At 72.7% G+C, this 56,728-nt stretch carries 52 protein-coding genes, 1 CRISPR repeat array and 1 riboswitch (1 of these 54 cut by a window edge); of the genes, 16 read left to right on the top strand and 36 right to left on the bottom strand.

The annotated features are described in order from the left end of the window. Positions 1-230 precede the first annotated feature (230 nt). Positions 231-761: a GbsR/MarR family transcriptional regulator gene (locus tag CLV72_RS25715; RefSeq protein ID WP_211303126.1), complete on the top strand. Its 531-nt coding sequence runs from the start codon at positions 231-233 to the stop codon at positions 759-761. Between the two features lie 101 nt (positions 762-862). On the opposite strand, the gene hppD is transcribed toward CLV72_RS25715, so the two are convergent. Beyond that, the gene (gene hppD / locus CLV72_RS25720; protein ID WP_342755692.1) at positions 863-2,065 is read right to left on the bottom strand and encodes a 4-hydroxyphenylpyruvate dioxygenase; all 1,203 of its coding nucleotides are present in this window, start codon (positions 2,063-2,065) and stop codon (positions 863-865) included. Between the two features lie 262 nt (positions 2,066-2,327). Here hppD and CLV72_RS25725 point away from each other — a divergent pair, with 262 nt between their 5' ends. Together CLV72_RS25725 and CLV72_RS25730 are read left to right on the top strand one after the other, a co-directional pair. Continuing rightward, positions 2,328-2,807 (top strand): DUF2975 domain-containing protein, encoded by a 480-nt coding sequence (locus CLV72_RS25725; protein ID WP_106251408.1) that lies wholly within the window; start codon positions 2,328-2,330, stop codon positions 2,805-2,807. After that, entirely contained in the window at positions 2,807-3,013 is a 207-nt protein-coding gene (locus CLV72_RS25730; protein ID WP_106251410.1) for a helix-turn-helix domain-containing protein, read from the top strand. The genes CLV72_RS25725 and CLV72_RS25730 overlap by 1 nt, the downstream gene beginning before the upstream one ends. Before the next feature lie 20 nt (positions 3,014-3,033). On the opposite strand, the gene CLV72_RS25735 is transcribed toward CLV72_RS25730, so the two are convergent. Continuing rightward, a complete protein-coding gene (locus CLV72_RS25735) occupies positions 3,034-3,417 on the bottom strand; it encodes an ArsR/SmtB family transcription factor (RefSeq protein WP_106252212.1) in 384 nt (127 codons plus the stop codon). 150 nt (positions 3,418-3,567) lie between these two features. Then, positions 3,568-5,034, bottom strand: a complete 1,467-nt coding sequence (locus tag CLV72_RS25740; protein WP_106251412.1) for an NAD-dependent succinate-semialdehyde dehydrogenase — start codon at positions 5,032-5,034, stop codon at positions 3,568-3,570. A gap of 165 nt (positions 5,035-5,199) precedes the next feature. Between CLV72_RS25740 and CLV72_RS25745 the strand changes: the two genes are divergently transcribed. Then, positions 5,200-6,456: an aspartate aminotransferase family protein gene (locus CLV72_RS25745; protein ID WP_106251415.1), complete on the top strand. Its 1,257-nt coding sequence runs from the start codon at positions 5,200-5,202 to the stop codon at positions 6,454-6,456. A gap of 239 nt (positions 6,457-6,695) precedes the next feature. Here CLV72_RS25745 and CLV72_RS25750 read toward each other — a convergent pair whose 3' ends face one another. The 6 genes from CLV72_RS25750 to CLV72_RS25780 all read right to left on the bottom strand — a co-directional run bounded on the left by CLV72_RS25750 (position 6,696) and on the right by CLV72_RS25780 (position 13,745). Next, positions 6,696-7,157, bottom strand: coding sequence for an RICIN domain-containing protein (locus tag CLV72_RS25750; RefSeq protein ID WP_170141113.1), 462 nt, complete (start codon positions 7,155-7,157; stop codon positions 6,696-6,698). Between the two features lie 425 nt (positions 7,158-7,582). Then, a complete protein-coding gene (locus CLV72_RS25755) occupies positions 7,583-8,401 on the bottom strand; it encodes an SDR family NAD(P)-dependent oxidoreductase (protein WP_106251419.1) in 819 nt (272 codons plus the stop codon). Between the two features lie 168 nt (positions 8,402-8,569). Then, positions 8,570-9,253 (bottom strand): hypothetical protein, encoded by a 684-nt coding sequence (locus CLV72_RS25760; RefSeq protein WP_106251422.1) that lies wholly within the window; start codon positions 9,251-9,253, stop codon positions 8,570-8,572. 883 nt (positions 9,254-10,136) lie between these two features. After that, positions 10,137-11,336 carry an ABC transporter substrate-binding protein gene (locus CLV72_RS25770; protein WP_106251425.1) on the bottom strand — a complete coding sequence of 400 codons (1,200 nt, stop codon included), beginning with the start codon at positions 11,334-11,336 and terminating at the stop codon, positions 10,137-10,139. Positions 11,337-11,515: 179 nt separating this feature from the next. Then, complete coding sequence (locus tag CLV72_RS25775) at positions 11,516-12,169, bottom strand: phosphotransferase enzyme family protein (protein WP_245930452.1); 654 nt, start codon at positions 12,167-12,169, stop codon at positions 11,516-11,518. A 382-nt stretch (positions 12,170-12,551) separates the two neighbouring features. Beyond that, positions 12,552-13,745 (bottom strand): FAD-dependent monooxygenase, encoded by a 1,194-nt coding sequence (locus CLV72_RS25780; RefSeq protein ID WP_106252215.1) that lies wholly within the window; start codon positions 13,743-13,745, stop codon positions 12,552-12,554. Between the two features lie 70 nt (positions 13,746-13,815). On the opposite strand from CLV72_RS25780, the gene CLV72_RS25785 reads away from it, so the two are divergent. Both CLV72_RS25785 and CLV72_RS25790 read left to right on the top strand, forming a co-directional pair. Continuing rightward, complete coding sequence (locus CLV72_RS25785; protein WP_245930453.1) at positions 13,816-14,475, top strand: TetR/AcrR family transcriptional regulator; 660 nt, start codon at positions 13,816-13,818, stop codon at positions 14,473-14,475. 374 nt (positions 14,476-14,849) lie between these two features. Further along, positions 14,850-15,377, top strand: coding sequence for a GNAT family N-acetyltransferase (locus CLV72_RS25790; protein WP_245930454.1), 528 nt, complete (start codon positions 14,850-14,852; stop codon positions 15,375-15,377). A gap of 195 nt (positions 15,378-15,572) precedes the next feature. Beyond that, positions 15,573-16,028: direct repeats of the CRISPR family, unit length 29 nt; unit sequence GGGACCATCCCCGCGCGCGCGGGGAGCAC. A 120-nt stretch (positions 16,029-16,148) separates the two neighbouring features. On the opposite strand, the gene cas2e is transcribed toward CLV72_RS25790, so the two are convergent. The 19 genes from cas2e to CLV72_RS25895 form a co-directional block, all read right to left on the bottom strand. Next, a complete protein-coding gene (cas2e, locus tag CLV72_RS25795; RefSeq protein WP_106251431.1) occupies positions 16,149-16,496 on the bottom strand; it encodes a type I-E CRISPR-associated endoribonuclease Cas2e in 348 nt (115 codons plus the stop codon). Then, on the bottom strand, positions 16,493-17,446 hold the full coding sequence (gene cas1e / locus CLV72_RS25800; protein ID WP_106251433.1) for a type I-E CRISPR-associated endonuclease Cas1e: 954 nt from the start codon (positions 17,444-17,446) through the stop codon (positions 16,493-16,495). Before cas1e ends, cas2e begins: the two co-directional genes overlap by 4 nt. A gap of 3 nt (positions 17,447-17,449) precedes the next feature. Continuing rightward, a complete protein-coding gene (gene cas6e, locus CLV72_RS25805) occupies positions 17,450-18,172 on the bottom strand; it encodes a type I-E CRISPR-associated protein Cas6/Cse3/CasE (RefSeq protein WP_106251436.1) in 723 nt (240 codons plus the stop codon). A gap of 9 nt (positions 18,173-18,181) precedes the next feature. After that, positions 18,182-18,889 carry a type I-E CRISPR-associated protein Cas5/CasD gene (gene cas5e, locus CLV72_RS25810; RefSeq protein WP_106251438.1) on the bottom strand — a complete coding sequence of 236 codons (708 nt, stop codon included), beginning with the start codon at positions 18,887-18,889 and terminating at the stop codon, positions 18,182-18,184. After that, positions 18,886-20,079: a type I-E CRISPR-associated protein Cas7/Cse4/CasC gene (cas7e, locus tag CLV72_RS25815; RefSeq protein ID WP_106251441.1), complete on the bottom strand. Its 1,194-nt coding sequence runs from the start codon at positions 20,077-20,079 to the stop codon at positions 18,886-18,888. The genes cas5e and cas7e overlap by 4 nt, the downstream gene beginning before the upstream one ends. After that, positions 20,076-20,753, bottom strand: a complete 678-nt coding sequence (casB, locus tag CLV72_RS25820; protein ID WP_106251443.1) for a type I-E CRISPR-associated protein Cse2/CasB — start codon at positions 20,751-20,753, stop codon at positions 20,076-20,078. Before casB ends, cas7e begins: the two co-directional genes overlap by 4 nt. Beyond that, complete coding sequence (gene casA, locus CLV72_RS25825) at positions 20,750-22,399, bottom strand: type I-E CRISPR-associated protein Cse1/CasA (protein WP_106251446.1); 1,650 nt, start codon at positions 22,397-22,399, stop codon at positions 20,750-20,752. Before casA ends, casB begins: the two co-directional genes overlap by 4 nt. Further along, the gene (gene cas3 / locus CLV72_RS25830; protein ID WP_281262441.1) at positions 22,392-25,325 is read right to left on the bottom strand and encodes a CRISPR-associated helicase Cas3'; all 2,934 of its coding nucleotides are present in this window, start codon (positions 25,323-25,325) and stop codon (positions 22,392-22,394) included. The genes casA and cas3 overlap by 8 nt, the downstream gene beginning before the upstream one ends. Positions 25,326-26,161: 836 nt before the next feature. Further along, a complete protein-coding gene (locus CLV72_RS25840; RefSeq protein WP_425428125.1) occupies positions 26,162-26,965 on the bottom strand; it encodes an NADPH-dependent F420 reductase in 804 nt (267 codons plus the stop codon). Positions 26,966-27,051: 86 nt separating this feature from the next. Continuing rightward, positions 27,052-27,903, bottom strand: a complete 852-nt coding sequence (locus CLV72_RS25845; RefSeq protein ID WP_106251455.1) for an ATP-binding cassette domain-containing protein — start codon at positions 27,901-27,903, stop codon at positions 27,052-27,054. Between the two features lie 8 nt (positions 27,904-27,911). Beyond that, a complete protein-coding gene (locus CLV72_RS25850; protein ID WP_106251457.1) occupies positions 27,912-28,976 on the bottom strand; it encodes an ABC transporter permease in 1,065 nt (354 codons plus the stop codon). Positions 28,977-29,040: 64 nt separating this feature from the next. Continuing rightward, positions 29,041-30,012, bottom strand: coding sequence for a sugar ABC transporter substrate-binding protein (locus tag CLV72_RS25855; protein ID WP_106251459.1), 972 nt, complete (start codon positions 30,010-30,012; stop codon positions 29,041-29,043). A 149-nt stretch (positions 30,013-30,161) separates the two neighbouring features. Continuing rightward, positions 30,162-31,661 carry a CoA-acylating methylmalonate-semialdehyde dehydrogenase gene (locus CLV72_RS25860; protein ID WP_106251462.1) on the bottom strand — a complete coding sequence of 500 codons (1,500 nt, stop codon included), beginning with the start codon at positions 31,659-31,661 and terminating at the stop codon, positions 30,162-30,164. After that, positions 31,658-33,685, bottom strand: a complete 2,028-nt coding sequence (gene iolD, locus CLV72_RS25865) for a 3D-(3,5/4)-trihydroxycyclohexane-1,2-dione acylhydrolase (decyclizing) (protein ID WP_106251465.1) — start codon at positions 33,683-33,685, stop codon at positions 31,658-31,660. Before iolD ends, CLV72_RS25860 begins: the two co-directional genes overlap by 4 nt. Further along, on the bottom strand, positions 33,682-34,671 hold the full coding sequence (iolB, locus tag CLV72_RS25870; protein ID WP_106251467.1) for a 5-deoxy-glucuronate isomerase: 990 nt from the start codon (positions 34,669-34,671) through the stop codon (positions 33,682-33,684). The genes iolD and iolB overlap by 4 nt, the downstream gene beginning before the upstream one ends. 204 nt (positions 34,672-34,875) lie before the next feature. Next, positions 34,876-35,751, bottom strand: coding sequence for a Cgl0159 family (beta/alpha)8-fold protein (locus CLV72_RS25880; RefSeq protein WP_106252222.1), 876 nt, complete (start codon positions 35,749-35,751; stop codon positions 34,876-34,878). After that, positions 35,744-36,706, bottom strand: coding sequence for a 5-dehydro-2-deoxygluconokinase (gene iolC / locus CLV72_RS25885; protein WP_106251471.1), 963 nt, complete (start codon positions 36,704-36,706; stop codon positions 35,744-35,746). Before iolC ends, CLV72_RS25880 begins: the two co-directional genes overlap by 8 nt. Beyond that, positions 36,703-37,578, bottom strand: coding sequence for a TIM barrel protein (locus tag CLV72_RS25890; RefSeq protein WP_245930455.1), 876 nt, complete (start codon positions 37,576-37,578; stop codon positions 36,703-36,705). The genes iolC and CLV72_RS25890 overlap by 4 nt, the downstream gene beginning before the upstream one ends. Before the next feature lie 307 nt (positions 37,579-37,885). Further along, positions 37,886-38,905, bottom strand: a complete 1,020-nt coding sequence (locus CLV72_RS25895; RefSeq protein ID WP_106251473.1) for a Gfo/Idh/MocA family protein — start codon at positions 38,903-38,905, stop codon at positions 37,886-37,888. Positions 38,906-39,134: 229 nt separating this feature from the next. Here CLV72_RS25895 and CLV72_RS25900 point away from each other — a divergent pair, with 229 nt between their 5' ends. The 6 genes from CLV72_RS25900 to CLV72_RS25925 all read left to right on the top strand — a co-directional run bounded on the left by CLV72_RS25900 (position 39,135) and on the right by CLV72_RS25925 (position 43,684). Next, positions 39,135-39,875, top strand: a complete 741-nt coding sequence (locus tag CLV72_RS25900) for a GntR family transcriptional regulator (RefSeq protein WP_106251476.1) — start codon at positions 39,135-39,137, stop codon at positions 39,873-39,875. A 137-nt stretch (positions 39,876-40,012) separates the two neighbouring features. Then, positions 40,013-41,008: a non-homologous end joining protein Ku gene (gene ku / locus CLV72_RS25905; RefSeq protein ID WP_106251478.1), complete on the top strand. Its 996-nt coding sequence runs from the start codon at positions 40,013-40,015 to the stop codon at positions 41,006-41,008. Then, positions 41,005-41,190, top strand: coding sequence for a hypothetical protein (locus CLV72_RS25910; protein ID WP_106251481.1), 186 nt, complete (start codon positions 41,005-41,007; stop codon positions 41,188-41,190). The genes ku and CLV72_RS25910 overlap by 4 nt, the downstream gene beginning before the upstream one ends. A gap of 72 nt (positions 41,191-41,262) precedes the next feature. Next, a complete protein-coding gene (gene ligD, locus CLV72_RS25915) occupies positions 41,263-42,279 on the top strand; it encodes a non-homologous end-joining DNA ligase (RefSeq protein WP_106251484.1) in 1,017 nt (338 codons plus the stop codon). A 303-nt stretch (positions 42,280-42,582) separates the two neighbouring features. Continuing rightward, positions 42,583-43,107, top strand: a complete 525-nt coding sequence (locus tag CLV72_RS25920; RefSeq protein ID WP_106251487.1) for a pyridoxamine 5'-phosphate oxidase family protein — start codon at positions 42,583-42,585, stop codon at positions 43,105-43,107. Between the two features lie 175 nt (positions 43,108-43,282). Next, complete coding sequence (locus CLV72_RS25925; RefSeq protein ID WP_106251489.1) at positions 43,283-43,684, top strand: VOC family protein; 402 nt, start codon at positions 43,283-43,285, stop codon at positions 43,682-43,684. A 143-nt stretch (positions 43,685-43,827) separates the two neighbouring features. Here the strand turns inward: CLV72_RS25925 and CLV72_RS25930 are convergent, their stop codons facing one another. The 5 genes from CLV72_RS25930 to CLV72_RS25950 form a co-directional block, all read right to left on the bottom strand. Further along, on the bottom strand, positions 43,828-44,487 hold the full coding sequence (locus CLV72_RS25930; RefSeq protein ID WP_106251491.1) for an HhH-GDP family DNA glycosylase: 660 nt from the start codon (positions 44,485-44,487) through the stop codon (positions 43,828-43,830). A gap of 100 nt (positions 44,488-44,587) precedes the next feature. After that, positions 44,588-45,268: an SUKH-4 family immunity protein gene (locus tag CLV72_RS25935; RefSeq protein WP_106251493.1), complete on the bottom strand. Its 681-nt coding sequence runs from the start codon at positions 45,266-45,268 to the stop codon at positions 44,588-44,590. Between the two features lie 70 nt (positions 45,269-45,338). After that, positions 45,339-47,393 (bottom strand): FUSC family protein, encoded by a 2,055-nt coding sequence (locus CLV72_RS25940; RefSeq protein WP_106251495.1) that lies wholly within the window; start codon positions 47,391-47,393, stop codon positions 45,339-45,341. A 112-nt stretch (positions 47,394-47,505) separates the two neighbouring features. After that, the gene (locus CLV72_RS25945) at positions 47,506-49,470 is read right to left on the bottom strand and encodes a Xaa-Pro dipeptidyl-peptidase (protein WP_106251498.1); all 1,965 of its coding nucleotides are present in this window, start codon (positions 49,468-49,470) and stop codon (positions 47,506-47,508) included. Positions 49,471-49,596: 126 nt separating this feature from the next. Further along, the gene (locus CLV72_RS25950) at positions 49,597-50,910 is read right to left on the bottom strand and encodes a heparan-alpha-glucosaminide N-acetyltransferase domain-containing protein (protein WP_106251500.1); all 1,314 of its coding nucleotides are present in this window, start codon (positions 50,908-50,910) and stop codon (positions 49,597-49,599) included. Between the two features lie 156 nt (positions 50,911-51,066). Here CLV72_RS25950 and CLV72_RS25955 point away from each other — a divergent pair, with 156 nt between their 5' ends. The 3 genes from CLV72_RS25955 to thiD all read left to right on the top strand — a co-directional run bounded on the left by CLV72_RS25955 (position 51,067) and on the right by thiD (position 53,323). Continuing rightward, positions 51,067-51,756, top strand: coding sequence for a VldE C-terminal domain-containing protein (locus CLV72_RS25955; protein ID WP_245930456.1), 690 nt, complete (start codon positions 51,067-51,069; stop codon positions 51,754-51,756). A gap of 35 nt (positions 51,757-51,791) precedes the next feature. After that, positions 51,792-52,337 (top strand): TetR family transcriptional regulator, encoded by a 546-nt coding sequence (locus CLV72_RS25960; RefSeq protein ID WP_211303127.1) that lies wholly within the window; start codon positions 51,792-51,794, stop codon positions 52,335-52,337. A gap of 45 nt (positions 52,338-52,382) precedes the next feature. Further along, positions 52,383-52,477, top strand: a riboswitch (TPP riboswitch). Beyond that, entirely contained in the window at positions 52,469-53,323 is an 855-nt protein-coding gene (gene thiD / locus CLV72_RS25965; RefSeq protein ID WP_106251504.1) for a bifunctional hydroxymethylpyrimidine kinase/phosphomethylpyrimidine kinase, read from the top strand. (Overlaps the previous riboswitch by 9 nt.) 76 nt (positions 53,324-53,399) lie before the next feature. Here thiD and CLV72_RS25970 read toward each other — a convergent pair whose 3' ends face one another. From CLV72_RS25970 to CLV72_RS25980, 3 genes are all read right to left on the bottom strand, one after another. Then, complete coding sequence (locus CLV72_RS25970) at positions 53,400-53,756, bottom strand: hypothetical protein (protein WP_106251507.1); 357 nt, start codon at positions 53,754-53,756, stop codon at positions 53,400-53,402. Beyond that, positions 53,753-54,130, bottom strand: coding sequence for a BldC family transcriptional regulator (locus CLV72_RS34005; protein ID WP_425428126.1), 378 nt, complete (start codon positions 54,128-54,130; stop codon positions 53,753-53,755). Before CLV72_RS34005 ends, CLV72_RS25970 begins: the two co-directional genes overlap by 4 nt. A gap of 177 nt (positions 54,131-54,307) precedes the next feature. After that, positions 54,308-54,781, bottom strand: coding sequence for an ATP-binding protein (locus CLV72_RS25980; RefSeq protein WP_170141115.1), 474 nt, complete (start codon positions 54,779-54,781; stop codon positions 54,308-54,310). Positions 54,782-55,485: 704 nt separating this feature from the next. On the opposite strand from CLV72_RS25980, the gene CLV72_RS25990 reads away from it, so the two are divergent. After that, positions 55,486-56,728: the 5' portion of a hypothetical protein gene (locus tag CLV72_RS25990; protein WP_245930457.1), read on the top strand. Its footprint extends 245 nt past the window's final position; only the first 1,243 of its 1,488 coding nucleotides appear in the window; the start codon lies at positions 55,486-55,488; the stop codon falls past the right edge of the window.

Raw genomic sequence — 56,728 nt, forward strand, 5'->3', positions numbered from 1 at the left:
AACCCATGCACCTCACCAGCGGCCACCGACAGGTCCAAACCATCCACAGCACGCACCCGACCGAAACACTTCACCAAACCCGAAACAGAAATCGCCGTCGTCATGAGGCTCAACGTACAATGTCTTCAGAAAATCGTGAAGTCAATAAAACGTTAAAAGCGCCAGTAGGCTGCTGGGGCCCCGCGCGGGCCGGCAGACCGGAGACGGACGACGACAGGCATGGTGACGAGGTGACAGGAACGGACACGGAGCCGGACGGACGGCACGGCGGAGCCGACGACGAGGCCGGCCGGGTGATCGAGCGCTTCGCGCTGCTGCTGAGCGAGTCCGGCTGGCCCCGGATGCCCGCCCGGGTGTTCGTCGCCATCCTGATCGCGCCCGACGGCCGCCGCACCGCCGCCGAACTGGCCGAGACGCTGCGGATCAGTCCGGCCGCCGTGTCGGGCGCGGTCCGCTACCTCAGCCAGGTCGGCCTGGTCGCCCGCGAGCGCGAGCCCGGGCGGCGGCGCGACCACTACCGTCTCTACGACGACCTCTGGTACGAGTCGATCACCCGGCGCGACACGATGATCCAGCGCTGGGTGCAGTACTTGGGCGAGGGCGTGCAGGTGGTCGGGCCGGACACCCCGGCCGGGGCGCGGCTGGAGGAGACGCGCCAGTTCTTCGCCTTCATGCACGACGAGATCCCGCGCATCATCGACCGCTGGCGCGCGTACCGCGCGGCGCACGTCGACGGCGGGCCGCCGGCGGAAGAGGGCTGACCGGCGGCGCCGTGTGGAGCGCCGCCGGTCAGCCGGGCGCCGGCGCGCCCGGCCGGAGGGGGGCGGGGCCGGGCGCGCCTCAGGGCCGGTCCGTGGGGTTCCTAGAGGTTGCCGCGGCGCTCCTGCTCGCGTTCGATCGCCTCGAACAGGGCCTTGAAGTTGCCCTTGCCGAAGCCGAGCGAACCGTGCCGCTCGATCAGCTCGTAGAACACGGTGGGGCGGTCGCCGATCGGCTTGGTGAAGATCTGCAGCAGGTAGCCGTCCTCGTCGCGGTCCACCAGCACGCGGTGCCGCTTCAGCTCCTCGATCGGCACCCGCACCTCGCCGATCCTGGCGCGCAGCTCGGGGTCGTCGTAGTAGGAGTCCGGGGTGTCCAGGAACTCCACTCCGGCCGCGCGCATGGCGCTGACGGTGGCGACGATGTCATTGGTGGCCAGCGCGATGTGCTGGCAGCCCGGGCCGCCGTAGAACTCCAGATACTCGTCGATCTGCGACTTCCTGCTGGCCACGGCGGGCTCGTTGAGCGGGAACTTCACCCGGTGGTTGCCGTTGGAGACCACCTTGCTCATCAGCGCGGAGTAGTCGGTGGCGATGTCGTCGCCGATGAACTCCGCCATGTTCACGAAGCCCATGACCCGGTTGTACCAGTCGACCCAGTAGTCCATCCGGCCCAGCTCGACATTGCCGACGCAGTGGTCGACCGCCTGGAACAGCCGCGCCGGGGCGCCCGCCGGGCGCTCGACCGTGCTCTGCGCGGCCTCGAAGCCGGGCAGGTAGGGGCCGTGGTAGCGGGAGCGGTCGATCAGGCTGTGCCGGGTCTCGCCGTAGGCGGCCAGCACGGCGCGGCGCACCGTGCCGTGCTCGTCGGACACGTCCTCGGGCTCCGCCAGCACGGTGGCGCCCTGCGCGCGGGCGTGCTCGACGCAGCGGTCCACGTCGGCCACCTCCAGGGCGAGGTCGACGACGCCGTCGCCGTGCCTGCGGTGGTGGTCGAGCAGCGGGCTGTCCGGCGCCACGCCGCCGGTGATCACGAAGCGGGCCGAGCCGGAGGTGAGCACGAAGGACTTGCGGTCGCGCCGGCCCGTCTCCGGGCCCGAGTAGGCGACCAGCCGCATGCCGAAGGCGACCTGGTAGAACCAGGCGGTCTGGGTGGCGTTGCCGACCACGAACTCGACCGCGTCCATGGCCCGCACCGGGAAGGGGTCCTTGCTCGCGTCGTAGTCGACCAGGCCGACCAGCTGCCTGAGCTGGTCGTAGCTGACGTCGTCGAGCCGGCCGTCCGGCCGGTTCAGGGTCTCGGCCACCGCGTCCTCCTGCGAGTCGATCCGGAATCGGTCATTTCGCTGAGGGAAGCATGAATTAGCTCGTCATAGTGCGCAAGAGAATGTTGATCTACTGCACATCTTGCTCAGCAATATTGCGGAACCACCGTGCGGCGGTGCACAGCTTGGCCACGTACCGGCGGCCCCGATCAGCCCCCTACCCTCGTTCACGGCCCAGGTACAGCAGCCGATGCCATCGAGCACGCCTATTGACTTTCGATAGTAAATTATCGAAGATCGATGCATGTTGTCAGAACGATGGGCGGTAGCCCTTCTCCGGGTCTTCCTCGTGCTGCTGTTCGGGATACTGGTGGTGTTCCAGACCCTCTCCCTCCCGGGCCAGTTCGCCTACATGGCCGAGCAGTCGCCCGACGAGGCGTACCTGCGCTGGCCGCTGACCGCCGTGGCGGTGTTCCTGGTGCTGTGCGTCCAAGTGGTCGTGGTCTCCACCTGGCGGCTGCTCACCCTGGTGCGCAAGGACCGCATCTTCAGCAAGGCGTCGCTGGCCTGGGTGGACGCGATCGTGTGGGCCATCGCCGTCGCCTGGCTGGTCTTCCTGGGCCTGTTCGTCTACGTCGTCACCGGGGCGGACGACCCCGGGGCGCCGATGCTGATGCTCTTGATGCTGATCAGCGGCGCCGTACTGGGACTGCTGATGGTGGTGATGCGCGCCCTGCTGCGGCGGGCGACCACACTGCGGACCGACCTGGAAGCGGTGATCTGATGCCGATCGTGGTGCGCATCGACGTCGAGCTGGCGAAACGCAAGATGAGCGTGAACGAGTTCGCCGAACGCGTCGGGCTCACGCCCGCGAACGTGGCGGTCCTGAAGAACGGCCGCGCCAAGGCCGTGCGCTTCAGCACGCTGGAGGCCATGTGCCGGGTGCTCGACTGCCAGCCCGGCGACCTGCTCGAATGGGTCGAGGGCTGAGGTTCCGGTGCGGCGCCGCGCTAGGCCGTGCGCTCCTGGCCGGTCCCGTCCGCCTCGTCCTCGGCGCGGCGCTCGGCGAGCCGGCGCTCGCGCGCGCCGCGGGCCAGTTCGGTGGCGAGCGCGTCCAGCGGCTGCGACCAGAAGCCCCGGTAGCGCTCCAGCCAGGCGTCGACCTCGCGCAGCGGCCCGGGGTCGACGGCGTACAGGCGCCGGGTGCCCTCGGGCCGGACGGTGGCGAAGCCGTGCTCGCGCAGCACCCGTAGGTGCTGGGAGACGGCCGGTTGCGAGATGCCGAACTCCGCGCGGATCACCGAGGTGACCTCTCCGGCGGTGCGCTCGCCCTCGGCCAGCAGCTCCAGGATCCGCCGCCGGACCGGATCGCCGAGTACGTCGAAGGCGTGCATGCCCTCCAGCATATGACCTCGGTCTTATATAGCACCGGGCCCGCGGCGCCCGGTGAGCCCGGCGCGGTCCGATCCGCCCCCGGCACCGGACGCGTGCGGCCCCGCCGCCCGCGCCGGGGGCGCGGGGCGGCGGGGAGCGCGGGCCTGGGGCTACAGTCCGCCGATGGCGACGTACTTGACCTCCAGGAACTCCTCGATGCCGAGGCGGCCGCCCTCGCGGCCGAGGCCGGACTGCTTGATGCCACCGAAGGGCGCGGCGGGGGTGGAGACCACCCCCCTGTTCAGGCCGACCATGCCGGTCTCCAGCGACTCCGCCACCCGCAGCGCGCGGGTGACGTCCTGGGTGAACACGTAGCCGACCAGGCCGAACTCGGTGTCGTTGGCGGCGGCCAGCGCCTCCTCCTCGGTGTCGAAGGGGGTGATCGGCGCGACCGGGCCGAAGATCTCGGTCTCGGCCAGCTCCGCCTCACGCGGTACGTCGACCAGCACGGTGGGCGGGTAGAAGTAGCCGGGTCCTTCGGGTGCCTCCCCGCCCACCAGCGCCTTCGCGCCGCGGCCGAGGGCGTCGTCCACCAGGCTCTGCACCTTCTGGCGCGCCTTGGCGTCGATGAGCGGGCCGACCTGCACGCCGTCGTCGGCGCCGTGGCCCGAGCGCAGCGCCGCCATGCGCGCGGCCAGCCGCTCGCCGAACTCCGCGGCCACGCCCGACTGCACGTAGAAGCGGTTCGCGGCCGTGCACGCCTCGCCGATGTTGCGCATCTTGGCCAGCATCGCGCCGTCGACGGCGGCGTCGAGGTCGGCGTCGTCGAAGACGAGGAACGGGGCGTTGCCGCCCAGCTCCATCGAGGTGCGCACCACCTGCCCCGCGCTCTGCTCCAGCAGGGTGCGGCCGACGCCGGTGGAGCCGGTGAAGGACAGCTTGCGCACCCGTCCGTCGCGCAGCAGCGGCTCGATGACCTCGCCCGGGCTGGTGGTGGTGACGACGTTCAGCACGCCGTCGGGCAGCCCCGCCTCGGCCAGGATCGCGGCCAGCGCCAGCGAGCACAGCGGGGTCTGGTGGGCGGGCTTGAGCACCATCGTGCAGCCCGCCGCGACAGCCGGGCCGATCTTGCGGGTGCCCATGGCCATCGGGAAGTTCCAGGGGGTGACCAGCACGCTGGGGCCGACCGGCTGGCGCATGACCAGCAGCCGGCTGGCGCCGTCGGGCGCCACGGCGTAGCCGCCGTCGACGCGCACGGCCTCCTCGGCGAACCAGCGGAAGAACTCGGCGGCGTAGGCGATCTCAGCGCGCGACTCGGCGAGAGGCTTGCCCATCTCCAGCGTCATCAGCAGGGCGAGGTCGTCCTGGCGGGACATGATCAGCTCGAAGGAGCGGCGCAGGATCTCGCCGCGCTCGCGGGGCGGGGTGCGCCCCCAGCCGGGCTGGGCGGCGACGGCGGCGTCCAGGGCGGCGCGGGCGTCGTCGGTGCCGCCGTCGGCCACCTCGCACAGGGTCTCGCCGGTGGCGGGATCCTCGACGGCGAACCGCCTCCCGGTGGCCGGCGCACGCCATGCGCCGCCGACGAGGAGCTCCTTGGGGACGTCGGCCACGACCTTCCCGGCACGTTCAGCAGTCACGGTAGTGCTCCCTCCAACGGGTTCAGCTCGCCTGACAGGGCCATCATGCCTTCCGCCGCTGCCCGGCCACCGCACCGGTCACCCGGCGCGATGCCTGGACAGGGCGCACCGCCGATGGTTTCATAACGTTGTCGATTGTCGACAATCCTACTGGCAGGAGGGAACATGGCCCAGCTGTCCCCGGTCCTCAAGCAGGCGACTCCCGTACTGGCCGCGCGGGGCGAGGGCGTGTACCTCTACGGCGAAGACGGCCGCCGCCACCTCGACTTCACCGCTGGCATCGGCGTCACCAGCACCGGCCACTGCCACCCCCGGGTGGTCGAGGCCGCGCAGCGGCAGGTCGCCACCCTCGTCCACGGCCAGTACACCACCGTCATGCACCGGCCGCTGCTCGACCTCACCGACCGGCTCGGCGAGGTGCTGCCGCCCGCGCTCGACTCGCTGTTCTTCCTGAACTCCGGCAGCGAGGCCGTCGAGGCGGCCGTGCGCCTGGTCCGGCACGCCACCGGGCGGCAGAACATCCTGGTCTGCCACGGCTCCTTCCACGGCCGCACCATGGGCGCCGCCGCGCTGACCACCGCGGGCACCAAGTTCCGGGCCGGCATCGGCCCGCTGATGCCCGGTGTCGCGGTCACCCCGTTCCCCTTCGCCTACCGCTACGGCTGGACCGAGGACGAGGCCGTCGCCTTCGCCCTGCGCGAGCTGGACTACGTCCTGGCCACCACCAGCCCGCCCGCCGACACCGCCGCCGTTTTCGTGGAACCGGTCCTCGGCGAGGGCGGCTACGTCCCGACCCCCGCCGCGTTCATGGAGGGCCTGCGCGAACGCGCCGACCGGCACGGCTTCCTGCTCGTCGCCGACGAGGTGCAGACCGGCTTCGGCCGCACCGGCCGCTTCTGGGGCCACCAGCACTCCGCCGCCGTCCCCGACGTCATCGTCACCGCCAAGGGCCTGGCCAGCGGCTTCCCGCTCTCGGCCATCGCCGCGCCGCGCGCCCTGATGGAGAAGGCGTGGCCCGGCTCCCAGGGCGGCACCTACGGCGGCAACGCCGTCGCCTGCGCCGCCGCCATCGCCACCCTCGACGTCATCCGCGACGAGAAGCTGGTCGACAACGCCGCCCGCATGGGCGACCGCCTACTCGCCGGCCTCCGCACCATCGCCGAACGCCACCCCGAGATCGGCGACGTCCGCGGCCGCGGCCTCATGGCCGCCACCGAGTTCACCACCGTCACCGGCACCCCCGACACCGCCCTCGCCCAACGCGCCCTCACCGAATCCGCCGAGCGCGGCCTGCTCCTGCTCCCGTGCGGCGCCCACAGCAACACGGTCCGCATGATCCCGGCTCTGGTCGTCAATGAGTCGCAGATCGACGACGCCTTGTCGGTGTGGGGGGAGGCGGTGGAGGCGGCGGTGAAGGGGTAGGGCGGAGCAAACGGCCGGCCGGCCGGGATCGACGGCCCGCGGCGGCAGGGCGGTCGGGTGGGCGTGGCACCGCCGCCCACCTGTTCCGCACCCGCCCCTGCGGGCTCCGTCGACCCGCCGCACCGTCGCGCCTCGGTGCCCGGGGCCACACCTCCCCGGGCACCGCCGGTGCCGCCGACGCGGCCCGCCCGCATGCGGCACGGACCCGGAGCGTCAGGCGGTCATCCTGATACCGCTGTTCAGATCAGCCGCCACTCCTGGTTGGGGCGCCCTTCCACGCACGTCGCCTGGACCACCCGGGCTCCGTTGGCCACAGCGCTGTTCTGCACCTCCAGGCACTTGCCGCTGTGCCGGGCCACCACGGCGAAGTACCCATTGGATCGCTGGTCGAGCCGCCACTGCTGGTTCATCCGGTACCGGCCGGGCTGCTCCTCCACGCACTGCCACTGATGGACCGTGCCGCCCTCGGCATTGCTCGCCTCGGCGACGTCCAGGCACAGGCCGCTGTGGACGGCGCGGACGGTGTAGTACCCGTCCGTCGTGGCGATGAAGTTCCACTCCTGGTTCCGCCGGTCCTCATAGCAGTCCCACTGCTGGACGTACTGACCGTTGTTGAGGCTCGCCTCCGCGACATCCAGACACTTCTGCGTGTGATGGGTCACCAGCCTCGCGTCGGTGAACGGGGAGCGGAGCTGCGTCATGGCACCCCCGGCGTCGGCATACGCGGGGACGGCGGACAGGGCCGCCACAAGCGCCCCGACCACCAGAGCACCGAAGGATGCGGCAAAACGTCGCCTTGCTGTTTCCATGTTGTTCTCCTTACCGAGCCGCGCCCACGACCAGGGCGGCTTCACAATCCATTTACTCTCGGTAAGAATTCATCAACCCAGAGTGGCCATATCCGGCCGCCAGTGAATGCGAACCGTCATTGACCTGCGCGCTCACAATTACGGGCGAACAGCGCACACGCCCGCAGAAGGGCCACGAAACCTTCGGGCGCCGCGATGAACCTGCTCGACAGCACGCAGCGGCCCCGGGAACACTTCCCGCGCCGGGATGCCGTCGCTGAGCGCCGGGCCACGACCCGCGCCGAGCGGTCGTCCAGCGCGGGGACGGGCCCGGAGCCTCAGCCGCCGTGGAGCAGCTTGCGGGTGACCTCGTGCAGCTCGCGCTGGAAGTACGGGTCGCAGGCGGTCTCGCTGGGCTGGGTGGGGATGCCGTCGTCCAGGTAGGCGCCGGAGTGCACGTCGGCGCTGAGGGCGGCCTGGACGATGTTGCGGGCGCCGTGCTCGATGGGCTCGCCGACGGGGCCGTACATGGCGTGCAGCAGCCGGGTGGCGATGACGCCGGGGCTGATGCTCACGACGCTCGGGCGCGGCGCGGGCGCCTCGGTGGCCAGCCACTGGGCGTGCGCGATCATCGCGAGCTTGGAGCGGGCGTAGGCCGTGGTGGGGCTGTAGGGATGGCGTTCGAGGTTGATGTCGTCCAGCGGGAGCACGGCGGAGGCGTGCGTGGCCGACGCGACGTGCACCACCCGTCCGGCCGCGCGCAGTACCCGGGGCATCAGCAGCTCGGTGAGCAGGACGGCGGCCAGGTAGTTGGTCTGGAGGGTGGCCTCGTTGCCGTCGGCGCTCAGCCGACGCCGCTCGGGGCCGGGGCGTCCGGCGTTGTTGATCAGCACGTCGACCTCGTCGGTCAGCTCCCCCACCTGCGTGGCGAGCGTGTCGACGGCGGCCAGCTCGTCGAAGTCGGCTTGGATGTAGCTCACCTCGGCGTCGCCCTGCTCGCGCACGTCCGCGATCAGCTGCTTCACCTCGTGCTCCGGCTCCGGACCGTGCACCACCAGGCGGCGCGTGCGCCGAGTGAGGAGTCCGGCGGCGGCCGCGCCGATCCCGCTCGTCGCCCCCGTGAGCACGATGGTTCCGACCGTCCTGTACGACGACATGGCTTCTCCGTTCCCGCTACGGATTCAGCCCGTTCCCCGCGCCGCACCGGTTCATGCCGGAACCCGGTTCTGTTGTCGCCTTCCGTCGGGCCGTGCGGATTCCGTCCCCGGCGTCACCGCTCTCGGTCGGCCGCCGCCGCACGGCGGGTTCCGGGTCCGGTCGGGACTTCAGCCCTGGTGCCAGGTGAACAGGTCGGGGCGGTGGTGGCGGGTGTGGGCGAGCAGCTGGTTGGTGTGGTCCTCGGGGCCCGCCGACGCGAACGAGATCGCCACCAGCCACAGTCCGGTGCGCGGGTCGCGCGGCTGCGCGGCCAGCCGCTGCCGCAGCCACTGCGGCGCGCGCGGCGGCACCACCCGTTCGCCCCAGCCCTTGAGCCCCTGGGACCGCAGCTCCGGCACGTGCACCATCGCGCCGGACCGCCGACCGGCCGCCCTGGCCGCGCCCGGCTTGGTCAACTGGTCGTGCACGGTGCCGACCTCGGTGACGTCGGGCCACCGCATCCGCAGCTGGAAGCCCTGGGTGTCGCGCAGCTCCACCCCGGTCGGCGACACCACCACCGTCGTGCCGGTGACCGCCCGCCGCGCCTTGTGTACCAGCGACCAGGCCGCGACCGCCACCGCGACCAGGCCGACCGCCGCGCCGCCCAGCACACCGATGCCCTCGGCCGCCGTCTCGAACACGATCGACCCGAGCAGCAGCATGACCACGAAGAGCAGGCCGAGCAGCGGCAGGAACGGGAGCACGAACCGCCACACGGACGCCGCGACCGGCCGCAGCACCACCGCCCCCGGCTGCCCGGGAACCGGCCAGTACGAGCCTGGAGCACCGTTCGAACCCTGTGCGTCGACCATCCGGGTAGGTTAACGCGCCGTCGGCGGTGCGGGGGGAGCTGGTGGAGGGGGTCAGGCCGCCGCGCCTGCCTCGATCTCCAGCAGCCACGCCCGTGGCAGCTGCCGGTGATGATGGTCGTCAGGGCGGGGCTGTGGTCCCCCAGGACCTCCTGGCGGATCCGCGCATTGGCCTCCTGGTGGCGCCGGTCGGACAGGAAGACGGTGACCTTCACCAGATCGCGCAGGGTCATGTCCGCCGCCGCCAGCACGGACTCCACATTGCGCCAGGCCAGTCGGCTGGCCGCCGAAGTCGCCCGGGACGCGGCCGTCGCCGTCCTCCGGAACCTGGCCGCTGACGAACAGCAGCCGTGCGGCGCCGGTGACCAGGGCGCCCTGCCCGTAGGACCGCTGCCGCTGCCCGATCGTGGTGAGGTGCACGCATGCACGAGGTGCGATGGCGCGCGGTCGGATCGCCGTCGTGCTCGGGGGTGCCGTGTCCAGGGCCGTCGTCGGCCTGTGGACGGGCGGGCGGCGCCAAAGGGGTGTTTTCCACAGATTCGGCCGTGGGCCTGGCTGGGGGGCTTGACAGCCGGGAGGCTCGTGGGGCGGCTTTTCCTTGCCGTGGGGTGGTTTGCCCCCGGTCGGGTGGGGCGTGGGTGGGGCGTGGATGGGGCCGGCATTGGGCGAGGACCAGACCGGATGGCCGACGCCTGAGGACGGCGGGGGCGGTCGAGCCGGTGCCCCGCCCCCGTCAACCCGCTCCCGGCTCCGCGCAGTGGCCCGGGCGGCGCGGTGGGCGTCGCACGCACCCCGGGCGGCGCAGGGCGGGCCGCCGGTAGGCCGCCGTCAGGTGCGAGGCGCCGCCCACGGCCCGTCCGTCCTGGGTTCGTGCCATCCGCGCGGCCTAGTGGGCGGGCGTGAGCTCGGCCTCGACGGCGAGCTCGGGCAGCCGGGTGTTGGTGACGACGGCGAGTTCGTGCGGATGTCGCCCGCCCCGCAGCCACTGGCCGCCGACCAGCGGCACCAGGGCGACGTTGGGCGTGGGGCCGCTGGTCCAGTCGAGCCGTCCGGCCATCGTCTCCAGGTCGGTGCGGCCGACGGCGTCCGCCACGGACCGCCGGTCGGTGGGGTCGGCGGCCGTCGAGAGCGCGTGCACGGCAACCTCGATCAGGGCGTAGGCCAGGCCGAGCGGCTGGAGCCACTGCTTCCCGGTCCGCTGCTCGTAGTCGTCGGCCAGTTCGGCCGCGCCGAAGTCCTCCAGTGACGACCGGAAGGGGTGCCGCGGCGTCCAGTAGACGAGCGTCGCCACCCCCGCATCGTCCAGCGCCTCCGCCGCGGCGCCGCGCGGATAGGCCAGCCAGCGCGAGCAGGTGAGCAGCCGCGGCCGCAGCCCGCCCTCGCGCGCCTGCCGCCAGAACAGGGCCAGGTCCGCCGCGGTGGAGGCGCTGGTCACGACGTCGGCGCCGGCGGCACGGAAGCGGTCCACGTGCGCACGGAGGTCCGCCGCGGGCTCCCGGTAGCCGCCCGCCTCCACCAGCTTGTGGCCGCGGGCCTCGGCCGCGGGCGCGAAGCCGTACTCGGGATGGCGCAGCAGGGCGCCCTGGACGTCGTCGTTCCACAGGCATCCCACGGTCCGCGCCGGTCCGAGCCGCTCCCACATCTCCGCGAAGACGGCCGCGATGTCGTCCAGCCCCCAGGCGAAGTGGTACGTCCACGTGAAGGGGTGCTCCGGGTCGGCGCCGCGCCCGTAGACGTACGCCTGCCAGGGGAAGGTCGTGGAGACGCAGGCCACCCCGATCTCCTCGCAGGCGTCGGCGACGGCGGGCAGCACCTTCGTTCCGGCCATGGTCACCACCACCCGCACCCCGTCGGCCTCGACCAGTTCGCGGACCGCCCGCCGCGCCGCCTCGGGCTCCGAACGACTGTCGCGGACGGCCAGGCGCACGGCATAGCGGCGGCCGCCGTTGACCACCGCGGTGAGTCGCGGCGCGAGCCGGTCCAGCACATAGGAGAGCGGATCGCCCAGCTGGGACAGCCGCCCTGTCCGGGGCACCACCGCGCCGACGCACAGTTCCCTGCCACCCGCCGTCCCCGATGCCACCATGCGACTCCCCTCACAGTCAGCTACACACTGTTGCGCATCGTAATATCCGCTGGCTGGAGCCGGTGGTGTATTGGCCATACGCCCGGAATCCGCGCAGTGGTCACCCCGACGGGACGACTCCGATGACGGTCCGGACCGAGCGACGGCACCCTCCGCCGCCGGCAAGGTCGAGGGTCAGGTCAGCAGGCCGCGGCTGCGGCGGTACACCAGCCGGCTGCGGCGCTCGTCGACGTGGGTGAGGCCCAGCGCGGGTGCCGCCCACGCGATGACGCCGGCCGCGGCCACGATCCCGGCCAGGCGACCGGGAGCAGGTCCAGTTCGGACCGGCTCAGCGCCCGCACCTTCCGGTACCCGGCCACGGCGGCCTCGGCGAGGTCGACGGGCAACCGCCGGTCAGGCCGCTCCACGGCCGGGTAGTGGCAGAACCAGGCCGGATCGGCCGATGGTTTCGGCTCGTCGAAGTCGAGCACCGCGGTCACGTCGCCGTCGTCCACCAGCAGGTCACGCCGGTGCAGGTCATGGTGGAGCGGACCGGAGGGCTGCCGGGCCGGCGGCGACAGGGCCGCACCGTGTCGCACGGTGAAGGCGCGCGTCATCGCACGCCACTCGTCGGCCCCGGCCGGATCGACCTGGCCACCGACCACTCGGTCGATGAGGCCGAGACGGTCGATCACCCGGATCCGATCGTCGACCCAGCCCGGCGTGAGCAGGTGCATCCGGGCCGGCGGCGCACCGCACCACTCGGCGGGACACCGCCGGAGACGAACGGGAACACGGCGACGGTGCCCGCCTTCAAGCAGTGCCGGCTCGCCGCTGCCGGCGAGGAAGGGCACGGGTGCGGGGAGGTCGCAGCGCCCCAGGAACTCCACCAGGCGGCCATGACCTTGTCCGCCCCGGACCGCAGACACTCGCGCACCACCACTTCGCCCCGGTCAGGCGCCATCCGGACCTTGCGGTTGTCCTCTCCGCCGTCGAGCGGCTGCGCCGCACCGGAGGGAGCGCAGCCGAACCGCGCCGGCACCGCCGGGAAGTCGATGTACTCCATGCCCGCCTCTGGTCCTGCCCGGGCGGATCTCCGCGAGCGGCATCCCCGCTCCGGCGGCCGACGGCGTCCGACCGCGACCCGTCCGGCCACACCCGAAAGGCCCGCGACGAGCGCCGCGGCCGAGCGGAAATGGCGGCGGACACCTGCGTACCGCCGCCCTTGCCCCCCTGCTACCGGAGCCGCCCCGCACGCCCGTCCGGTGCCGGCGGACGCCACTCGAGCGCGGATTCGAGCGAGCCGTAGAACAGCTGCGGCGCGAAGCGGCCGACCGCGGCGAGCGCCGTATCGCGGAGGGCGCGGACGACGTGCGAGCGCGTCTGGACGACGGAGCCGACCCGGGCGGACTGGCGGGCGATCCGGGAGGTCCGCGGCAGCCGGGCGTCCGTGTAACGGGCCAGGGCGGCGGGGACCTGGTCGGCGGCCAGGAAGCGGGCCAGGGTCACCGCGTCCTCGATCGCCTGGCAGCCGCCCTGGCCGAGGTACGGGGTCATGGCGTGCGCGGCGTCGCCGACCAGGGCGACGCGGCCCCGGTGGAACGCGGGCGGCGGGGTGGCGAGCCAGTAGATGTCGTTGCGCAGCACGTCGTCGGGGTCGACGGCGTCCAGCGCCTTCGGGATCGGGGCGTGCCATCCGCCGAAGCGGCGGACCAGTTCGGCGCGCTCGTCCGCCGCCCGCTGTCCGGGCGGGGCGGGCACGGCGAAGTACAGGTACACGCCGCCGTCCGCGAGCGGCATCACCCCCACCACCGCGCCGCGGCCCCACGTCTCGGTGGACGACAGGCCGGAGCCGAGCGGCGGCGTGAGGATGCGCCAGACGGTGTGCCCCGAGTAGACCGGGCCGGGCAGGTCGGGGAAGAGGGCGGCGCGCGTGCGCGAGTCGATGCCGTCGGCGGCGACGACCAGGTCGGCCTCGATCTCGGTCGCCGCTCCGCTCACGGTGGCGCGCACCAGGGCCGGCCGCCGCTCGTCACCGGGTTCGACCTCTGTCACCTGCGCCGACGCGCGGACCGCGCCGCTCGGCAGCCCGCCGGCGAGGAGATCGACCAGCGCCGAGCGCCGGACCACCGCCGCCGTCTCACCGAAGCGCCGCTGCAGTTCGGCGGCGTCGATCCGGATCATCCACCGCCCGTCGGGACGGCACACGCCGCCCATGCCGAGCGCCGAGAGCGCCCGCACGTCCGCTCCGACGCCGATCGCGTCCAGTCCGCGCAGCGCGTTCGGCGCGACGGCCAGTCCCGCTCCGACCGGCCGCAGGCCGTCGGCCCGCTCGAACACGGTGACCTGCCATCCGCCGTCGACCAGCCCGCGGGCGGCGGTCAGCCCGCCGATCCCGGCCCCGATCACCACGGCTCGCCTGCCGTCCATCGCCATCCCACCCTCTACATCTGTAGTGTTCGAAATTCTACAGGTGTAGAGGAAGCGCTACCATCCAGGGGTGACCGAATCCGCGGCCCGACGCGTCGAACTCATCGCCCGCACGGCGATGCGCCTGGTCGCCGAGCGCGGCCTCCGCGGCCTCACCCACCGCGCCGTCGACGAGGCCGCCGGCCTTCCGGCCGGCTCGACCTCGTACCACGCCCGCACCCGCGCCCGGCTGCTGGAGATCACGCTGCGCCACCTGGCCGACGAGACCACCAGGCAGCTCGCGCCCCTCGCCGAGGCGCTCCCCGGCCCGGGCGACGGACCGCCCGGCACCCCGTCCCCCTGGAGCAGGGACGCCCTCGCCGACGTGCTCGCCGACTTCGTCCACACCGGCATCACCCGCGACCCCGCCCGCATGCGCGCCCGCTACGAACTCGCCCTGGAGTCGGTACGCCGCCCTGAACTGCGCGCCATCTACGACGAACTGAGCGCCGCCTTCCACCGGTTCGCCGCCACCGTCCTCACCCGGGCGGGATCGCCTGAACCGGCCCGCCACGCCCGCACCGCCATCGCCTGGACCGACGGTCTCATCTTCGACAGCCTCGTCGGCGGCGGCGCGGCCTCTCCCCCGACCCGGGAGGAACTCCGCTGCGCCGCGACGGAGATGCTGGCCGGGCTGCTCGATGGTCCGACCACCACCGACTCCGCCTCGGCGCCCGACGGCGTCCGTTGACGGCAACCGGTGCCAGGAGCCGTCATCCCGACAACGGCCTCAGGGCGACGGCCTCCGCCGCCGCGCGCCTCACGCGCCTTCCCGGTGAGTTGCCATACCTGTTCGCCCCGACGGGCGTGGCGTCGTCAGGTGCGAGTGGAGGGCACCGTGTGCGCGTGGCGTGTTAGCGTGATCCACGCGAAGGGATGTTCCCTCGGTTCAGAGACCTGTTGAGGAGGTGGGGTTGATGACCGCCGTGGCGGTGGCCGCCGGTTTCGGTGCGCCCTCCAACCCCATGTCCTCGGTTTCCCGCTGATTCGCTCGGTCGCGGCCGTCCGTTGCGACGTCCTCGCCTGACGCAGTCGGGAGCCCCTTTGCGAAAAGGATTCCCTTCGTTGTCCACAGACCATGACCTGTCCGGCGCCTGGACCACCCGCGCCGAGACCGAGCAGGACGTCCCCGCGATCCGCGAGGTCAACCTCGCAGCCTTCCCCACCTCGTTCGAGGCCGACCTGGTCGAGGCGCTACGCGCCGATCCGGCCTGGGTGCCGGAACTGTCCGTCGTCGCCGTCTCCCATGACGGCACCGTGGCCGGCTACGCACTGCTCACGCGCTGCCAGGTGGACGGCGTCCCAGCGCTGGCACTCGGGCCGTGCGCGGTGCTGCCGCGCTTCCAGCGGCGCGGCGCCGGTTCGGCCGCGATCCGCGCCGGACTCTCGGCCGCCCGCGACCTCGGCGAAAACCTGGTGCTGGTACTCGGCCACCCCGAGTACTACCCGAGGTTCGGCTTCGTGCCGGCGTCGCGGTACGGGATACGGCCGTCCTTCGAAGTGCCGGACGAGGCGATGATGGCACTCGTCTTCGACGACACCGTGCCAGTGCCGAGCGGGACGATCGTCTACCCCGCGCCCTTCGGCGTCTGACCGGGGCGGGGCGCCGGGCCGGACTCCCCTGGCCCGGCGTCCCGCAGGTCGGAGCTGAGGCGCGGACCATGCGCATGGTGGGACGTATCCCCGCGCGGAGTGCCCGATCGAGGCGTGGTGCATCGGCACCACCGAGCAAGGACCATCCCCGCGCGGGGAGCACTAGGTGTCCTGGCTGGAGGTGCGGCGCCGCGCGGAACCATCCCCGCGCGCGCGGGGAGCACATCGTGCGCGGCTCGGTGGACAAGATCCTGTCGGGACCATCCCCGCGCGCGCGGGGAGCACACCGCGTCGGCGACCGCCTCGATCGGGCCGGAGGGACCATCCCCGCGCGCGCGGGGAGCACTTCTGGAGGCTGCGCAGCTCGGGCCGCAGCCGGGGACCATCCCCGCGCGCGCGGGGAGCACCCGCTCGGGCACTCGGCGACCCAGCGGCCGAAGGGACCATCCCCGCGCGCGCGGGGAGCACCGCATCACGGTGTCGGCCAGGGTGCTCTTGCCGGGACCATCCCCGCGCGCGCGGGGAGCACCGCGCCGTCGAAGCCGCCTCCCGTGCGCGCCGGGGACCATCCCCGCGCGCGCGGGGAGCACTGGTAGCCGCGATGCCGTCTGTCGGGCCGCATGGGACCATCCCCGCGCGCGCGGGGAGCACCCTCGGCGACCTGCGGGTTCATCCGCCGATCGCCTGGTTTTTCACCACTTCTCGAAATTCGGACAGAACGCTTACTGCACGAAAAGAAGTCGCCCAGAAGCCAATCTCAACCATCCTGGCTCACCGCTGACCGAAACGGCGGCGCTTCGATGCCTTGCTCCAACCGGGTTTCGCCGCAGGGGCCGAAGCTCCTTTGTCCGTCGGGCGGCGGATGAGGGTGACGCCGTCCAGGTCCACCGGATGCCATTTGTGGTCGTGGGTCTCGAAGGTGAACCCCTGTTCGTTGTCGGTGCTGTAGGCGAGGAGCGCGCGGCCGTTCCCGGCGTACTGTTTGACCTCGGACCACAGTGCTTCTCGGATACGTGTGCTCGGGCCGCCGAGAAACACTCCAGGGGCGATTTCGAGTAGCCAGCGCGTCAGGAAGCCGCGCAAGCCGACCGGACACTGGGTCAACACGATGACCGTCACCAGATGACTCCATCGTCGTAATTGCGCCCGGATTCCAGGTCGGGTCCTCGGTCGGTGCGGAGGCCGACGCGGTCGGCGTCGGGATCGGCGGGCTCCGCGCCGTCGTTGTCGGGGAGCAGCAGAGCGTGGATGTCGCGGACGCAGCGGTCGAGCAGCCCGATTTCGTTGACGCGGTCGCGGAGGGCGCGGCGGGTGCGGGCGCCGACATCCTCGGGGTCCTCAGCGGCGGTCTCGAAAGCGACCGGGATGCCGATCTCCGTCTTGTAGAGGTCGGCCACGTCGAGCACGAAGGACAGCTCGTGCCCGGAGTGCACGAAGCCGAGTGCGGGCAGCGCGCCGATGGCCGCGACGACCGACTGCGCGATGCCGTAGAGGCACTGGGCGGCCGCTGTGACGGCCTGGTTCGGTGGGTCGCCGGACGCGAAGTCGCCCGGCGTGAAGCGCCGCCCCCGCCATTCGATGCCGACCCGGGCGGCCTCCTTCTTGTAGAAGTCCTTCACCCTGCGACCCTCCATGCCGAGCAGCTCGCGGCGGCTGCGGCCGGACGGGTCCTCGTTGGGGAAGCGCAAGCGGTACATGGCGCGCGCGACATCGAGGCGGCGCTGCCGGTTCGCCCACGCCAGGGCGTGGGCTTCGGCGAGCGCCGCCGAGCGGGTGAGCGCCCGACCGCCGGCGTAGTACCGAACACCGTGCTCGCCCACCCACACGGCACCCGCGCCGCTCTCGCCGAGCACGCTCATCGCCTGGTGGCTCACCCGGGTGCCGGGTCCCAGCAGCAGGGTCCCGATCGTCGCCGACGGGATGTGGGTGACGCCGTCGGCGTCTTCGGCGGTGATGGCGTTGGCGTCGCGGTGCACGACGCACCGCTCCAGGTAGACGAACGACGTCCGGTCGCTCACCCGGGTGAGTTCGCGCGGCGTCGACGCGCGGCGCTTCCCGACGGTGGTCACGGCTCAGCCCGCAGGTGCCAGAGTCATCAGCCCGCAGCCGTACGCCTTGGCCCGGCCGATCCCCGAGGTGAGTGCGCGGCGCAGCGCATCAGGGTCGGTGACCTCCAGGCGCCCGTCGAAGGTGGCCGTGGACAGGGTGACGCGGTTCTTGCGCGGCTTTCCTGACGGCGCCTCCTCGGACTTGCCGAAGTCGAGTCGACGGCGGTCGTGGACGATCAACTGATGCTCATCGCCCTGGGGCAGCCGCCGCTGCTCCGGCGGCTTCTCCAGCACCCGGAAACCCGCCGCCGCCTGCCGTTGCAGTAGCCAGCCCATCTGGTGGCGCGGTGTGACGTGGGCTGTCACCTTCGTCGGCTCGTCCTCGTGGCGGCGGATGCTGTGCACGGGATTGGCGGTCAGGCGGAAGGCCCAGATGTCGCCCTTGGTCAGGCGGTCGAGGAACGGCGCGTAGTCGCGGGTCTGCCATTCAGGTTGCGTCGGCCAGCCGGCCTGCTCGGCGAGGTGGGTGAGGTCGGGTCGCGACGGGCTGACGACGTACAGGAAGACCTCGGCGCGCGCGTTGCGGTCGACCCGCCACAGCACACGGGCGCCGCCACGGTCGCGGGGGTCGCTGGGCAGTATGTCGGGGAAGGACGCCAGGACGGCGGCGTGCATGGCCTGCGGCGACGCGAGCAGTCTGCGCGCGCCGATCCGCGCGGTGTTGAAGCGGAAGCGGGTCAGGTGCATCGGGTCACCTCACAGGGTCGCCATCGGATCGTGCTCGGGCACCGTGCGGCGTGCCCGGAAGCCGGGATTGGGCACCTCGACGGTGTCGGGATGGACGCCGCGCAGCGCGTAGCGGCGGTGCAGCGGATCGAAGCTGAGGGGATGGTCGCGCAGAGTGTCGGGCCTCCCGTGCTCCGGGCGTGCGTCCACGAAGGTGTCGAGCCGTACGTACGCCTCTTCGGCGCGCCCCCGCCGGTACCATTCGGCGGCGTGCCATTCCTCGTCGGCCAGCGCTTCCTCAAGCGGCTTGCCGACCCGGACGCCCAGGTTGATCGGGCGCGACGGCGGGCATGACCGCCGCCCGAGGAACGGCAGGAACCGGGGTTCCCGAACCGCCCGATCGAGGTCGGCGATCAGGGCGTCGTCGCCTTCGAAGGCCGCGACGAACACCGCGTCGGCCAGGTAGTAGCGCTCCGACAGCGGCATCGCCTGCCCGGTCGCGAAGTGCGAGGCGGTCTGGAAGTCGCGGATCCGGGTGCCGCGCTGGTCGACGCGCACGCCGAACCGCAGCGCGGCCAGGTCGGCGAGGTCGGCGGTGCGCTGGCGTCCCTGCGCCGCGGCGACCAGTCCGATCACGCCGCTCTTGGTCGGCGCGTGCTCGGTGCTGCGGCGGGCGAAGCGCGACGAGGCGCCCCATGCCTGGAGCGGCCCCGCCAGCAGCAGCATGAGCACGCTCATTCCGACGCGTCCTGCCGCCGCACCACCGCTGTGCCGACGGCCGAAACGAGTTCGCCGATCGACACCTCCGTGCCGGCGCCGGCCAGCTTCTCGGTGCTCGCGCCGACCCGCACCACCCAGCTCTCCACGCCGTCCTCGACATCGAAGGCGTGTTCGACCTGCGGGATGTGGTCGGCCAGCCGCTCGACGGCCTCGCGGAGGTGCCCCCCGCCCTGGAGGGCCGGCACCGGCTCCTCGAAGGCGCCGACGAAGCTGACGGGACGAGTGGAGCGCAGCTTGACCAGCACCGCGTCCGGCAGGGTGTGGTTGCCGAAGGTGTTGCTCTTGCCGGTCGGCATCGACTCGACGAAGCCGCGGACGAACGCCTCCACCGCCCGCCGCAGCGGTTCGTGGACGGACTCGTCCTCGCGCAGCCCCGCACCCAGGTTGCGGCGCAGCTGGTCCACGTCGAGAGCGGCGTAGCGGTAGAGGGTGGCGGAGTTGAACTCCACGGTGCCGATCATCCCGGCGCCGGGCTCGGCGTCGGTGTTCTCGTCGTCGACGGCCGTGTAGTAGTCGGACTCGTTCTCGACGGCGTGGACGCTGATCGCGTGCGCGACCTGGGCGGCGGCGTCCACGTTGATGTCGGCGCCGTCCGCCACCATCCGGCCGAACAGGGCGATGTCGACCGAGTGGCGGGTGTCGGCGATCTCCTTGGCTCGTGCCTTGTTCTCCTTGTCCTTGAGGAAGGCGGTGATGTCGTCGCGTCCCTCCACGGCCAGTGCCGCCAGGCCGTCGCGCTGGCGGGCGCTGAGGAACATGAGGTACGCGGACTCGCGGGGCGGTGCGGCGGCCCCGGCGTTCTTCGCCGCGTCGGCCTTGCGCTTGGGCACCTCGATCTTGGACCCGGTGGCCGCCTGCACGACCTCGGCGGCCAGGTGGAGGGCCTGGGCCTCCTCGATGGAGGGGTCGATCCCACGGATGCGCCCGGCGACGAGTTCGGCGACTTTCTTGGTGCGCACGCCCAGTTCACCGGGGTCGAGCATCGAGTGGAAGGCGCGGCGGGTGGCCCGCTTCCACGCCTGGCTGGACACGCGCGCCCGCCGCACCCCGCCGTAGATGGCGGTCTTCGGTGCCCCGGTGTCGTCGCGGTTGAGGTTGCTCGGCGGCACGGTCTGCAGGACGTGCACGTCGATGATGGTTCGGCTCATGGCTGGTCCTTCGCTGTGGTGTCGACATCGGGGACGGCGGAGTCGTCGGCCGCCTGGACCGCGCGGTCGCGGTGGGCGTGGAAGTCGCGGGCCCAGGCCAGGCGCACGCGGTTGATGCCGCCGGGTTGCTGGAAGGTGTGGAGTTGGCCCGCGAGCAGTCCGTAGTCGAGGGGGATGGACTCGCCCCGCAGCAGGACGACGATCTCGCGCAGCCGGTAGGCGAGGGTGGCGGTGGTGGTGGCGCTGCCGGCCTGCACGAAGCGCTTGCGGAGCGGTTCGTCGATGTCGTTGCCCGGCATGAGGCGGCGGACGGCGCCGCCGAGTCCGCGCCCGGGGCGGTGCATCCCGGCGTCGCGGCGCGACTGCTGGTGCACGGCGAAGAGGGTCAGTGCGATGTGCGCGGCCGTCTCGACCTGCTCCTGGGCGGCCTCGGCCCGCGCGGAATCGTGGGAGGGCGGCCTAACGTCGTACAGTTCGGGGCCGCCGGCCAGGCCCCACAGGTCGGGGACCTCCGCGAGCGTCCGGCCCGCCCCCCGGCGCAGCCGGGCGAGGGCGGCGACGGCCCCGGGGCGGTCTCGCAGGTAGTCGCGCTGGAGTGCGGTGACGCGCTCGTGTACGAAGGCGGCGACGGCACCGTAGGGCTGCGGCCGCTCTCGGGTGGTCGTTGCGCTCATGCGGACACCTCGGTGCTTCGCTCAGGAACGGACAGTTTCAGGGCCTTGCGGAGTTCGGCCCGGAACCGCAGATCGGCGCGGCCGGCCGACAGCCACATGTCGCCGTTCGGACCGCGGACCACTCGTCCGATCCACGCGGCCTCGCCGGCCTCCGCTACCAGCCGGGCGCCGATGCGGCTGAGGAGCCGGTGCGCCTCGCGCTGCCACTCCGCACGGCGTTCCAGGGCGTCCTCTCGCCGCGTCAGCCCGCTCAGCCAGTCGCGAAACGGGCCGTCGAGGGCGCCGAATCCCTGATCACGAGCCGCCTGGCGCGGCGAGTCGGTGGGGGCTCCGGCCGCTTCGGCCAGATCCGACGCCAGGTAGCCGAGCACGGTGACGGCGTCCTCGGCGTCGTTGGCCGCGTCGACGGCCGTCTGGCCGAGGACGCCGTCGCGGTCGTGCAGCACGACGACGGCCATGGTGAGTGCGTCGTCGACGATCTCGTCGATGACCGACTGCTGGGTGCCATAGACGGCGCTGACGATCCGGGCGCGGATCAGCCTGCCGTCGTCGAGGTAGTCGTCATTGGCCAGCCGGGCGATCCAGTCCAGCACGCGCGGACGGACGATCGCGGCCGCCTCCTGGCGCTGCTCCGCTCCGCGCACGCGTCCGGTGACGAGTGCGCCCAGCCCGCGCCAGGCGCTGCGCGCGGGGTCGTGCTCGCGCGGCAGGTAGACCTGCGGCAGACCGAGCTTCTTCTCCTGTGCCGGGCTGCGCCGCCAGGCCGTCATCGGCTCGCGGTCGTGCATATTGCGCGGCGTCAGCGGATCGCCGTAGGCGACCAGCACCCCGTGCACGCCGTCGGCGTCGTAGTGCAGGCGCAGCCGGCGGCTCTGCCAGGTGTAGAGATCGCGGAGCCCGGAGGGGCGCCCGCCGGGTTCGGCCGCGGCCGGGCCGGCCGGCTCGCGGCGCCAGGCGGGCCGGTCGTCGGCGGCGGCGGCGCGCAGATTGTCCGTGTCGGCCGCGATGAGGTTGAGCAGCAGGGTCTCGGCCAGGTCGTCGCCCTCCGCGTACACGCCGCCGAGGGTGCCGGCCCAGCCGACGCCGAGCGGATAGCCCTTGCCGCCTTTGACGCGGGGGTCGCCCACGGCACCGGACTTGATGCCCGAGGGGTCGAAGGCGTGGGCGTGCACCACCCAGCGGGCCGCTTCGGCGAAGCCGAGCCGGTCGGTGCCCCGCGCCCGCATGGTGAAGAACGGCGCGTTGTTGGGCACGTCGGCGACCAGGCGGTCGAGCGAGGAGACCTCGTTCTTCGCGGTGTGCAGATCGCCGACCTGGCAGAACGGAGCCGATGGGTGCAGCAGATCGAAGCGGGCGCGGTGGTCGTGCAGGTACGCGCGGACCGCGGCCGCGGGGATGCCGCCCTGCCACAGTTCGTGCCAGTCGTCGGCGCTGGCGGGGCCGTCAATGGCGTCGTGCAGGATCGCCAGCAGCAGCCTGAGCAGCGCGAACTCCTGGGTGGGCACATCACCGACGAGACGGCGCAGGTCCTTGGCCTGTTCGAAGACCTCGACCAGGGACAGTTCGCCCTCGGAGCCGTCCAGCCGCAGGACCGGCAGCCACGGGCTCGTGGTGAGGTCGAACGAGGGGGCGGATGGATCAGTCATCGGCGATCACCTTGAGCCCGTCAGAGCGGCTGTAATCGAGTTGGAATCCTGCCAGGCGGGTATGACAGTCCGAATCCAGCACCAGGACCAGCTCGCCGGCCAGCCAGTGGGACTCCTTGGTCTGCCAGGCCGGGAAGTAATTGGCTTCGAGTTCCGCGATCGCGCGGTCGAGGACGCTTGACCGCTCGAACTGCCATGGCAGCCGCAGCCCGCACGACGCGACGACGCGCGCCGAACGCGGCGGTGGAGCCGTCTCGGTGGGCAGTTCGATCCCGCCCCGCCCTTCGGTGAGCCACGGAACCGTGACAAGGGCGCCGTCGGCGCGCCGCTGCACGACCAGCACTTCGACGGTGTCCTTGCTGTCGCGTACCTGGGCGCGGCCGCGCCGGGAGTCGTCAACGTCGCCCACCCCCGCGTCCACCCAGCCGACCAGGGCGCTGCCGTCGCGGCCGGAGCCGTTGAGCAGGAAGGCTTGGGCGCGGTCGGCCTGGTCGGCGCGGTGGTGCCGGTAGGCGCGCCGGGCCTTCTCGGTCTCGGTGTGCCACTCGTCGGGGCCGACCGGCTCGGAGCCGTAGGCGTCCTGCACCAGCGGGCTGATGGCGTCGGGGAGCCGGACAGGTGGCACTCCGGCGGCGCCGGTTTCTGTCAGGTCGGTCAGGTACGGGTCCAGGACGGCGAGGGAGCGCAGGAGCGGATAGGTCTGATAGACGCGGCGGGAACCTCTGACCGGCATGGGCGGGCGGCCGTTCCAGTCGTCGACGCCGGTGACGTAGCACCTGGCGGCGCGCAGGCGGGCGGGGCGCCCGAGCTGCCCCTCGCCCCGCTCGTGCCGGTGCAGCCGGCCCATGCGCTGCAGCATCAGGTCGATGGGGGCCAGGTCGGTGACCATCAGATCGAAGTCCACGTCCAGCGACTGCTCGGCGACCTGGGTGGCGACGACGACACACCTCTCCGGGCGTTCGCCCTTCATCGCGGCGACCGTGGCGGGTGGACCGAAGTCCGCCAGCAGCCGGGCGTCGTTGTCGGCGCGGTCCAGATCGAGGAAGCGCGCATGCGCGATACGGACCTGGGTGTCGGGCAGACTCTCCCGCAGCCGCGCGGCGGCCGCGTGTGCCCGGTCCACGGTGTTGCGCACCACCAGCGCGCACCCGCCGCCCGCCAGCTCGTCCGCCAGCAGATCGGCGAGGCGGTCGAGGTCGTCGGACAGCCTGACCAGCGTCACCTCGGTACCGCGCCCGGAGGCGGTGGGGCATGAGATCGCGGGTTCGGCGCCGCGCACAACGGTCGTGATCAGCGGATAGCCGCGCGCCTCCGCAATCGGTGCGTATTCGGCCGCATGCGGATCGGCGTCGGCCAGGCCGGCGTAGGCGGCGGCGAGTTCACGGCGGCGAGCGGCCGGAAGCGTGGCCGACAGGATGACGACCGGCACCCGGTAGGCGCCCAGCCAGGAGAGCACCCGGTCCAGGTACGCGTTCATGTAGGTGTCGTAGGCGTGCGCCTCGTCGATGACGACGACCTTCCCCGCGACGGCGAGGTGGCGCAGGGCCAAGTGGCGGCTTTTCAGCCCGGCGAACAGCAGCTGGTCGATGGTGCCGACAGCGAACGACGACAGCATGCCCTTCTTGCGGCCGCGCAGCCAGTGGTGGGCGACCAGTTCGGCCGAGGCCGCGGGGGTGTCCGCCCGGTGGTGCCACTCGCTTCCGCCGCCGTCGCGGCCGATGTCGGCGACCGGGCCGCGCATCAGCCCGGCGTACTGCTCGTTCAGCGCCGCCTTGGAGTGCGCCAGGAACACCGAGTGCGCCCCGGTCCCCGCGTGCTCGTCCGGCAGGTGGTCCAGCCAGCGCAGAAGGCGGGGGAACATCGCGTTCCCCGTCGCCATGGTCGGCAGCGCGACGAAGCACCCGCCCGCGCCGGAACGGGCCGCGAAGACCTCGGCGGCGGCCAGTGCCGCCTCGGTCTTGCCCTCCCCCATCGGCGCCTCGATCACCATCAGTCCCGGCGCCGGCATCGCGCGGGCCAGGCGGACGGCCTCCTCCTGCACCGGGCGGAGCCGCGCGCCGGGCGGCAGGTCGAAGCGGGCGGCGAACAGGTCGGCGGGCGCACCGACCGGCTCGACGGCCGTCCACGGGCCGGGCAGGTCCAAGGCCCGCCAAGCCGACTCGATCCGCCGCTCCTGGCCGGCGAGCCCGTCGGGGAAGTACGGGAAGAGGTCGGGGTTGCTCGCGATCCAGTCCGCGACGATGACCAGCGCGGTCAGCAGCACCTGGACCGGTTGGGGCAGCTGCACGTCCCGCCAGTCGGCGAGACGGTCCCCGACTCCGCAGGCGAGAGCGGCCGCGTCAAGCAGTTCGTCCTGCACGGCGCGCCAGGCGTCCTCAGCTCCGGGCGTCCGCAGCAGCGCGGGATGCCTGCGCAGTTCGCTGATATCGGAGTGGCTGGGCGGCACACCGTGATGCCCCCCGACGACGACCGCCAACTGCGCGGTCGCCCGCCGCGCCCAGCCGTGGTGCTCGGTGAGCCACTCCTGCAGCAGCAACTGGCCGGCCAGGCCATGCGGGCCGAGCCGGCGGTCCGGCATCCGCTTCTCGCCCGGCATCGCCAGGCCCTCGTCCCGCATGGCCACGGCCAGGGCTTCGACCTGACAGGCGAAGGCCGGCGCCGCCTTGCCGATATCGTGCACGGCCGCCAGCCAGACGGCGAGCCGGCGGGCATCATCCATCCCGCCCGGCAACGCGGTGGCGATCAGCCTCCGAACCTGGCCAGGCAGCCACTCGTCCCACAGCAGCCCCGCGACCAGCCCCGAGTCGGCCATATGCCGCCACAGCGGCAGCCAGCCCTCGGTATCGCGATCGTGCTTGGCCCAGACCGCCCTGGCCTGCTTACTGAGACAGGCCGCTTGGAGTTCCGGGAAATCCCCGATAGACACGAATGTATTCAAATGAAAAAGAGCTATCGATTCTCGTAAAACTTGAGATCACTCTGTCCACATCTGGTCACTCGACACGACTGTTCAGAGCACGTGGGCGACCGAACGCTGGCGCAGGGGGTGAAGACCCACCTCGCACGAGGAGCCGTTCGGCGAACGTCGTGCGCCCGCCAACCCTCCTACATGTGGAGAAAACGTTCAACTGAATGGATCCGACCGCCTCCTACGTAAGATCATCCCGCCTTTGGGGAACACAAGTACCTGCCAGGCACCCAGGGGCTATGAACAGGGACCATCCCCGCGCGCGCGGGGAGCACGGCTCGCCAAGACTGCAACTGAGGAGCATCCCAATCATCGATCGGGTTTAGATCTGCCCTGACGAGCAATCTCAGAGTATCCGATCTTCTACGAACCAGTTACAGCCATGTCGTAACGCACACCAGAGGCGTCCAGCCCTGGTATCGTCGGGCGCACGCCGCATTCCTTCCCGGGGGCGCTGCTCGACGATGACCACTTCCGGGGAACCTGCCACTCATCCACAACAGAACTACGAGGAGTCCCCGGAGTGATCTCGACACGCGCGCTCGTCATTCTCGCGTTGTCCCTCGGGGCTGCCCTTCTCGCTGGCCTAGGCATGGGCGTTTCCGCTGGGCTGAATGTCGCCGGACAAATGGGCGACAGCTGGGCACTCATCATCGGTCTCACGTCCGGCCTCGGCTCCGCGCTGGTTGCGGGTCCCGCAACCGCAAGCACATTACATTCCCTGATAACTCACGACCGAGTCCACCATGACGAAACTGCGGCTCAGAAAGTCGAAGGCTCGGACAACAACCAGCTCAGGCCCTGAAGTCCGGCAGCCGTTCCGGGCTGGCCGAGGCGAGGGCCTTGCGGACGCCTTCGGCGTCGAGGTCGGTGCCGTAGACGGGGGTGCCCGGCTGCTGGCGCCAGGACTCGGAGAGGCCGCCCGCGTCGACGGGGTCGAAGCCGAGTTCGTCCACCAGGCGCATGATCTTCTGCTTGGCGGACTGGTCGTCCGCGGCGACGGGCAGGGCGATCCGGTCCGGCGTGCCGGGCGGGACGGCGCGGGTGAGCAGGTGGCTGGCGTAGATGTTGTTGAAGACCTTCACCACTGTGTGCCCCAGCTGCTCGGCCACCCAGGCGCTCTCGGTCTGGCCGTTCTCGATGGCGGCGATCTTGCCGTCGCGCTGCGGATAGTAGTTGTTGGTGTCCACGACGGCCGCGCCGGGCGCGGCGCCGGCCAGGACGTCGGCCGGGAGGGCGGGGACGGCCCGCTGGGGGATGGTGACGATGACGACTTCAGCGTCACGCGCCGCCCGCGTGACGTCGACCGGAGTCGCTCCGGTCTCTTCAGCCAGGCCGGCGAGGGTCTCCGGGCCGCGCGAATTGGCGACGGACACGTCATGGCCGAGCCGGGTCAGCCGGCGGGTGAGGTTGCCCCCGATGTTCCCGGCGCCGATGATGCCGATCTTCACTTTTCCTCCCGAAATTGTGGACTGACGGGCGCGGGTGGCCCGCCGCGGTAGGTTGGTGTACCGGGCGCACGGCCGGATGGTGCCGCAGGACCGGACCCGCACAGTCCGATCCTGCGCAGTGGCCGCCGCCCGGCCCCGTACCGACACGCGTCCGCGACAACCCCGTATTCGCGGCCGCTGTTCCCGTCCCTACACGTGCACTCGCCCGGCGCCGACGAGGCCCAGGGGCGCGGCTAGGCGCGTTCCAGTTCGTGGGCGAGGTCGTCCAGTTCGGAGCCGCCGGCCATCAGCCGGGTGACCTCCGGGAGGGTGATCTCGGACTTGGCGAAGTCGCCCAGGCTGCGGCCGCGCTTGAGGAGGAGGAAGCGGTCGCCGACGGGGTAGGCGTGGTGCGGGTTGTGGGTGATGAACACGACGCCGAGCCCCTGGTCGCGGGCGCGGGCGATGTAGCGGAGCACGGTGCCGGCCTGCTTGACGCCGAGTGCTGAGGTGGGCTCGTCCAGGATGAGGACCCGGGCGCCGAAGTACACGGCGCGGGCGATGGCGACGGACTGCCGCTCGCCGCCGGACAGGGTGCCCACCGGCTGGTCGGGGTCGCGGATGTCGATGCCCATCGCCGCCAACTGCTCGCGGGTGATCCGCCTGGCCGCCGCCACGTCGAAGCGGCGCAGCGGACCCCAGCCCTTGGTGGGTTCGGAGCCGAGGAAGAAGTTCCGCCAGACGGCCATCAGCGGGATCATCGCCAGGTCCTGGTGCACGGTGGCGACGCCCGCGTCCAGGGCGGCGCGCGGATTGGCGAAGCCCGCGGGGCGCCCGTCGAGCAGCACCTCGCCCTCGTCGGGCCGCACGACCCCGGACAGCAGCTTGATCAGGGTGGACTTGCCCGCGCCGTTGTCGCCCAGCACGCAGGTGACCTCGCCGGCCCGCACGCTGGTCGACACGTCCTTGAGGGCGATGACGCTGCCGTAGTACTTGGACGCGTTCGCCAGTTCGAGCAGCGGGGCGCCGGTCGCGCCCGCGCCGGCCGTGTCGGCGGCCGGCGGCTTCCCGGTCTGGTCGGCGCGCTCCGGTCGGTCTTCGCTCATGGTCGGGATCACTTCCTGCTTTGCTCGGCGTAGCGGCGGACCAGGCGGTTGGCGAGGACGGCGAGGAGCAGCATGGCGCCGAGGAAGAACATGAACCAGTTGGCATCCCACTGGAGGTAGACGATGCCCTGGGAGGTCATGCCGAAGATCAGCGCGCCCAGCGAGGCCCCGATCGCCGAGCCGTAGCCGCCGGTGAGCAGGCAGCCGCCGATCACCGCGGCCACGATGAAGATCAACTCCTGGCCGATGCCCGCGTTGGCCTGCACGGAGGTCAGCCGCAGCGCGCTCATCGTGCCGACCAGCCAGGCCGCCCCGGCCGTGGTCATGAACAGCGCGATCTTGGTGCGGGCGGCCGGGACGCCGACATTGCGCGCGGCCCGCGCGTCGCCGCCCACGGCGAAGATCCAGTTGCCGACGCGGGTGCGCAGCAGCACCCAGGTGGCCACGGCGGTCAGCACGAGCCACCACAGGATGGTGATCCGGAACTGCACACCGCCGATGTCGACCGTGCCGGCCAGCAGCGCGTTGGCGAGTTCGTAGCCGGGCACGTCGTCGATCCCGTCGACCAGCACGGTGTCGGTGACGGCGGTGGTGACGCCCAGGTTCAGTCCTTGCAGCATCAGGAACATGCCCAGCGTGATGATGAAGCTCGGCAGGCCGGTGCGCACCACGAGGAAGCCGTTGACGAAGCCCAGCGCGAGCGCGAGCACCAGCGCGCCGAGCATGGCCGCCCACAGGTTCCAGCCCAGCTCGGTGGAGAGCAGTCCGACGGTGAGCCCGACGGTGGCCGTCATCACCCCGGCCGACAGGTCGAACTCGCCGCCGATCATCAGCAGCGCCACGGCGATCGCCATGATGCCGAGGGTGGAGGCGGGGTAGAGCCAGTTCGCCGCGCCGGCCGGCGAGCGGAACACCTCCGAGGAGGCGGCGAAGAAGGCGAACACGACGACGACGCCGATGGCCGCGCCGAGTTCGGGGCGGATCAGCAGCCGGCGGAGCAGGCCGACGTCGGAGACGCGTTCGTCGGAGCGGCGCTCGGTCCGCTCGTCGGCCGGGGGTGCGGTGGTGGTCATGGGGGTGTCCTTTCCACCCGGGGGCGGGGGCGGGCGCCCGGCCCGCCCCCGCGCGCCGGTGGGCTCAGCGGGTGCCCTGCTCGGCGTACTGGGTGACCTGCTCGACATTGCTCGCGTCGACGAAGCCCGGACCGGTCAGCACCGGCTGGCCGCCGCCGACGGTGTTGCCGTTGGCGGCGTACAGGTACAGCATCGTGACGGGCAGGTACCCCTGGAGGTAGGGCTGCTGGTCGACGGCGAAGAGGATGTCGCCGGCCGTGATCCCCGCCAGCACGTCGCTGTCGACGTCGAAGGTCGCGATCCCCACGTCGTCGCGGGCGGCGGTGCCCAGCGCGTCGACGGCCGCGCCGGCGACGCCGTTGTTGAGGGTGAGGACGCCGTCGATGGAGTCGTCGGACTGGAGCTCGGCGGCGATGGTGGCGGCCGCCGCGCCGAGGTCGCTGACCTGCACCTGCACATTGCGCATCTCGCCGTCGAAGGTGGACGCCGCGCCCGCGCAGCGTTCCTCCAGGCCCACGTTGCCGGCCTCGTGCACCACGCACAGCACGTTGGTGAGGCCCTCCTCGGTCAGCCGCTCGCCGGTCGCCTCCCCGGCGACCGACTCGGTCTGCCCGACGTGCGCCATCGCGCCGAACTCGGCGGACACCTCGGCGCCGGAGTTGATGGTGATCACCGGGATGCCCGCTTCGACGGCCTGCTCGACGGAGCCGCGCAGCGCGTCGGGGTTGGCCATCGAGACGATCAGGCCGTCGACGTCCTGGCTGATCGCGGTCTCGATGAACTGGGCCTGCTCGGCGGGTTCGCCCGAGCCCTGGTAGGTGGTGGTGATGCCGTGGTCCGAGGCCGCCTGGTCCAGGCCGGCGCGCACCACGTCCCAGAACAGGTCGCCGGGGTTGGCGTGGGTGACCATGGCGATGGTGAGTTCTCCGACCGGGCCGACCGAGGCGTCGGCGCCGTCCGCCTCCCCGCCCGAGCAGGCGGTGGCCAGCAGCGGCAGCGCGAGGAGCGCCCCGGCGATCTTCTTCGTACGTGTCATCCGGTCCTCCGGGTGTGGGTCCGGCGCGCGGCCGGACTCTACGGTGCGGACGGCTGCGTCCGCGGCGCCCCCCGAGTGATCTTGCCGTACCCCCGCCCCCGGCGTCGCCCCTCGTACGGGCCGGGTGCGGGGGCACGGCTCCCCGGCCGCTACTGAGCGGTCGGGAAGTCGTAGCGGGCCGCTTCGCGCCGTGACACGTGCGGCCAGCGCGAGGTCACCACTTTGGCGCGGGTGTAGAAGGCGACGCCCTCGGGGCCATGGACGTGGGTGTCCCCGAACAGGGAGTCCTTCCAGCCGCCGAAGGAGTAGTAGGCCATCGGCACCGGGATGGGCACGTTCACGCCGATCATGCCGACGGTGACCTCGCGCTGGAAGCGGCGGGCCGCCTCGCCGCCGCTGGTGAAGATGGCGGTGCCGTTGCCGTAGGGGTTGGCGTTGATGAGCGCGATCGCCTCGTCGACGTCGGCGACCCGCACCACGGCCAGCACCGGGCCGAACACCTCCTGCCGGTAGGCGTCCATCTCCGCGGTGACGCGGTCGAGCAGGGTGGGGCCGATGAAGAAGCCGTCGTCGTGCCCGGGCACCTTGAGGTCGCGCCCGTCCACCACGACGGCGGCGCCCTGCCGGCCGGCACCGTCGACGGCGGCGCCGATCCGGGCGCGCGCGTCGGCGGTGATGACCGGCCCCATGTCGGAGCCCTCGGCGCGGCCGGGCCCGACGGTGACGGCGGCCGCCTTGGCGCGCAGGATCTCCACCAGCGGGTCGGCGGCCTCGCCGACGGCCACGGCGACCGAGACCGCCATGCAGCGCTGCCCGGCCGAGCCGAAGGCGGCCGCGGTGAGGTGGTCGGCGGCGAACTCGAGATCGGCGTCGGGCAGCACGACCGCGTGGTTCTTGGCGCCGCCGAGCGCCTGCACCCGCTTGCCCGCCTCACTGGCGCGGCGGTGCACCTGCCGGGCGACGGGGGTGGAGCCGACGAAGGAGACGGCGGCGACGCCCGGGTGGTCGAGCAGGGCGTCGACAGCCTCACGGCCGCCGTGCACGACGTTGAAGACGCCGTCGGGGAGCCCGGCCTCCTTCCACAGCTCGGCCATGCGCACCGAGGCGCCGGGCACCCGCTCGCTCGGCTTGAGCACGAAGGTGTTGCCGCAGGCGATGGCGACCGGGAACATCCACATCGGCACCATGGCCGGGAAGTTGAACGGGGTGATCCCGGCGACGACGCCCAGCGGCTCGCGGAAGGAGTAGGTGTCGACGCCGGTGGAGACCTGGCCGGAGTACTCGCCCTTGAGCAGCTGGCCGATGCCGCAGGCGAACTCGACCACCTCAAGGCCGCGCTGCACCTCGCCGCGGGCGTCGGACAGCACCTTGCCGTGCTGGTCGCAGATGATCTCGGCGAGTTCGTCGGCGTGCGCGGCGACCAGCTCGCGGAAGGCGAACATGATCCGGGTGCGGGCGCTCAGCGAACTCTGCGACCAGCCGGGGAAGGCGGCGGTGGCGGCGGCGACGGCGGCGTCCACATCGGCCGCCCCGGCCAGCGGCACCCGCGCGCTGCGGGCGCCGGTGGCCGGGTTCCACACGGGTCCGTACTCGGTGGTGCTGCCGCTGGTGGGGGCGCCGCCGATCCAGTGCGGGACGGTGGTGGTCATCTGGTCCTGCCTTCGTTCTCGGGTGCGGGCTCCGCGCTGGGGGCGAGGTGCGGGCGCTGGGTCTGCTTGGCCTTGTCGTAGTCGGCGCGGGCGTCGCGGGTGGCGGCGAGCGCGGAGGTCTCGGCCACCGGCACGTCCCACCAGGCGTCGGCGGCGGGCGCGGGCACGGAGGGGTCGGTCTCGACGTGGATCAGCGCCGGGCCGTCGACGGCGCGGGCCTCGGCCAGGGCGGTGCGCAGCTCGGCGGCGCTGTGCGCGCGCAGCACGGTGGCGCCGAGGCTGGCGGCGTTGGCGGCGAGGTCGACGGGCAGCACGCCGCCGTCCAGCCGGCCGGTGGGGGTGCGGTAGCGGTACTGGGTGGCGAAGCCGAGCGCGCCGACCGACTGCGACAGCCCGCCGATGGAGGCGTAGCCGTGGTTCTGCACCAGCACCACGGTGATCTTGATGTTCTCCTGCACAGCGGTGACGAGCTCCTGCGCCATCATCAGGTAGGAGCCGTCGCCGACCAGGACGTAGACCTCGCGCTCGGGGTCGGCCATCTTCACGCCGACGCCGCCGGCGATCTCGTAGCCCATGCAGGAGTAGCCGTACTCCACGTGGTAGCCGCCCGGCGACTCGGTGCGCCACAGCTTGTGCAGGTCGCCGGGCATGGATCCGGCGGCGCACACCACCACGCCGCGCGGTCCCGCGGCGTCGTTGACGGCGCCGATGACCTCCGACTGGGCGGGCCTGGGGGTGTGGCCGAGGTGGTAGGCGCGCTCCACGACGGCGTCCCACTCCCCGGCGAGCCGCCCGGTCAGCTCGCGGTAGGCGGGCTCGACGGACCAGTCGGCCAGCCGGGGCGCCAGCGCGTCGAGGGCGGCGCGGGCGTCGGCGGTCAGCGCGACGCCCGAGAGCTTGGCGGCGTCGAAGGACGCGATGTTGATGTTGACGAAGCGCACGCCGGGATAGGCGAAGAGGCTGCGCGAGGCGGTGGTGAAGTCGCTCCAGCGGGTGCCGATGCCGATGACCACGTCGGCCTCGCGGGCCAGCCGGTTGGCGGCGGTGGTGCCGGTGTGGCCGATCGCCCCGACGGACTGGGGGTGCCGGTAGTGCAGCGAGCCCTTGCCCGCCTGTGTCTCGGCGACCGGGATGCCGGTGGCGGCGGCGAAGGCGGCCAGCGCCTCGGTCGCCTCGGCGTAGATGGTGCCGCCGCCGGAGACGATCAGCGGGCGGCGGGCGGAGCGGATCAGCGCCACGGCCCGCTCCAATGCGGCGGGCTCGGGCACCGGGCGGCCGATGTGCCACACCCGCCGGTCGAACAGCTCCACCGGGAAGGCGTGCGCCTCCGCCTGAACGTCCTGCGGCAGGGCGAGGGTGACGGCGCCGGTCTCGGCGGGGTCGGTGAGCACCCGGGTGGCGGCGAGCAGCGCGGACGGCAGCTGCTCGGGGCGGTTGATCCGGTCGAAGTAGCGCGAGACCGGGCGGAAGGAGTCGTTGACGGAGACGTCCATCGAGTAGGGCGCCTCCAGCTCCTGCAGCACCGGGTTGGCCGGGCGGGTGGCGAAGGTGTCGCCGGGCAGCAGCAGGACCGGCAGCCGGTTGATGGTGGCCAGGGCGGCGCCGGTGACCATGTTGGTAGCGCCCGGGCCGATGGAGCTGGTGCAGGCGAAGGTGGACAGCCGGTTGCTGGCGCGGGCGTAGCCGGCGGCGGTGTGCACCATGGCCTGCTCGTTGCGGGACTGGTAGTAGCGGATGCCGAGCGGGACTTCCGGCACCGGCACCTGGGTGCCGGTGATCTTGGCGGTGAGCCCGCTGGTGTCGCCCGCGGGGGCGCCGTCCTCGTAGGTGGGGACGGGGCCGGCCAGCGCGTCGGACTCGGCGAGCGCCTGGCCGAGGCCGGCGACGTTGCCGTGGCCGAAGATGCCGAAGCAGCCCGCGAAGAGGCGGCGCTGCCGCTCGTCGCGCTCGGTCCACTGCGCCGCCAGGTAGCGCACGACGGCCTGGCCGACGGTGAGGGTGATGGTGCCGCGCTGCTCGCTCATCGCGCACTCCCTGCCGCCGCCTCGCCGTCCGCCGCGGACCGGACGGGTGGCGGCTGTTCTCCTGGTTCGGTGGGCTCGGCGCCGGGCACCGGCCGCTCCGCGGTTCCGGTCAGCGGCAGCCGGGGGTCCATCGGCTGGTCGGCCCAGGTGCCGCGCACCCAGGCGTGGGCCGGGTCGTCGCAGATCCGCCAGGCCCGCTCCTGCTGGGGGCCGGCCATGACGTTGAGGTAGTAGAGGTCGTAACCGGGCGGCGCCATCGAGGGGCCGTGCCAGCCGTGCGGGATGAGCACCACGTCGCCGTCGCGGACCTCGGCGAGCAGGTCGCCCGGGCGGTCGGGGGTGCCGTAGACCCGCTGGTAGGCGATGCCGGGGCCCTCGGGTCCCTCGCCGACCTCGAAGTAGTAGATCTCCTCCAGCACCGACTCGCCGGGGCGGTCGGTGTCGTGCTTGTGCGGCGGGTAGGACGACCAGTTGCCGGCCGGGGTCAGCACCTCGCAGGCGATGAGCCGGTCGCAGTCGAAGGACTCCGGGGTGGCGAAGTTGTTCACCTGGCGGCTGGCCGTGCCCGCGCCGCGCAGCTCGACCGGGACGTCCTCGGCCGGACCGTAGCGGACCGGCAGCCGCCGCTCGCAGCGCGCCGACGGGAAGGCGAAGCGCCCGCCGGTGGCGGAGGAGACGGTGACCTCGGCGTCGCGCGGCACGTAGCCGAAGTCGGTGACCCGGCTGAAGACGCTGCGCCGACCGGCCAGGCGCAGCTCGTTGACGCCCTTGCTCGGGCCGGTCTCGACGCTGACGTCGACATCGCAGCTGCCGGCGAGCGGCAGCACGATCATCTCGTTGCCCCGGGTGGCGAAGGTGACGGACCCGCCCGGTGCCAGCTGCACCACCCAGAGGCCGGACCACTCCCAGCCCGCCGTCGCCGGGTCGATGGCGACGGTGTAGGGACCGGAGGCGGTGGTGCCCGCCGGCCGGTACAGCTCACTCATGCGCAGACTCCTTCGCCTCGGTGCCCCGGTGCGCCCGCCACCGGACGGGCCGTCGTGCCGGGCGGGGCCGTCCCCGACCCCGCGGATCTTCCCCACGCTGCCGTCCTACCCTCCGCCTTCGCGGCTCTCCCCCGTCCGCGCCGCGCCGGGCCGCGCCCGTGAAAGCGGGGCGGCGGTGTGCTCGGCGGCGGGGTCACGGCCTGCTCACAGGACGGCCGCGGCGGCGTCGACGGCGGCGGCCACGTCGTCGTCGGGCGGGTAGAGCAGGGACCGGCCCACCACCAGGCCGCGCACGGCCGGGGACTTCAGCGCCTCGCGCCAGCGGCGCAGCAGCGCCTCGGGGTCGGGGCCGACCTCGCCGCCCAGCAGCAGCACCGGCAGGGTGGTGGCGGCCAGCACCCGCTCCATGTCGTCGACGGCGGGCAGCTTGAGCCAGGTGCGGGCGGAGGTGCGGCCGAGGCCGGAGGCGATGGCCACCGAGCGGATCGCCGACTCGGTGTCCAGCCGGTTGCGCACTCTGCCGTCGACCCGCTCGGACATGAACGGCTCGACCATGGCGGGCAACCCGCGTGCGGCGAGCTCGTCCACCGCCCGCGCCGCCGCCTCCAAGGCACCGGCGGTGGCGGGGTCGGCGGGGTCGATGCGCAGCAGCAGCTTGCCGCCGTCCAGCCCGGCCCGCGCGATGCCCTCGGCGTCGTAGCCGGTGTAGCGGTCGTCGATCTCGAAGGCGGATCCGGCCAGGCCGCCCCGGTTCATCGAGCCGAGCACCACCTTGCCGTCGAGGGCGCCGAGCAGCAGGAGGTCCTCGATGATGTCGGCGGTGCCGAGCACCCCGTCGACCCCCGGGCGGCCCAGCGCCACCAGCAGCCGGTCGAGCAGTTCACGGCGGTCGGCCATGGCGAGGGGCCGCGGGCCGGCGGCGAGCGCTCCCCTGGCGGGGTGGTCGGCGGCGACGATCAGGATCCGGCCGCGCTCGCCGAGCAGCTGGGGGCGCCGCACCCGGGCGGCCCACGCCGCGGCGATCGCCTCCGGGGCGCGGGCACGGGTCTCGGCCAGTGCCGCGTACCGCTCGTCATCCATGCCCGGCACTCTCCTGTTCCCGCTCGACTTCCTCGCTGGTGGGCATGGCCGGGGCGCAGGCCAGCCGGGACGCCACGATCGCGCCCGCCACATTGGCGAAGCGCAGGGTGCGCTCCAGCCCCCAGCCCGAGAGCAGGCCGTGGCAGAGCGCGCCACCGAAGGCGTCGCCGGCGCCGAGTCCGTTGAGGACCTTCACCGGGTGCACCGGCACGTCGACGGACACGCCGTCGGCGGTCGAGCCGTGCACGCCCTCGCCGCCGCGCTTGACGATCGCGGTGCCCACGCCGCGCGCGTGCAGCGCGGCCGCCGCGGCGGCGGGCTCGCGCTCCCCGACGGCCACCTCGCACTCCTCGGTGTTGCCGACGGCGAGGGTGATGTGCGGCAGGGCCTGCGCGACCCAGTCGGGCGCGTCCTCGGGGCGGTCCCACAGCATGGGCCGGTAGTCGAGGTCGAGCACGGTGATGCCGGCGCGGCCGCGCGCCCGCAGCGCGGCGAGGGTGGCCGCGCGCGAGGGCTCGGTGGACAGGCCGGTGACCGTGACCCAGAACACGGCGGCGTCGCGGATCGCGTCGAGGTCGAGCTCTTCGGGGTGGATCACCAGGTCGGGCGCGAGCGGCCGCCGGTAGAAGTACAGCGGGAAGCGGTCCGGCGGGAAGATCTCGCAGAAGGTGATGGGGGTGGGCAGCCCGGCGACGGGGGTGACGTAGCGGTCGTCGACCCCGTAGCCGCGCAGCTCCCGGTGGATGTAGGTGCCGAAGGGGTCGTCGCCGGTGCGGCTGATCACGGCCGAGCGGCGGCCGTGCCGGGCGGCGGCGACCGCGACGTTGGTGGCGCTGCCGCCGAGGTACTTGCCGAAGCTCTCCACGTCGGCGAGGCCGACGCCCACCTGGTCGGGGTAGAGGTCGACCCCGATCCTGCCCATGGTGAGCACCTCGAAGGGCCCGTCCCCGCTCATGCCAGCACCGCCTTGAGGTGGGCGAGGCTGCGCTCGACGTCGGTGACGGGGCCGCGCCCGGCCGGCTCGGCGGTGAGCACGGTGTCCTGCTCCAGTACGTACCAGCCGGTGTAGCCGGCGGCGGCCAGCAGCCGCAGGATCTCGGCGATGTCGATGTCGCCGTCGCCGAGCGGGCGGTAGATACCCTGGCGGACGGCATCGGTGTAGCCGGTCTCGCCGCGCCGCACCCGTTCGGCGAGCGCGGCGTCGACGTCCTTGAGGTGGACGTGGCCGATGCGGTCGGCGGCCCGGCGGGTGAGCTCGACCGGGTCGGTGCCGCCGATGAGCAGGTGGCCGGTGTCCAGGCAGAGGCCGATGCGGGAGTCGGCCAGGACGCGGTCGACCTCGGCGCGGCGCTCGACCATCGTGCCGACGTGGGGGTGCAGCACGGCGGTGACGCCATCGGCGGCGGCGCGCTCAGCGATCCGGTCGAGGTTGCCCAGCAGCGCGGCCCAGCCCTCGCCGTCGAGTTCGGGCCGCTCGTCGTAGCCGTCCAGGCCGGTGGCGGCGGCCAGCACCAGCACTCCGGCGCCGGAGGCGGTGAAGGCGGCCAGTTCGGTCTCGATGGCGGGGAGCGGGTCGGCGGCGGGGTCGTGCAGTACGGCGGGCACGAAGCCGCCGACGGCGGCCAGGCCGTGGCCGGCGAGCGCCGCCGCGCGCTCGGCCGGGCCGGCGGGCAGGAAGCCCTCGGGCCCGAACTCGGTGGCGGCCAGTCCGGCCGCGCGCATCTCGGTGAGCACCCGTTCGGGGTCGAGCTGGTGTCCCCAGCCGGGGACCTCGCACACGCCCCAGGAGATGGGGGCGCCGGCGATGAGTGGTGTGCTGGCCGTCACGACCTCGCCTTTCCGGGCTCGCGGTGCCCGCGTCCGCAGGAGTGGACGCGGGTCCCGGTCAGATGGACGCCGCCACAGTGCCACAGGCCGCGACCTGCGGCCACGCGCTCGTCCACAGGGCGGGGCCGCGCGACCGACTTATCCACAACCCGCCGGTAACCCCTCCCCGCGGCACATGGCGCCGCGGGATACTGGATGTGGGGTCGCCCCCCTGGGAGGGCGGGGGATGTCCGCGGGGCCTTGTTGAGGTGCGGACCGGTGCGGGTGGCGGTGCGCGGAGCGGCGGCCGGGTCCGGTGGGTGGGGGTTCACGGGATGTCGGCCAGGCGGACGGGGCGGCCCTGGACGCGGGAGAGGCTGGCTGCCTCGGCGATGCGGGCGGCCTGGAGGGCGTCGTGCACCGTGGCCAGGTCCGCGCCGTCGCCCTTGCCGGCGACGAGTTCGGCGAAGGCGGTGAGTTCGGCGACGTAGGCGCCCCGGAAGCGCTCCATGAAGCTCTGGTAGACCGGCCCCTCGGGCGCGGGCACCCCGGGCTGGACCGAGCGCAGGGGCAGGCGGCCGTCCAGACCGACCGCGATGCTGTCGTCGGAGCCGAGCAGTTCGAGCCGCACGTCGTGGCCGCCGCCGTTGTAGCGGGTGGCCGAGGCGGTGGCCAGGGTGTCGTCGTCCAGGCGCAGCACGGTGATGGCGGTGTCGACGTCGCCGGCGGCCGCGAAGTAGTCGGCGCCCCGGTTGGCGCCGATCGCGTGCACCTCGACGGCCTCTCGGCCAGTGGTCCACCGGATGATGTCGAAGTCGTGGATGCTGCAGTCGCGCAGCAGCCCGCCGGACCCGGGCACGTACCCGGCCGGCGGCGGGCTGGCGTCGAGCGTGGTGGCGCGCACGGTGTGCAGCCAGCCGAGCCCGCCGCCGGCCACCGCGGCCCGCGCGGCCCGGTACCCGGTGTCGAAGCGCCGCTGGAAGCCGATGACCACCGGGGTGGTCGCGGTCTCCAGCCGCCGCACCACGGACCTGGTCTGCTCGATGTCGACGGCCACCGGCTTCTCGCACAGCACCGGGACGCCGTCGGCGGCGCTGCGCACGATCAGCGGGGCGTGCGCGTCGGTGGCGGTCGCGATGACCAGGCCGTCGATCCCGGCGCCGAACAGGTCGTCGGGCCCCTCCACCGCCTCGACCTGCGCGCCCTCCGCCCGCAGTTCGGCGGCGGCGCTCGCGGCGCGGTCCGGGTCGATATCGGCAAGGACCAGCGACTCGACGGGCGCCAGCCCGCTCAGCGTCGCGGCGTGCAGCCGGCCGATCCGGCCCACTCCGGCCAGTCCGATGCGCATGTGGTGTGCCTCCCAACCCGTGGCCGCTTCCCGACCGAGACTTGTGCACCCGCCCGGCCAGTGTCAATAGTTTGTCTTAACATTCTGACATCTGCAGGAAACCTGCCGCCGGCTAGAATGGCCGCCGACGGTGCGGAGCGGACGGCAACCTCCCGCCCGCGCCCCGCTTCGAGGAGCCCCCGTTGGACACACCCTGCAGTCCGGCCCGCCGCACAACCCCGGGCCGACGATGACCGGGCTCTCCGTCGAGATCGACCGCTCCAGCCCGGTCCCGCTGTACTTCCAGGTCGCCCAGCACATCGAGCGCGAGATCGAGGAGGGCAGGCTGGCGCCCGGCGCGCGGCTGGACAACGAGATCCAGCTCGCCGACCAGCTGGGCCTGTCCCGCCCCACCATGCGCCGCGCCATTCAGGAGTTGGTGAACAAGGGCCTGCTGGTGCGCAAGCGGGGCGTCGGCACCCAGGTCGTACACGGCCAGATCAAGCGCCCCGTCAAGCTGACCAGCCTCTTCGACGACCTCACCCGCGCCAACCAGCGGCCCCGTACCGAGGTGCTGGCGCACGACGCCGTCGCCGCGCCCGACTCCATCTCGGTCGAGCTGAACCTGCGCCCCGGCGACACGGTGGTGCGGCTGAAGCGGCTGCGCTGGGCCGCCGACGAACCGCTCGCCATCATGCACAACTGGCTGCCGGCCGAGCTGTGCCCCTTCTCCGCCCAGCGCCTCAGCGAACTCGGCCTGTACCCGCTGCTGCGCTCCTCCGGGGTGAACATGCGGGTCGCCAAGCAGCGCATCGGCGCGCGGGCCGCCACCGCGGAGGAGGCCCGCCTGCTCGGGGTCAAGCGCGGCGCCGCCGTGCTGACGATGACCCGCACCGCCTTCGACGACTCCGGCGACGCGGTGGAGTTCGGCGACCACATCTACCGCTCCGACAGCTACTCCTTCGAAGTCACCCTGGTCGACCAGCCCTAGGCCCGCTCGCCACGCCCGAGCGCCGCGCGCGCCGCCGGTGCGGCCCGCGCGGCCGCGCCCGCGCGTCCCGTCGGCGTGACCGCGCGCATGATCGGGTAGGGGGCGCCCAGGTCAGAGACGGTACGGGGGAGGCGCACATGCCACGGCCGATGTGGACCGGGACCCTTGAGTTCGGCTTGGTGAACGTGCCCGTCGAACTGTATTCGGCGACGATCGACCTGCGTCCCCGCTTCCACCAGTTCCAGCGCGGCACCACCGACCGGATCCGCTACCGGCGCGTCAACGAGCGCACCGGCAAGGAGGTCTCCTTCGACGACATCGTCAAGGGGGTGGAGGTCGAGAAGGGCAGCTACGTGTTCCTGGAGTCGGAGGAGCTGGACGAGATCGCCCCCGGCCGCTCGCAGTCGCTGCAGATCTCCGACTTCGTGGACGCCGCCGACATCGACCCGATCTACTACCAGAAGACGTACTACCTCGGCCCGGGCGACAAGGGCGCCCGCCGCGCCTACACCCTGCTGCGCGAGGCGATGACGCGCGCGGGCAAGATCGGGATCGCCCGGCTGGTGATGCGCAACAAGGAGTACCTGGCCGCGGTCCGCCCCGAGCGCGGCATCCTCACCCTGGAGACCCTGTTCTTCCACGACGAGATCCGCGACCCCGAGGAGCAGATGGGCGCGGTGCCCGAGCGGTCCGACGCCAAGAAGCGCGAGATCGACACCGCCGTCCAGCTGATCGAGGCGATGACGGTCGCCTGGAAGCCAGACGACTACACCGACAGCTACCGCGCCGCCGTCGACAAGCTGGTCGTGTCCAAGCGGCGCGGCCGCAAGATGAAGGCCCAGCCGGCGCCCGCCGCCGCCACGAACGTGGTCGACCTGGTGGACGCGCTGGAGGCGAGCGTGAAGAACCGGGGCCGCGGCCGCCGGGCCGCGGGCGGCGGCCGCTCCGGCGGGCAGGGCGCGGCGGCGCGCGGCGGCGGGAAGCAGGGGCCCGACCTGTCGGCGCTGCCCAAGAAGCGGCTGCTGGACATGGCCCGCGAGCTGGGCGTCACCGGCCGCACCACGATGACGCGCACCGAACTCGAGGAAGCGGTGACGCGGGCGTCGGCGTCCGGCCGCAAGGCCGCCTCGTGACGGCGCCCGCCGGGCCCGGCTGCCTGCCGTGCGCGCGGGGCTGGGAGCACTGCCACGGCACCCTGGTCGAGCACGCCGACGGGACCGCGGAGTGCACCACAGGGCCGGACTGCCCGCCCGACGCGGAGCTGCACGGGTCGGCGGGGCCGTGCGCGGGGCTGCTGCCCGGCTGCGGCTGCTGAGGGGCGCCGCGCCCCGGGGGGCGGCGCGGCGAGCGGATGGACGCGCCGCAGGGCGCATCGGGGGGTCGATTCATGGACGGCACGCGCACCGGCGCGGGGGGCGAGCGGCGCGGCGCCCAGGTCAGGCCGCTGCCCCGGCTGCGGCCGATGCTGGCGGTCCCCGGCGGGCTCCCGTCCGAGGACCGGGACTTCGAGTACGGCTACGAGTTCAAGTGGGACGGTGTGCGCGCGCTCGTCTACCTGGACGGGCGCACCACCCGGCTGTGGTCGCGCAGCGACCGCGACATCACCGCGGTCTATCCCGAGCTGACGCGGCTGCACCGGTCGACCGGGCGGCGGCGCCTGGTGCTGGACGGCGAGGTCGTCGCCTTCGACGGCGAGGGCCGTCCGGACTTCGGCACCCTCCAGCGGCGGATGCACGTCCAGCGGCCGGGCCAGGCCCTGCTGGCCGAGGTCCCCGTCTACCTGCTGCTGTTCGACCTGCTGCACATGGACGGCCGCGACACCATGCGGCTGGGCTACGCCGACCGGCGGGCCGTGCTGGAGGGGATCGGTCCGCGCGACGAGCGCTGCCAGGTGCCGTCCTCCTTCCACGGCGGCGGCAGCGGTGTGCTGGCCGCCAGTCTGGAGCGCGGCCTGGAGGGGGTGGTGGCCAAGCGGCTGGACGCCCCCTACCGGCCCGGCCGCCGCTCGCCAAACTGGATCAAGGTGAAGAACTTCCGTACCCAGGAGGTGGTGGTGGGAGGGTGGCGGCCCGGCGCGGGCCGGCGGCGGGACACCATCGGCTCGCTCCTGCTCGGGCTGCCCGGGGAGGGCGGGCTGCGCTACGTAGGCCATGTGGGGACCGGCTTCAGCGACGAGGCGCTGGAATCGCTGACCGCCCGGCTCGCGCGCCTGGAGCAGGCCGATAGCCCGTTCGAGCGGCCGCTCCCCCGCGCGCACGCGCGCGACGCCCGCTGGGTGCGCCCGGAGCTGGTGGGCGAGGTGCGGTACGGCGAGTGGACCCAGGACGGCATGCTGCGCCACCCGTCGTGGCGGGGCCTGCGCCCCGACGTGGACCCCGGCGCGGTGCGCCCGGAGCCGGAATGACCCCGGCGCGGCCGCTCCGGCGGGGCAGCGATGAGTTCCGCACTTTGACCGGGTCGGTACCGGGTGAGCCCGGCACCCGCGCCATCCCAGGCGCGGCTCCGCCGAGCGCGGCGCGGGAGTCGTGAGTAGATGCCCCGCCCGCCCAGGGGGCCACCCTCCCATCAAGCATCTCGCGATTTCGGGAGGCTTGGGGAGGGCTACCCGCCGGTTGTGGATGAACCGGTCGCCGCGGCGGGGCTTGTGGACGGCCGGGTGGACGGAAGGGGCACGGATGTGCCTTCCAGGGAGCGCGAGGAGATGACGATGATCGACGACACGGACGCGACCAGGTCGGAGCCGGTGGCCGAACTGGACGCCCGGTACAGTGCCGAGGGGGCGGCGGCCACGCCGTGGAGCGCGGCGCGTGCCCGGCTGGCGGCGGCCGAGGTGTTCTGGATCTCCACGGTGCGGCCCGACGGGCGCCCGCACGTGACCCCGCTGCTGGCCGTCTGGCTGGACGGGGCGCTGTTCTTCTGCACCGGCGAGCGCGAGCGCAAGGCCCTCAACCTGGCCGCGAATCCGCACACCGTGCTGACCACCGGGGACTCCGCGCTGCGCGAGGGACTGGACGTGGTGGTGGAGGGCGAGGCGGTGCGGGTGTCCGACGAGGCGCTGCTGCACCGGCTGGCCGACGCCTACGAGGCGAAGTACGGGGCGGACTGGCGCTTCGAGGTACGCGGCGGCGTCTTCCACGGCGGGGGCGGCCCGGCCCCGGTGTTCCGGGTGGCACCGGTGACCGCCTTCGGCTTCGGCAAGGGCGCCTACAGCCAGACCCGGTGGCGGTTCTGAAGCGGCCGCGGCCCATCGGGACCGCGCCGCCCGATCTCCAAGCTTGCCGCGCCGAAGCAAGTCCAGAAACTCTTTACCCGTTGAGCCTTTGACAAGGAAGCTTGCCGACAACAAGCTACCTTGAATCGCCCTGGACCACCGGTGCGGCGCCGAGCCACCCGAAAGGAGAGACGAGATGCCGACCTCGATCTTCGTGAACCTGCCGGTCCGCGATCTGAAGGTGTCGAAGGCGTTCTTCACCAGGCTGGGCTACTCCTTCGACCCGCAGTTCACCACCGCGGACGCGGCCTGCCTGGTGATCAGCGACACGATCTACGCGATGCTGCACCGGCCCGAGTCCTTCGCCCGGTTCACCCAGAAGGACGTCGCCGACGCGCGCAACGCCATCGAGGTGATCCTCGCGCTGAGCGCGGACAGCCGGGAGGCGGTCGACGAACTGGCCGACCGCGCGCTCGCCTCCGGCGGCAGCCATGCCAACGACCCCATGGACTACGGCAACATGTACGGCCGCAGCTTCCACGACCCCGACGGGCACATGTGGGAGGTCGTCTACCTGGAGCCCGACGACGTCGAGTAGGTCCCGCCGCGGGCAGGGCGCGAACGCCCGAACAGCGGTGTGGGGAACCGCGCGACCATCGCGGTTCCCCACACGTGCTCCACCGGCCGGGCCCTGTCCCGGCCGCGGAGGCCGGCTGGGCACCGGCAGCGGCGCCCAGCGGTTCAGTGCCGTCCGGCGACCCGGTCGGCGAGTGCTCCGTCGCGCGCCACCCGGACCAGGCCCGCGGCGAGCGGCGCCATGTCCTCGCCGGCCACGGCGCCCGCCAGCCGGTCCGCGCTGTGCGGTAGCCCGACCTCGCCGGCGCCCTTGAGGGCCAGATCGTCCAGGTACGGCCGCAGCCACGGCCACACGGCCTGCGCCTCGCGGCAGAAGATGTCCACACCGGTGGGGCCGATCCCGGGGAAGCGGCGCAGCGCCCGGCGGAGTCCCGCGGTGTCGCGGCCGGCCTCGTCCGCCATCTTCCGCAGGTCGCCGGAGTAGCGGTCCAGCGCGATGTCCGCGCACTCCCCCAAGCGGCTTGAGGTGCTCTCGTCATAGCGCCGGTAGTGGCCGCGCCCCAGCGCGTCCACCCGCTGCTGCCAGCTCAAGCCCGCCATTCCGCGGGCGGTGGTGCCGCCCGCCTTGAACAGCTCCCGGGCGGCGGCCACCGCGACCTCCGAGCCGATCCGCGCGCTCAGCAGGTTGGCCAGTACCAGCAGCTGCCACAGGGGGGCGGGCTGGTCGCGCAGCCGGATCCCGGCCTGCTCGGCGTAGGTGCGGCCCGCCTCGTCCAGCAGGACGCGGACGCGCTCGCGGGTGGCGGCGGTGCCCTTGGCGGCCATGGTCGGTGTCACCTCGCTGTCTCGGTTCGAGTGGCCGACTACCCACGGATCCGCGCTTCCCCACGCCCGGGAGGCGGCCGGATCCCGGCCGCGCCAGCCGTCACAGCAGGTCGGAGACCGGGTAGAGCTCGGCGAAGCGCGAGGCCGGATCGATCCAGCGGACCAGGTCGGCGAAGTCATCCTCGGCCTCGGCCAGTTCGTCGCAGCCGTCGAGCAGCCCGCCGTCCACGGTGCGGTGGATCCAGTGCCAGCGCCAGCCGATCTCGGTGAAGGCGACGGCCGAGGAGGCCAGCGGATACCACCCGCCCGCCCCGTCCGGGGTGAGGACCGCTCCCCCGCCCTTGACGAAGCCGATCACCCGGCCGCTCCGGCCCGGGCCCGGGAGGTCGAGCAGGTAGCGGCCGCCGTCGTCGCGCACCCGCGGCGCTCCGGGCGCCGCCCCGGCCCGGTGGCCGAACAGCGACGCGGGCAGCCCGAAGCGGGTCAGGGCGGCGCGGTCGTGGCCGGGCAGCTCCCAGCCCTCGGCGCCGGGCGGCCGCACCGGCTCGCCCGCCGCGGCCAGCTCGCCCAGCGGCGCGGTGACCGCCCACAGGTGGCGGGCCGCGCCGTCGTGCATCGGCAGTCCGCGCAGGTTCAGCACGGTGCGGTCGTACGCGGTGACCGGCCACTCCTCGATCTCGGCGCGGCGGGCGCGGCCGGCCGCCACCAGCAGGCCGGGATCAGGGAGGGACAGGCACCACAGGTACGGAGCCGGCTCGGCCTCCCACTCCTCGTCGTCCATCGCCCCCGCTCCCGGTCCGCCGCCGTGCGGACGCTACCGCCGGGGTGCGACAGCGCGGACGGGCCCGCCGTCACGGGTCCTCGCCGGGTCGCGCGCCGTGGGCGGCCGGGTACCCCTCGTCGCCCCGGAACACCCCGCGCACCGCGGTGACGGCGGCCGTCACCGGCTCAAGCGGGCCGCCGTCGGGCAGCGGCAGGTCGGCCAGCTGGGTGCCGCCGCGCAGCGCGGCCGACAGGTCGGCGAGCGCGCGGGTGAGCTGGTGCACCTCGGTGGGGTCGGGCTCGGCGCCGCCCTCGTCGCGGATGTGGATGGTGGTGGCGGCCACGGTGTCCAGCACCCGTTCCAGTGCCACCAGCGCCGGCCACCACGCCGTGATGCGCCGCCGCAGCGCCGGGGGCTCCGACAGCGCCCGCTGGAAGACGTTGCGCAGGTCCGACAGCGCCCGGTAGGCGTTGCGGCGCGACTCCCAGGTGTGCGCGCCGCTGAGCGCCTGGTCGGTGTAGCGGGCGGCGGCGGTGACGCTGTCGGCGAACTGGCGGCCGACGTCGGCGTGCCAGCTCGACGGCCAGAAGGCGTAGCCGACGACGAAGACGATGACGCAGCCGATGGCGGTGTCCAGGATCCGGGAGGCGACCAGTTCCCAGCCGCCGCCGGCCAGCAGGTCGACCAGTAGCAGCACCAGTGGCGCGTTCACCGTGCTGAACAGGCCGTAGTTGAGGCGCAGGCCCATCGGCATCAGCCAGGCGAACAGCGCCATCGGCAGCAGCATCCACGGCCCGTAGGGCACCACGGCCAGCACCGCGCCGCCGATCGCGGCGCCCAGCACCGTCCCGATGCCGCGCTGCATCGCGCGGGCGAACACCGAGCCGAGGTCGGGCTTCATCACCAGCGCGACGGTGAGGATCACCCAGTAGGAGTGGTCGACGATGCCCAGTTCGTTGACGGTGGCGGCGACCGCGACGCACGCGGTCAGCCGGATCGCGTACAGCCGGAACAGGTGGCCGCGCAGCGCCTCGGCGAGCACGTGCGGCCAGCGGGCCCGGCCGCGCCTGCGGCCGCCGGCATGGCCCCGCAGCTGGTCGCCCGCGTACTCCGGCAGCCGCCGCTGCCGCTCGGTGGGGGTGCCGCCGCCCATCAGGTCGGCCACATCGCGCAGCGCGGTGTGCAGGGCGCGGCTGGCCGGGGAGACGAACAGCGGCTCGGGCGGGGCGGGCGGCGGCTCGCCGTGCCGGATGGCGCCGGGCAGCGAGGACATGAAGGCGACGGTCACCGCCCGAGGGGCGCGCCCCTCGTGCGCGAGGGCCAGCACCGCCTCGGTGATCGGGTTGGCCTGGTTCAGTACGGCGACCAGCCGGTTGCGGGCGGAGTCGGTGCCCTCCGACACGGCCCGCGCCGACATCAGGTCGTCATAGGCCTGGTTGAGTGCGGTCGTCAGCTCCTTGCGGCGCGACGCGAACTCGTCGGTGTGCACGGCGGCGAAGAGGTCGGTGAGCGCCTGGTAGGCGGCCGCCACGCTCTCGCGTTCGGGCCGGCTGGGCCGCAGCGGCCAGCCGGCCAGGGTGAGCAGCACCGCCCAGGCGCCGCCGGCCAGGAACAGCGCGGGCCCGAGCCAGAACGGGCCGGGCAGTGGCACGCCGACGCCCAGGCTGGCGAAGAGCAGCAGCTGGATGCCGGCCACCGAGCCGACCGAGGAGGCGGCGCTGGCCGCGGCCGACAGCAGGGCGAGCCCGCAGAACACCACCACGGTGATCCAGCCGTTGCCTTGCGCCAGCGAGCCGACCAGCACCCCGAAGGCGCCCGCCGGGCAGGTGAGCGCCAGCCGGGCCAGCCGGTGCCGGTAGGGGCCGCCGCGGTCGGCCATGGTCGCGCCCATCGCGCCCATCGCCACCAGCAGGAACAGCGGCAGCGCGTCCAGGGCCATGCCGAACGCGATTGGGGCGGGCACCGCGATGGCGGCCCTGGCCATGTGCGACCAGGGCGGGCGGTCGCGCGGTACCCGCACGGTCTCCACCAGCCAGCGCGGAGCGGCGAAGCGCTGCAGGCGGTCGACGGCGCCGGTGGGGGCGGCGCCGCCCGCGGTGGCTCCGGGCTCCGGCGCGCCGGCCGGGTGGGGTGGATCGGTCATCGGTGCCCATCTTCCCTCGCGCGGGGCGCGCACGCCCACCAGGGCGCGCGGACGGGTCCGCCCCCGCCCGCACGGAGGCGGGCGGGGGCGGACCTCGGTGTGCCGGGGCCGGTCAGCGGAACTCCGGCCGCCGCCAGTCCTCGCCCGTGCCGTAGGCGCGGGCCGACCGCTCGGTGTCCACGACCGCCGGCTGCGCGACCGCCGGCACCGCTCCGGCGGAGATCGGCAGGTCGAGCCGGCTGCCCGCCAGGTCGACGCGGACCGTGGCGCCGGTCGGGTCGGGCTCGGTGTACTCCAGGTCGGACTGGGTGATCGCCAGGCCGAGCACGTGACCGGCCGGGATGACGGTGTCGTAGGTGTTGAACGGGACGGTGATCGTGTACCAGCGGCCCGGCTGCAGCGGCTCGGGGAGTTCGAGCGAGGCGTGGTGCGCCGCGTTCATCCAGCCCCGGGTCAGCGGGTACACATCGGTGGTGATCTCGTTGATCGCGGTGTCGATGTAGCAGGAGTCGTCGGTGGCCGAGGACTCGCCCCAGCAGGACTCCGTCTCCAGGTCCCTGATGCCCTCGCCGTCGGACGCGTAGTCGATCCTGGTGCGCTCGCCGTAGGCGGTCAGCCGCGCGGTGAGCGTGGTGGTCGGGCGGTCCACCTGGACCCGCAGGGTCACGCTGGGCGTGCCCGACAGGCGCAGGTCGCGGCGGAGCGGGCCGCTGAGGAAGCTGAGCCGGCCGTCCAGCGGCCGGGACGGGTCGGCCACGACCTGGCCCTCGGTCAGCTCGGGCACGTCGGTGAACTCCCGCTCGGCCGCGCCGCCGCGCCGCGGGGTGATCACGCCGGTGGTGCCGTCGCCGTCGCCGAGGTGCAGCGCCTGGGTGCGGACGTTCGCGGCCGGCCAGGTGTCCTCGGTGGTCCAGCTGCCGTCGGGCCGCTCGATATCGGCCATCGGCTCGTCCAGGATGCCGTTGTCCAGGTCGTACAGCTCATGGTCGAACCAGCGGTGCAGGGTGTCGACCCACTCGGCGCGCCGGAAGTCGAAGGGGTCGATGTGGCCGGTCTGGGTGAGCCAGATCTTGCGGGTCACCCCGGCGTCGGCGAGCGCGTCCCACCAGGCGCCGAACTGGGTGGTGGTGACGTTCAGGTCGTTGACGCCGTGCACCACGAACACGCTCGCGGTGACCCGGTCGGCGTCGGGCCGGAAGTCCCGCTCGGCCCAGTACGCGTTGTAGCTGCCGGTCGCGTCGTCGGCCGCCTCGGCCTCGGCGGCGAAGATCTCGTCGCACACGCCTTCGGGGCGGCCGTTGACCACCTCGGCCAGGAAGGTCGGGTAGCCGCTGCTGCGCAGCACACCGTTGTAGCGCTGGTAGTCGTACCAGCTGGAGATGGCGCCCAGCGGCACGATCGTCTCCAGGCCCTCCACGCCGGTGGCGGCGACGCCGTTGGCGACGCTGCCGTCCCAGGACTTGCCGATCATGCCGACGCGGCCGTTGGTCCAGTCGGCGACGACCTGCTGTCCGTCGGCGTCGTAGGCGGTGGCGCGGCCGTTCAGCCAGTCGATGACGGCGCGGGCGCTGGTCACCTCGGCGCTGCCGCCGACGTCCATGCAGCCGGTGGAGCGGTTGGTGCCGGCCAGGTCGGCGGCGACGTAGGCGTAGCCGCGCGGCACGAAGTAGTTGTCGTAGTGCATCGGGAAGGCGGTGATGAGGCCGTTCTCGTCGTACTGCTTCAGCTCGCCCTCGTTGCCGCGGCCGCAGCAGTCGAAGTAGGGCGAGCCCATCATGACGGCGGGCACGTCCTGCCCGGCCTCGGCGGCCTCGCGTGGGCGGATGACGTCGACGGCGATGCGGTCGGGCTCGCCGTCCTCGTCGCTGTCCAGGCCCTCGGCCTCCACCCAGACGCTCTCGCGGATCGCGTCGGCGTAGTCGTAGACGGGGACGGTCTGCGTGCCGTCGACGTTCGGCGGGGTGACCGGCTGCGCGGCCGCGGTGGCGGGGGCGAGCAGGGCGGCGAGGACGGCGGCGGCGAGCACGGCGGCGGTCAGAGGGTGCGACCGGCTCCGCGCACGCGGATGCTGTGGCATGTACCAGCTCCGGGGGTCGAACCGCCGGCTCCGCGCTCGGCACGCAATCCGGCGGGTGCCAACGTATCCCGGCTAACCGTATGCATCTACGAAGCTTTTGTCACTGGGCGCACCGGCGCGCGCACGTCATCGGCGGGAGGATTCCTCCGGCGGTGCCGGACGGGTGAAGGCGTCGGCGGCGGCGTTGGAGGCGGCGGCCACCGCGCGCTCCAGCGGACCGCGCCCCAAGGTCAGCCGCCAGGCGGTGGCGAACAGCAGGGTGCCGATCAGGAAGAACTCCGGGACGGCGTCGATGAAGCCCAGCGGCGAGGCGGGCTCGTTCATCACCGCGAGGATCACCACGTGCAGGGTGTAGACGGTGAACGGCATCGAGCCGACCGCGGCCAGCGGGTACAGCGCCCAGCGCAGCCGGTCGCCGAGGAACAGGCAGAGGGCGAGCACGGCGAGGGCGGTGCCGGCGGAGCCGAGGATCTCGAAGGTGGTGCCGCTGTGCGGGGTGGCGACGAACAGCCAGCCGGGGTCGTCGGCGGGCACCGTGCCGTGCCAGCGGCCCAGGCTCTCCTCCACCTCGGTGCCCTCGGGCATGGGGTACGGGCTGGCCGAGGGGCCCGCGGCGAGCCGCGCCAGGATCCCGCCGCCGTGCAGCGCGTAGGAGGACAGGCCGTAACCGAGCAGGGCCAGCAGGCCGCCGGCGCCCAGCAGGGTGAAGCGCACCTGGGCGGAGCCGAGGTCGAGGCGGCCGACGGCCATGCCGGCCAGCAGGAAGGCCAGGAAGGTGAGCGCCGGGTAGGTGCCCAGGAGCAGGAAGTCGGTGAAGCCCTCGCCGGACAGCGCGGCGACCGGGTCGACGGCGCGGGCCGTGTCGAGCCAGGCCCACGGCAGCGGGCCGTACTCGAAGCCCCAGCGCAGCGCGAAGGACAGCTGCGGTCCGGCCAGCGCGGCGACGGCCGCGGCGATCGCCAGGCCCCGGGCGCGCAGCCGCAGGAAGGGCAGCGCGAGCAGGAAGAAACAGCCGTAGTAGTTCAGGATGACCGAGACGCCGGAGTCCAGGGTGGTCAGCACGCTGCCGACCAGCAGCAGGATCAGCGCCCTGGCCGCGACCTTCCACAGGGTCCGCCGCCCCTCCGCGCCCGTCTTCGGCTCGGCGCGGCCGGAGATGATGGCCAGCGAGATGCCGGCCAGGAAGGCGAACAGGATCGAGGAGCGGCCGCGGGTCAGCTCGTACACCAGTTCGTTGGCGTCGCCGGCGAGGAAGGCGACGCCGGTGTGCACGGTGAACATGCCGAAGATCGCCAGGCTGCGGGCGATGTCGACGCCGACCAGCCGGCCGCCGGACGCGGGGTCGCGGGTGGCGGCGCGGGGTGCGTCCGCGTCGGTCGGCTCGGCCGTGGCCACCACGTCCGCGTCGGCGCGGGCGGTGGAGGGGTCCCGGTGTTCCATCACGCCTTCCAGAATGCCCGCCGAGGGGTAAAACCAGGCGGAACTCGGGCGAAGTCCGGCTTCCTCAGCATAGGGGGCGAGCCGGGCGGCGGCGCGTCCTTTCGCCGGGTGAGCAGGTCGGGCGCATAGGCTTCCCGCGTGCACAGATTCGGGTGTGTGGCGATCGTCGTCGTGCTGCTGGCGGCGCTGGCCGGGGGCGGCTACTGGCTGGCCAGGGAGCTGGGCGTCCCGCTGGTCAGCGCGGCCTGCCTGGTGCAGGTCGACGGCGAGCCGGTCGGCATCGACCGCGAGCACGCCATGCGGGCGACCACCGCGGCGGTCACCGGCGACGACCCGGGCGAGGGGGTGGACCCCGCGGTGGTGCGCGCGCTGCGGGAGGGGGCGCCGGACGGGCCGGGACCCGTGCTGACCTGCCGCGCCACCGCCCCCGAGGGGCTGGCCGCGGAGGAGATGACCGAGACGGGGCTGACCCCGCGCGCCCAGACCGTGCTGGACGAGATGAACGAGGTCTTCGGCGAGCTGAGCGTGGGCGGCTACGAGCCGGGCGGGATCAGCTCCGGGCACGGCGACGACTCCGCGCACTACGACGGGCGCGCCATCGACGTGTTCTACCGGCCGATCAGCACCGAGGGGCGGCGCGAGGGCTGGCTGATGTCGCAGTGGCTGGTGGCGCACGCCGAGCGGCTGGCCCTGGCGGTGGTGATCTTCGACGACCGGATCTGGAGCACCCAGTTCTCCGCCGCCGGCTGGCGCCCGTACAGCATCACCCCCACCGGCGACGAGGCGGTCGACGAGATCCTGCGCCACATCGACCATGTGCACGTGGACGTGATCGAGCAGAGCTGAAGCGGCGGCGCGCCCCGCCTAGGATCGGCGGCGTCATGAGAGCCGACGCCGCGCGCAACCGGGAGGCCGTCCTGCTGGCCGGCGCCCGGCTGCTGTACACCGACCCGTCCGCCGGCATGGCCGCGATCGCGGCCGCCGCCGGGGTGGACCGCCGCACGGTGTACCGGCACTTCCCCGACCGCGCGGCGCTGCTCGCGGGGGTCCACGCGGCGCGGCTGACCGCGATCGAGCGGGCCTTCGACGACGCCCGGCTGGACCGGGCGCCGATCGCGGTGGCGCTGCACCGGCTGGCTGAGGGCGTCATCGCGGCCAGCCGCCGCTGGCCGGTGGACACGGCGCTGCTGGACCAGGACGAGGCCGCCCGCGTCCGCTCGCTGGCGCTGGCCGAGCGGCTGGACGAGTTCGTGCAGCGCGCGGTGCGCGAGGGGCTGCTCCGCGGCGACCTGCCGACGGGCTGGGCCCGTTCGATGGTGGTGCGCCTGCTCGACCTGGCCGCGCACCAGCTGCCCACCCTGGGCCCCGCCCCGGCCGCCGACGTGGTGGTGCGCTCGCTGCTGGACGGTATCGGCGCCCCGGTCTGATCCGCCCGCCTAGCGGGGCGACCCGGGCGGTTTGTTACCGTATGGGGCTACGACGCGGGGTGCCCGGACGCCGGGCTGAGAACACACCCGTGGAACCTGATCTAGCTCGTACTAGCGAAGGGACGTCGGCCATGGCCACGGGCTCCCCTGTTTTCCCGCACTCCCCCACCTCTCCCGGCCCCATCCCCAACGTGCTGACCATCGCGGGCACCGACCCCAGCGGCGGCGCCGGCATCCAGGCCGACCTCAAGACCTTCTCCGCGCTCGGCGGCTACGGCATGTCGGTCGTCACCGCCCTGGTCGCGCAGACGACCACCGGCGTGAGCGCGGTGCGGGTGGTCGAGCCCGACTTCGTCACCGCCCAGCTCGACACCCTCTTCGGCGACGTACGGGTGGACGCCGTCAAGATCGGCATGGTCGCCAACGCGGGCATCGTGCACGCCGTCGCCAAGGCGCTGGACCGCCACCGCCCGGCCGCCGTCGTGCTCGACCCGGTCATGGTGGCCAAGAGCGGCGACGCGCTGCTCGACCCCGACGCCGCCGCGGCCGTCCGCGACGAACTGCTCCCGCGCGCCGACCTGATCACCCCGAACCTGCCCGAGGCGGCGGCGCTGCTCGGCGCGGACGAGGCGGCCGACGAGGCGGCAATGCCCGAGCAGGCGCAGCGCCTGCTCGACCTCGGCCCGCGCTTGGTCCTGCTCAAGGGCGGCCACCTCACCGGCCCCACCAGCACGGACCTGCTCGTCGGCGAGGGCCTGCCCGAGCCCCTGGCCCTGACCGCCCCCCGGGTGCCCACCCGCAACACCCACGGCACCGGCTGCACCCTGTCGTCCGCGATCGCCGCCCTGCGCCCCCGCCGCCCCGACTGGCCCGCCGCCGTCACCGACGCCAAGGACTACCTCACCGGCGCCCTCCGCCACGCCGACGACCTCGACGTGGGCCATGGGCACGGGCCGGTGCACCACTTCTTCGCGATGTGGGCGTGACGAAGGTGTACGGCCAGGCCCTCTGTACGTGACTCGCGGCCCCGCTTGGGCGGGGGCCGCAGTCAGTGGCGGGTGGTCAGTTGGTCTTTTGGGTGAGTCGGGGGATGGCGAGGGTGAATCCGTGGATCTGGTGGTTGTCGGGGTGGTGGGTGGGGGTGAGGTGTTGGAGGTTGAGCCAGGCGTGTCCGGTGGGGTGGGCCTTGCCATGGGAGGCCAGCCAGCTGAGGAATTCGTTGGTGACGGCCTGGGTGATGAGCTGGGAGATCTTCGCCATGCGGCCGGGGTCGGTGAGGAGTCCGATGGGTGGGGTGTCGGGGGTGGGGGGTGTGGTGGTGATCCACATCAAAAAGCACTGCTCGGGTGGGGCGGGCAGGGTGGTGGCGAGTGCCCCGTCGGGGTGGACGGCGTGCAGGGCGCGGGGTTCTTGGATCATGATCGGCCTTCTTCCTTGGTGTCGTGTTCTTGCTGGTTGAGCAGGTGGTGGACGTCGTCGGCGGTGTAGCGGCGGTGTCCGCCCAGGGTGCGGATGTAGGTGAGCTTGCCTTGGCGGGCCCAGCTGGAGACGGTCTTGGGATGCACCCGAAACAGGTGCGCCACCTCTTGGGCGGTCATCAGCTCGGGCAACTGGCCCTGGAGCTCTTCGGGCAGCAGTGGCCGCTCGGGAAGCTGAGCGGGGTCGAAGTAGTAATGGCCGCTGACGTGCACGGCGAAGACCTCACCGGCCTCGGCCATCTCCTTGATCGCCTGCGGAGTTCGGCCGGTGAGGCGGGCGGCCTCTCCCAGCGGCACCATGTCGGGAACAGGCATACGGGGGCTTTCCTCAGGGACTCGGACACACCAAGGGGCATGCCGGAAGCGAACAGATCGGTGATCGGTGGGTGTGGTGGTCCCGGCCGCGGGGGGAGCCTCCCCCTCGGGCCGCACCGCCCCCAATCGGGGCAGGACAGGGGACGGACGGCCGCTCGACCCCCGCGACCAGGACGATCAGTAGCCGCGCCGCGCAGGCAGCGGCGATCGGCCGGACGGATTGGGCCAGTGCAGCTCGAAATAGACGGTGCGCCCGGTGAAGCCGAAACGATCCCCGAACGCATCGGCGAGTTCGGCCACCAACGCCAAACCCCGGCCACCCACCTCTTCGGGGCCGCTCATGACGTAGCGGGGGTGGGATCCGGTGCGGTTGCCCGCGTCATCGCACTCGATGCGCAGCCACCCCGGGCCGCACCGCACCCGCAACACGAACCGCCCTCCTGGGGCACCGGATTCGGTGTGCGTGACCGCGTTGGTCGCCACTTCCGACAACAGCAGCACGGCGATGTCCACCACGCCAGCGGGAACGGCTTCGACCGTGAGAACCTGACGCAGCCAGTTCCGCGCCTCAGCCACCGAGACGGACAGGCCCGGGAAAGCCCGATCGGCGGTTCCTCGGGTCACGATCACGGCCCCACCGAGGGCGATCACCGCACTGCCCCCTCGGCCAGGAAGTCCGAATCGTCGCACCGTGCATGCGCGGACGCACGCTCGTGCGCCACGAGATACGGCCGCACCAGCGCTGGGAACGCACCTGTGGGCATGTCTTCGATTGCGAAAGTCTCGGTACGCTCCGAGCAGGTTTCTGGACGGCGACGCAACGGCGGCAGCCGGTGTGCCACGCCCACGTGCGGACCGCGACAGCGGTCAAGAAACAGGACGCCGCGAGCATAGTGCCCGAAGCGACAGAGCAGGCGCCGAACGGCAGCGTACTGGCGGGCCGAGACGGCGGCCGTGTGCTTGAGTGTGCCCAGCAGAATCGTGGGGATACCTGCGGTTCGTCGGCAGGGCCATGTCTGAACGCTTGCGTCCTGAATGTACGTATCCGTTACGCCAATCATCATTGCTCCAAGTTTGAGATGGCCGAGTCGCAACGAGCCACGACTTGAGAGAGGTCTGAGACCGCAGCGCATCTCGCCCTGACTCGCTGCACTCGATCGAACACCTTCGGAAGCGCTGAGTCACCAGGGGCGCAGACATGGTTTTTATGCAGTGATCAATTCGCTGACCTGCGACTATGGCGTCAACGACGCGGTTCTATGTCAACGTTCGCCCTCCCGCCCTCCATAAGCACGTTGCACTCCCTCGACAGTGAGGCAATCTTGATCTCACGGCTTCACGAGGAAGGTCGAGAAGTGGGATGGACCAAGCGGCAGATCGCGCAACTACGTGACCGCATGCGACAACAAGGCCGCACAGACGACGAGATCACAGACGAACTACGCGTAAGGTGCGGGATATCCCCTCTCACGGCTTACCGACAGCTTCGCGGCTGGAGCCAGGTCGAAGTGGCTGTGCGTTACCGCGCGCAGGGCGGCGGGCCTTCACTGGACCAAGCGAGCTTGAGTCGGTTCGAGTTGTGGCCGCAGGAAGGAGGCCGTCCTCCCCAAGCGGCTCAAATCATCGCGCTGGCCGCCCTGTATGCGACCAGCCCCCGGCGGCTGCTCTGCCCTGACGGACTGGACAAGCTCGACCGCCACGAGCGAGAGGTCTTGCTGCGCATCCAAGCCGTTGACAAGAGTCTCGCGACACCTCCTGGCACACAGCCATCGAAGTTTGAAAGCTTGCCAACGACGAACCTCACGTTCGCAACACAGGAAAGGCAGGTCGCAATGGCGGCACAGAGAGCGTTCCGCTTCGCTTCCATCGCCGAAGGAAATAACGTTGGCCCCGAAACGATCCAGCAGCTGTTCGAAGAGGTCCAGCGCATTTCTTCCCTCTATCCACGAGTTCCGCTACATCAGGTACTTGGCGACTTGATCGAGGCTCAGAACGTTTCATTTGTGATCTTGGAAGGGCGTCAGCGCCCCACGCAGACTCGCGATCTTTACCTGCTCAGCGGCATTCTCAGCCTCATGCTCGCCAAAGCGTCACATGACCTCAACGACCCGCAGTCAGCGATGAAGCAAGCTCGCACGGCCTATATCTGCGCGGACAACGCCGAGCACGACGGCCTGCGTCTAAGGGTGCGGACTCAGCAGTCCCTCATGGCCTACTGGGCGGGCTGGACCTCCGAAGCCATCCGCTATGCCGACCTCGCACGCGATCTCGCGACACCTAGGACAGGAAGCGCGGGCGTATGGTTGCTGGCTCAGAGCGCACGCACCGCATCTGCTGTGGGAGAAGGCGAAAAAGCGATCGCGGATCTCCGATCAGCGCGAGAGTTGCGTGAGCAGATCGAACCGGACGATCTCGACTCGTTCGGAGGCCTGATGCGATTCGCTCCATGCCGTCAGCAGTACTACGCGGCTGAGACGCTTATCTGGATTCCCGGACAGGAATCTGAGGCTGAGGCGGCGTCATTGAAGGCGATCCAGACGTACGAAGAGGCGTCCAGTTCGGAATCCGACGACTGGGCGTTCGGTGATGAGGCCGGAT

Origin of the sequence: Allonocardiopsis opalescens, from assembly GCF_003002095.1 — a bacterium.
In the GTDB taxonomy this organism is placed as follows: Bacteria; Actinomycetota; Actinomycetes; order Streptosporangiales; family Streptosporangiaceae; genus Allonocardiopsis; species Allonocardiopsis opalescens.

Coding starts and splice junctions, on each gene's coding strand:
- CLV72_RS25725 (WP_106251408.1), top strand. CDS start 2,328: ATGTTGTCAGAACGATGGGCGGTAGCCCTTCTCCGGGTCTTCCTCGTG.
- CLV72_RS25730 (WP_106251410.1), top strand. CDS start 2,807: ATGCCGATCGTGGTGCGCATCGACGTCGAGCTGGCGAAACGCAAGATG.
- CLV72_RS25735 (WP_106252212.1), bottom strand. CDS start 3,417: ATGCACGCCTTCGACGTACTCGGCGATCCGGTCCGGCGGCGGATCCTG.
- CLV72_RS25745 (WP_106251415.1), top strand. CDS start 5,200: ATGGCCCAGCTGTCCCCGGTCCTCAAGCAGGCGACTCCCGTACTGGCC.
- CLV72_RS25750 (WP_170141113.1), bottom strand. CDS start 7,157: ATGACGCAGCTCCGCTCCCCGTTCACCGACGCGAGGCTGGTGACCCAT.
- CLV72_RS25755 (WP_106251419.1), bottom strand. CDS start 8,401: ATGTCGTCGTACAGGACGGTCGGAACCATCGTGCTCACGGGGGCGACG.
- CLV72_RS25760 (WP_106251422.1), bottom strand. CDS start 9,253: ATGGTCGACGCACAGGGTTCGAACGGTGCTCCAGGCTCGTACTGGCCG.
- CLV72_RS25770 (WP_106251425.1), bottom strand. CDS start 11,336: ATGGTGGCATCGGGGACGGCGGGTGGCAGGGAACTGTGCGTCGGCGCG.
- CLV72_RS25780 (WP_106252215.1), bottom strand. CDS start 13,745: ATGGACGGCAGGCGAGCCGTGGTGATCGGGGCCGGGATCGGCGGGCTG.
- cas6e (WP_106251436.1), bottom strand. CDS start 18,172: ATGCACCTGACCCGCTTCCGCTTCAACACCGCGCGGATCGGCGCGCGC.
- cas5e (WP_106251438.1), bottom strand. CDS start 18,889: ATGAGCGTGCTCATGCTGCTGCTGGCGGGGCCGCTCCAGGCATGGGGC.
- cas7e (WP_106251441.1), bottom strand. CDS start 20,079: ATGAGCCGAACCATCATCGACGTGCACGTCCTGCAGACCGTGCCGCCG.
- casB (WP_106251443.1), bottom strand. CDS start 20,753: ATGAGCGCAACGACCACCCGAGAGCGGCCGCAGCCCTACGGTGCCGTC.
- casA (WP_106251446.1), bottom strand. CDS start 22,399: ATGACTGATCCATCCGCCCCCTCGTTCGACCTCACCACGAGCCCGTGG.
- CLV72_RS25845 (WP_106251455.1), bottom strand. CDS start 27,903: ATGAGCGAAGACCGACCGGAGCGCGCCGACCAGACCGGGAAGCCGCCG.
- CLV72_RS25850 (WP_106251457.1), bottom strand. CDS start 28,976: ATGACCACCACCGCACCCCCGGCCGACGAGCGGACCGAGCGCCGCTCC.
- CLV72_RS25855 (WP_106251459.1), bottom strand. CDS start 30,012: ATGACACGTACGAAGAAGATCGCCGGGGCGCTCCTCGCGCTGCCGCTG.
- CLV72_RS25860 (WP_106251462.1), bottom strand. CDS start 31,661: ATGACCACCACCGTCCCGCACTGGATCGGCGGCGCCCCCACCAGCGGC.
- iolD (WP_106251465.1), bottom strand. CDS start 33,685: ATGAGCGAGCAGCGCGGCACCATCACCCTCACCGTCGGCCAGGCCGTC.
- iolB (WP_106251467.1), bottom strand. CDS start 34,671: ATGAGTGAGCTGTACCGGCCGGCGGGCACCACCGCCTCCGGTCCCTAC.
- CLV72_RS25880 (WP_106252222.1), bottom strand. CDS start 35,751: ATGGATGACGAGCGGTACGCGGCACTGGCCGAGACCCGTGCCCGCGCC.
- iolC (WP_106251471.1), bottom strand. CDS start 36,706: ATGAGCGGGGACGGGCCCTTCGAGGTGCTCACCATGGGCAGGATCGGG.
- CLV72_RS25895 (WP_106251473.1), bottom strand. CDS start 38,905: ATGCGCATCGGACTGGCCGGAGTGGGCCGGATCGGCCGGCTGCACGCC.
- CLV72_RS25900 (WP_106251476.1), top strand. CDS start 39,135: ATGACCGGGCTCTCCGTCGAGATCGACCGCTCCAGCCCGGTCCCGCTG.
- ku (WP_106251478.1), top strand. CDS start 40,013: ATGCCACGGCCGATGTGGACCGGGACCCTTGAGTTCGGCTTGGTGAAC.
- ligD (WP_106251484.1), top strand. CDS start 41,263: ATGGACGGCACGCGCACCGGCGCGGGGGGCGAGCGGCGCGGCGCCCAG.
- CLV72_RS25920 (WP_106251487.1), top strand. CDS start 42,583: ATGATCGACGACACGGACGCGACCAGGTCGGAGCCGGTGGCCGAACTG.
- CLV72_RS25925 (WP_106251489.1), top strand. CDS start 43,283: ATGCCGACCTCGATCTTCGTGAACCTGCCGGTCCGCGATCTGAAGGTG.
- CLV72_RS25930 (WP_106251491.1), bottom strand. CDS start 44,487: ATGGCCGCCAAGGGCACCGCCGCCACCCGCGAGCGCGTCCGCGTCCTG.
- CLV72_RS25935 (WP_106251493.1), bottom strand. CDS start 45,268: ATGGACGACGAGGAGTGGGAGGCCGAGCCGGCTCCGTACCTGTGGTGC.
- CLV72_RS25940 (WP_106251495.1), bottom strand. CDS start 47,393: ATGACCGATCCACCCCACCCGGCCGGCGCGCCGGAGCCCGGAGCCACC.
- CLV72_RS25945 (WP_106251498.1), bottom strand. CDS start 49,470: ATGCCACAGCATCCGCGTGCGCGGAGCCGGTCGCACCCTCTGACCGCC.
- CLV72_RS25950 (WP_106251500.1), bottom strand. CDS start 50,910: ATGGAACACCGGGACCCCTCCACCGCCCGCGCCGACGCGGACGTGGTG.
- CLV72_RS25960 (WP_211303127.1), top strand. CDS start 51,792: ATGAGAGCCGACGCCGCGCGCAACCGGGAGGCCGTCCTGCTGGCCGGC.
- thiD (WP_106251504.1), top strand. CDS start 52,469: ATGGCCACGGGCTCCCCTGTTTTCCCGCACTCCCCCACCTCTCCCGGC.
- CLV72_RS25970 (WP_106251507.1), bottom strand. CDS start 53,756: ATGATCCAAGAACCCCGCGCCCTGCACGCCGTCCACCCCGACGGGGCA.
- CLV72_RS34005 (WP_425428126.1), bottom strand. CDS start 54,130: ATGCCTGTTCCCGACATGGTGCCGCTGGGAGAGGCCGCCCGCCTCACC.